Origin of the sequence: Sporosarcina sp. P13 (assembly GCF_002743055.1) — a bacterium.
In the GTDB taxonomy this organism is placed as follows: domain Bacteria; phylum Bacillota; class Bacilli; order Bacillales_A; family Planococcaceae; genus Sporosarcina.
On the sequence record NZ_PDYM01000029.1, the window covers coordinates 1 to 42,039 of the forward strand.

General features: G+C 40.3%; 37 protein-coding genes, 2 pseudogenes and 1 riboswitch. Of the genes and pseudogenes, 3 read left to right on the top strand and 36 right to left on the bottom strand.

What is annotated here, in order from left to right; translation table 11 throughout:
• Nucleotides 1-573: 573 nt before the first annotated feature.
• From CSV79_RS12210 to CSV79_RS12220, 3 genes are all read right to left on the bottom strand, one after another.
• Nucleotides 574-1,392, bottom strand: coding sequence for an enoyl-CoA hydratase/isomerase family protein (locus tag CSV79_RS12210; protein WP_099689340.1), 819 nt, complete (start codon nt 1,390-1,392; stop codon nt 574-576).
• Between the two features lie 57 nt (nt 1,393-1,449).
• Nucleotides 1,450-3,081, bottom strand: a complete 1,632-nt coding sequence (locus CSV79_RS12215; protein ID WP_099689341.1) for a BCCT family transporter — start codon at nt 3,079-3,081, stop codon at nt 1,450-1,452.
• Between the two features lie 95 nt (nt 3,082-3,176).
• Nucleotides 3,177-5,291 (bottom strand): acetate--CoA ligase family protein, encoded by a 2,115-nt coding sequence (locus tag CSV79_RS12220; protein WP_099689342.1) that lies wholly within the window; start codon nt 5,289-5,291, stop codon nt 3,177-3,179.
• Nucleotides 5,292-6,073: 782 nt separating this feature from the next.
• Here CSV79_RS12220 and CSV79_RS16635 point away from each other — a divergent pair.
• Nucleotides 6,074-6,178 (top strand): annotated as a pseudogene (locus tag CSV79_RS16635) (sulfatase-like hydrolase/transferase); the annotation flags it as partial.
• 292 nt (nt 6,179-6,470) lie between these two features.
• Nucleotides 6,471-6,898, top strand: a pseudogene (locus CSV79_RS12225) (sodium:calcium antiporter).
• A 1,365-nt stretch (nt 6,899-8,263) separates the two neighbouring features.
• On the opposite strand, the gene CSV79_RS12235 reads toward CSV79_RS12225, so the two are convergent.
• From CSV79_RS12235 to CSV79_RS12265, 8 genes are all read right to left on the bottom strand, one after another.
• Nucleotides 8,264-9,025, bottom strand: a complete 762-nt coding sequence (locus tag CSV79_RS12235) for an ATP-binding protein (RefSeq protein ID WP_099689345.1) — start codon at nt 9,023-9,025, stop codon at nt 8,264-8,266.
• Between the two features lie 67 nt (nt 9,026-9,092).
• Nucleotides 9,093-9,452: a helix-turn-helix domain-containing protein gene (locus tag CSV79_RS12240; RefSeq protein WP_099689346.1), complete on the bottom strand. Its 360-nt coding sequence runs from the start codon at nt 9,450-9,452 to the stop codon at nt 9,093-9,095.
• Nucleotides 9,453-9,472: 20 nt separating this feature from the next.
• On the bottom strand, nt 9,473-10,168 hold the full coding sequence (locus CSV79_RS12245; protein ID WP_143560575.1) for a GAF domain-containing protein: 696 nt from the start codon (nt 10,166-10,168) through the stop codon (nt 9,473-9,475).
• Nucleotides 10,169-10,308: 140 nt separating this feature from the next.
• On the bottom strand, nt 10,309-10,755 hold the full coding sequence (locus CSV79_RS12250; RefSeq protein ID WP_099689348.1) for an SRPBCC family protein: 447 nt from the start codon (nt 10,753-10,755) through the stop codon (nt 10,309-10,311).
• 201 nt (nt 10,756-10,956) lie between these two features.
• Nucleotides 10,957-12,330 carry a 23S rRNA (uracil(1939)-C(5))-methyltransferase RlmD gene (gene rlmD / locus CSV79_RS12255; RefSeq protein ID WP_099689376.1) on the bottom strand — a complete coding sequence of 458 codons (1,374 nt, stop codon included), beginning with the start codon at nt 12,328-12,330 and terminating at the stop codon, nt 10,957-10,959.
• 72 nt (nt 12,331-12,402) lie between these two features.
• Nucleotides 12,403-12,537, bottom strand: coding sequence for a cytochrome bd oxidase small subunit CydS family protein (cydS, locus tag CSV79_RS17320; RefSeq protein WP_255407444.1), 135 nt, complete (start codon nt 12,535-12,537; stop codon nt 12,403-12,405).
• A 12-nt stretch (nt 12,538-12,549) separates the two neighbouring features.
• Nucleotides 12,550-13,575: a cytochrome d ubiquinol oxidase subunit II gene (locus CSV79_RS12260; protein WP_099689349.1), complete on the bottom strand. Its 1,026-nt coding sequence runs from the start codon at nt 13,573-13,575 to the stop codon at nt 12,550-12,552.
• A complete protein-coding gene (locus tag CSV79_RS12265) occupies nt 13,572-14,909 on the bottom strand; it encodes a cytochrome ubiquinol oxidase subunit I (RefSeq protein ID WP_099689350.1) in 1,338 nt (445 codons plus the stop codon). The genes CSV79_RS12260 and CSV79_RS12265 overlap by 4 nt, the downstream gene beginning before the upstream one ends.
• 307 nt (nt 14,910-15,216) lie before the next feature.
• Between CSV79_RS12265 and CSV79_RS12270 the strand changes: the two genes are divergently transcribed.
• Nucleotides 15,217-15,648: an NUDIX hydrolase gene (locus CSV79_RS12270; protein WP_099689351.1), complete on the top strand. Its 432-nt coding sequence runs from the start codon at nt 15,217-15,219 to the stop codon at nt 15,646-15,648.
• Nucleotides 15,649-15,760: 112 nt separating this feature from the next.
• Here the strand turns inward: CSV79_RS12270 and CSV79_RS12275 are convergent, their stop codons facing one another.
• The 25 genes from CSV79_RS12275 to CSV79_RS12395 form a co-directional block, all read right to left on the bottom strand.
• A complete protein-coding gene (locus tag CSV79_RS12275) occupies nt 15,761-16,684 on the bottom strand; it encodes a diacylglycerol kinase (RefSeq protein ID WP_099689352.1) in 924 nt (307 codons plus the stop codon).
• Nucleotides 16,685-16,762: 78 nt separating this feature from the next.
• Nucleotides 16,763-17,332: a thioredoxin family protein gene (locus CSV79_RS12280; protein ID WP_099689353.1), complete on the bottom strand. Its 570-nt coding sequence runs from the start codon at nt 17,330-17,332 to the stop codon at nt 16,763-16,765.
• Between the two features lie 93 nt (nt 17,333-17,425).
• A complete protein-coding gene (gene gatB, locus CSV79_RS12285) occupies nt 17,426-18,856 on the bottom strand; it encodes an Asp-tRNA(Asn)/Glu-tRNA(Gln) amidotransferase subunit GatB (RefSeq protein WP_099689354.1) in 1,431 nt (476 codons plus the stop codon).
• Nucleotides 18,857-18,858: 2 nt separating this feature from the next.
• Complete coding sequence (gene gatA, locus CSV79_RS12290; protein WP_099689355.1) at nt 18,859-20,322, bottom strand: Asp-tRNA(Asn)/Glu-tRNA(Gln) amidotransferase subunit GatA; 1,464 nt, start codon at nt 20,320-20,322, stop codon at nt 18,859-18,861.
• Between the two features lie 54 nt (nt 20,323-20,376).
• Nucleotides 20,377-20,664, bottom strand: coding sequence for an Asp-tRNA(Asn)/Glu-tRNA(Gln) amidotransferase subunit GatC (gene gatC, locus CSV79_RS12295; RefSeq protein WP_099689356.1), 288 nt, complete (start codon nt 20,662-20,664; stop codon nt 20,377-20,379).
• A gap of 89 nt (nt 20,665-20,753) precedes the next feature.
• Entirely contained in the window at nt 20,754-21,878 is a 1,125-nt protein-coding gene (locus CSV79_RS12300; protein WP_099689377.1) for a CamS family sex pheromone protein, read from the bottom strand.
• Nucleotides 21,871-23,898 carry an NAD-dependent DNA ligase LigA gene (gene ligA, locus CSV79_RS12305; protein ID WP_099689357.1) on the bottom strand — a complete coding sequence of 676 codons (2,028 nt, stop codon included), beginning with the start codon at nt 23,896-23,898 and terminating at the stop codon, nt 21,871-21,873. The genes CSV79_RS12300 and ligA overlap by 8 nt, the downstream gene beginning before the upstream one ends.
• A gap of 29 nt (nt 23,899-23,927) precedes the next feature.
• The gene (gene pcrA / locus CSV79_RS12310) at nt 23,928-26,162 is read right to left on the bottom strand and encodes a DNA helicase PcrA (protein WP_099689358.1); all 2,235 of its coding nucleotides are present in this window, start codon (nt 26,160-26,162) and stop codon (nt 23,928-23,930) included.
• A 44-nt stretch (nt 26,163-26,206) separates the two neighbouring features.
• On the bottom strand, nt 26,207-26,905 hold the full coding sequence (gene pcrB, locus CSV79_RS12315; RefSeq protein ID WP_099689359.1) for a heptaprenylglyceryl phosphate synthase: 699 nt from the start codon (nt 26,903-26,905) through the stop codon (nt 26,207-26,209).
• Nucleotides 26,906-27,001: 96 nt separating this feature from the next.
• Nucleotides 27,002-27,319, bottom strand: coding sequence for a YerC/YecD family TrpR-related protein (locus tag CSV79_RS12320; RefSeq protein WP_099689360.1), 318 nt, complete (start codon nt 27,317-27,319; stop codon nt 27,002-27,004).
• Between the two features lie 24 nt (nt 27,320-27,343).
• The gene (locus CSV79_RS12325; protein ID WP_099689361.1) at nt 27,344-28,369 is read right to left on the bottom strand and encodes a DUF3048 domain-containing protein; all 1,026 of its coding nucleotides are present in this window, start codon (nt 28,367-28,369) and stop codon (nt 27,344-27,346) included.
• Nucleotides 28,370-28,385: 16 nt separating this feature from the next.
• Entirely contained in the window at nt 28,386-28,595 is a 210-nt protein-coding gene (locus CSV79_RS12330) for an adenine deaminase C-terminal domain-containing protein (RefSeq protein WP_099689362.1), read from the bottom strand.
• On the bottom strand, nt 28,595-29,011 hold the full coding sequence (locus CSV79_RS12335) for a hypothetical protein (RefSeq protein ID WP_099689363.1): 417 nt from the start codon (nt 29,009-29,011) through the stop codon (nt 28,595-28,597). Before CSV79_RS12335 ends, CSV79_RS12330 begins: the two co-directional genes overlap by 1 nt.
• Before the next feature lie 563 nt (nt 29,012-29,574).
• Complete coding sequence (gene purD, locus CSV79_RS12340; RefSeq protein WP_099689364.1) at nt 29,575-30,834, bottom strand: phosphoribosylamine--glycine ligase; 1,260 nt, start codon at nt 30,832-30,834, stop codon at nt 29,575-29,577.
• A gap of 21 nt (nt 30,835-30,855) precedes the next feature.
• Nucleotides 30,856-32,391: a bifunctional phosphoribosylaminoimidazolecarboxamide formyltransferase/IMP cyclohydrolase gene (purH, locus tag CSV79_RS12345; RefSeq protein ID WP_099689365.1), complete on the bottom strand. Its 1,536-nt coding sequence runs from the start codon at nt 32,389-32,391 to the stop codon at nt 30,856-30,858.
• A 48-nt stretch (nt 32,392-32,439) separates the two neighbouring features.
• Nucleotides 32,440-33,012 carry a phosphoribosylglycinamide formyltransferase gene (gene purN / locus CSV79_RS12350; protein ID WP_099689366.1) on the bottom strand — a complete coding sequence of 191 codons (573 nt, stop codon included), beginning with the start codon at nt 33,010-33,012 and terminating at the stop codon, nt 32,440-32,442.
• Nucleotides 33,012-34,067 carry a phosphoribosylformylglycinamidine cyclo-ligase gene (gene purM / locus CSV79_RS12355; RefSeq protein ID WP_099689367.1) on the bottom strand — a complete coding sequence of 352 codons (1,056 nt, stop codon included), beginning with the start codon at nt 34,065-34,067 and terminating at the stop codon, nt 33,012-33,014. The genes purN and purM overlap by 1 nt, the downstream gene beginning before the upstream one ends.
• Before the next feature lie 11 nt (nt 34,068-34,078).
• Nucleotides 34,079-35,503: an amidophosphoribosyltransferase gene (purF, locus tag CSV79_RS12360; RefSeq protein WP_099689368.1), complete on the bottom strand. Its 1,425-nt coding sequence runs from the start codon at nt 35,501-35,503 to the stop codon at nt 34,079-34,081.
• The gene (purL, locus tag CSV79_RS12365; RefSeq protein WP_099689369.1) at nt 35,479-37,710 is read right to left on the bottom strand and encodes a phosphoribosylformylglycinamidine synthase subunit PurL; all 2,232 of its coding nucleotides are present in this window, start codon (nt 37,708-37,710) and stop codon (nt 35,479-35,481) included. Before purL ends, purF begins: the two co-directional genes overlap by 25 nt.
• Entirely contained in the window at nt 37,700-38,383 is a 684-nt protein-coding gene (purQ, locus tag CSV79_RS12370) for a phosphoribosylformylglycinamidine synthase subunit PurQ (protein ID WP_099689370.1), read from the bottom strand. The genes purL and purQ overlap by 11 nt, the downstream gene beginning before the upstream one ends.
• The gene (gene purS, locus CSV79_RS12375) at nt 38,380-38,634 is read right to left on the bottom strand and encodes a phosphoribosylformylglycinamidine synthase subunit PurS (protein ID WP_099689371.1); all 255 of its coding nucleotides are present in this window, start codon (nt 38,632-38,634) and stop codon (nt 38,380-38,382) included. Before purS ends, purQ begins: the two co-directional genes overlap by 4 nt.
• Before the next feature lie 55 nt (nt 38,635-38,689).
• Nucleotides 38,690-39,811, bottom strand: a complete 1,122-nt coding sequence (gene purK, locus CSV79_RS12380; RefSeq protein WP_099689372.1) for a 5-(carboxyamino)imidazole ribonucleotide synthase — start codon at nt 39,809-39,811, stop codon at nt 38,690-38,692.
• Nucleotides 39,808-40,296, bottom strand: coding sequence for a 5-(carboxyamino)imidazole ribonucleotide mutase (gene purE, locus CSV79_RS12385; RefSeq protein ID WP_099689373.1), 489 nt, complete (start codon nt 40,294-40,296; stop codon nt 39,808-39,810). The genes purK and purE overlap by 4 nt, the downstream gene beginning before the upstream one ends.
• A gap of 144 nt (nt 40,297-40,440) precedes the next feature.
• A riboswitch (purine riboswitch) is annotated at nt 40,441-40,541 on the bottom strand.
• Nucleotides 40,542-40,669: 128 nt separating this feature from the next.
• Entirely contained in the window at nt 40,670-40,855 is a 186-nt protein-coding gene (locus CSV79_RS12390; RefSeq protein WP_099689374.1) for an NETI motif-containing protein, read from the bottom strand.
• Entirely contained in the window at nt 40,852-41,379 is a 528-nt protein-coding gene (locus CSV79_RS12395) for a DUF2179 domain-containing protein (protein ID WP_099689375.1), read from the bottom strand. The genes CSV79_RS12390 and CSV79_RS12395 overlap by 4 nt, the downstream gene beginning before the upstream one ends.
• Nucleotides 41,380-42,039: the final 660 nt, after the last annotated feature.

The window sequence follows — 42,039 nt, forward strand, 5'->3', positions numbered from 1 at the left end:
TCCTGTATCCAGCGAAAGCTGTCAAGTGCGGTCTTTCACTTGACTGGTTTCGCTGGATACAGGACGCTCCATGAATGGATGCCGTTCTGAAACGGACTTAACTTTTTTGTGTCCAGGATATTGACGTAGATCCAGTTCTTTTATAATGTTGAACCTGCATGTTGGTTATGTTGCTAAAAATACATTTAAAGTATGTAGGTAAAAGATCAAATGCTATCGATCAAGTACAGTAATAATTGTTCAATAGGCAATCTATAGTTATTTATTACAGAACACCCCCATGAATGAAGTTTACTATGTGTAACCTCATTCACGGGGGTGTTCTGCATTTGCTGATTGACTACATACTAGAAGTCTCCTTACCATTCGAGCAGATTACATAGTGGTGGCCCGCCTCCTTGAATCGGTCGATCCTGGCGTACTTTCCCTATTCCCAGTTTCAACGTATACAGTGAAGTCAAAATAGTCATTAAAATCCACTAGAATTTAATTTATAACTACAATAAACCCACTATAAAAGTTTCTTATAGTGGGTTTATATTCTATTTAATTAATGTAGCTACATAATAGCAATCAAACTTTCTCTGTCGCCTTTAAGAAAGCGCCAACCCCTTGCTCGCGAATCATCCTTCCAACTTCAGCAAACTCTTCTTCTTGGCTCAAGAAAAACATGGAGATTGCTGTTTCAAGATTATAATCAAGAGATTGTTTTAAATTCATCATTTCATATGTTTTATTAACAGCCATTTTTGTGATTTTCAATGCAGAAGGCGGTATATTCACCATCTTCCTCGCCATCTTTAGTGTTTCTTCCATTAACTCATCTTCTGGAACAACTCGATTGAAGATACCTAGACGATATCCTTCTTCTGCATCAACAGAATCCCCTGTATAAAGTAGTTCCTTCGCTTTCCTCATGCCAACAATCCATGGCATCATTAAAGTTGCAGGAGCTGCACCAAAACGAATCTCCGGTTCACCGATTAATGTAGTATCCGAAGCAATGGCAAGATCCGCAGAGAATACCCAGTCAGCTGCTACTCCATAAGTATGTCCACTGACAGCGGCAATAACAGGTTTTTTCAAATCCCATAATTTCAAACCTACACGTAGAAATGTTTCTAGCTGTGCGCGATATACTTCCGAAGGCTCATCGCCAATAGGAGAAGGTAAATCCATAGACTCTTTTAAATCTGCACCCGCGGAAAAGTTCCCACCCGCACCTGTCAAGATAACTACTTTTACATCGGAATCTCTTTCTGATTCATCTAACGCATTCCAAATATCCTCAGTCATTTGTTCTGTTACCGCATTTAATTTATTTGGACGATTTAAAGTGATTGTTGCAATGTTATTCTCAACCGAATAGATAATCGTTTTATAATCTCTCATATTTCTCTCCCTTTCAAAGTTCAATTCAAAACTTTAAAAAACAAGTTAGTAGCTCAATTACTTCTTCACAGCAAAATCCCCTTCAAATTCAGTGATAATTCCTACTTTTTCTTTTTGTAAGCTTACCTCAATCGTTTCTGAATTCTCGTATTGCTCAGCGACTTCAGTCTGTGAATCTTGTGTTAAGTGTGCTTCTGTTTTCAGCATTCTCATTAACGACACTACAAGGAGCAAAATTACTAATATAAATGGAAGTGCTGTCAAGATTGATGCTGTTTGAATTGTTTGAAGATCACCACCAAGTATCATCAACGTTGCAGGTAAAATAAATAAAGTTAATGCCCAAAACAATCGATTCCATTTAGCGGGTTCTTCATTCATTGTAAGTTTTGGAGTTGTTGCTGAAGCCATCATATAGGCGGCAGAGTCAAATGTCGTCGCTAAAAAGATTAGCGCGATAAAACTAAAAATCAGTACAGCAAGTGATCCGAAAGGAAGTGTATTAATTACTTCAATAATTGCTGCCGGCGCACCTATCTGCTCAACTAAACCTGTGACTGATAAAACATTTGTGAGTTGTAAATGCATAGAATAATTTCCTAGGACCGTGAAATACGCAGTACATCCCAACGATCCCCATGCAAGACCACCCAAAATTACTTGTTTAATAGTCCTGCCTTTTGAAATCTTAGCAATAAATAGACCCATAAACGGTGTATATACTATCCACCATGCCCAATAGAATACTGTCCATCCTTCTACAAAACCTGTATTTCCTACAGGATCTGTATACGTATTCCAGCGCACGAAATTATTAAACAACATTCCAATACTGTTTGTACCCATTTTCAAGATGAATTCAGTCGGTCCCACTAGTAGTATATAGCTCAAGAGAATAACAGAAAAAACAATAGCTATATCACTTAATACTTTTAATCCTCGTTTTAATCCTGAGTAGGCGCTCCAAGTGAATAACGCTGTGCATAAGATCAGTATAAATACATTCATGGACATAGAAGCCTCTATACCCGTTAACTTACTTACACCTGCAGCCACTAATGGCGTACCTAATCCTAAGGATGTACCAGCTGCACCCAAGATTCCAAACATAAAAGCAATATCAATCGCTTTACCTAAAAATCCATCTGCTCGTTTTCCAATAACTATTCTACAAATCTCACTTAATCGCAAAATAGGAACTTTTAAAATGTAATAAGAATAAGCAATTGGGATGGCTGGTAGAACAAAGAATGCCCAAGCCGATGGTCCCCAGTGAAAAATCCCATAAGCGGCTGCTATCTCAGCTGCATTAGTAGATCCTGCTTCAATTCCGTAGGGAGGATCTGTAAAATAGTATGCCCACTCAATCGTAGCCCAGTATACTAGTCCAGATGCAACACCCGCACAGAATATCATAGCACCCCAACTGAAGTTTGAAAACTCAGGTTTTTCTTCTTTTGTTCCAAACTTAATCTTTCCGTGTTTGCTAAAGTATAAGTAGATTAGAAAGGCAAATCCGCCTGCCCCAGCCCAAAGAAATACCATTCCAAAGTTTTTTGTCACAAATCCATTGGCCATGCTAACTAATTTACTTCCACTTTCGGGGTACATCACCAACGGCAAGCAAATCGCAACAATTAATACAAATGTAGACATAAAGATAAACCAATCTATTTTCTTTTTCTCCACTTGAAAACCTCCTTGGGTTTTGCCTACTTCTACTTACTAAGACCTCTACTCCTTATTTCGCTATAGCAACCTAACATTAGTTCATAGTAGAACCATCATTTGATTAACTCGGATTCCTTTTTTGATGTTGAACTTTTTACTGATGCTAGAACATCTAGAGCTACTACTCCTTGTTTTCTAACAGCTAATGGATTAATTTCAAATTCAACAACCTCTTCATATTTCTCGATTGCCGTTTTACCCATTTGTATAATCGCTTGTGCTAGCGCTTCTTTATCTAATGGCGGATTACCACGATATCCTTGAACATTTTTCCAAAGCATTGGTATGCTACTTATCATTTGCATTGCTTTTTCATTTGAAATTGGCGGCACTGCCAAAACCACTTCATTGTATAATTCTGTGTAAATGCCTCCTAAACCAAATATTACAATTGGTCCATAATGATCGTCTGTTTTATAAGCCAATATTGTCTCAAATCCATCTGTCACCATTTCCTGTATTAGAAAGAATGGAGATTTGAGATGTGCCATTCCACCCCATGCTTCTTTTAACTCGTTAGCATTCTTCAGGTTAAGCGCCACGCCACCAACATCTGTTTTATGTGCTAATCCTTGTGCTTTTAACACAACAGGATAGCCAATTGAATCAGCGTACTCAATTGCTTCAGATAAAGTGATTACGACTTTTTCACTTGGTGACGGGAAACGGTTTTCTTCAAGCATCTCGCGTCCTTCATCATCATGAAGTAAAGTTGGTTCTAGCTGAGAAGACGTATCGGCTACTGAATATATTGGTGTTTTATCCTTTCGATTTAAGAACTCTGTGTATTGGAATAATGCACGGCAAGCAATTAACGCATTACGGCTACCTTGTATGACTGGTATTTGAGCCTCTTCCAAAATCATCAAGACACGTGGGTCGAATTCTGTTTGAATATGACTAAAGTATAGAAATGGTTTATCTGATTCTTTTCGTAACCCAACAAGATCTTTTGCTGGTGTGCCTGTAAAATCAAATTCATGATCCCCTTGACCATTAGGTGCATCAATCGCAACTGTAACAATGCCAATAGTAGGATCTTTTATTATAGAAGAAAGACAAAGGTTTGATACCTCCGTGAATTCTCTACCACTTTTCCCCCAAACGTCTAAAGGGTTAGAGATTTCCCCTAACTCAGGAAGTTCATCACCTAACGTTTTCTTAGTTGAGTCATGAAACTCAGGGAAGTCAATACCGTAATCCTCTGCCAAATCTAACAATAACCCAGCTTGTCCCCCAGATACTGTAAGTGCAGACACGGTATTTTGTTTAGGTAGATATGGCTGAGATAATAATTGAGCAACTGCAACAGCCTCATCAATATCATCCACAAAAATCACTCCGTGTTCTTCCAAAACAAGTTTCTCTATTTTGTAATCTCCAGCTAAAGCTCCAGAATGCGCATTTGCAACGGCAGCCGACTTAGTCGTCCTACCTACTTTCATTGCAATGACAGGTTTTTTATTATCACTACATAGATCAAGTGCTCTTAAAAACTTTTCATGATCTCGTATCGCTTCAATATATAAAATAATAACCGAAGTTTCAGGATCCTTAGCTAATAATGTAATATAATCAGCCATTTTGACATCCGCTTCGTTACCCGTAGAATACACTTTATTAATACATAATCTGGATGCAACAAAAGCATCGTTAACTGAACCACTTTGTGAGATAATAGAAACCGTTCCCTTTTTCAAAGGGCGTAGCGGCCGATGCAATGTGCCGATGTATGGTGTGAAACGATTCTGCATATCAAAATATCCCATGCAGTTCGGTCCGACAACTCTCATTCCCGAGATTGAAGCGCTTTCAATTATTGCGTTTTGTATTTCCTCTCCTTCTCGCCCACTTTCACCGTAGCCGCCGCCAGGAATCACGAGAAGTTTTGCGTTGATTGCACTAGCCGCACTCGCGACTTCAATCATTAAACGAGGATTTACTAGTCCGATCACAACATCAATTTGTTCCTTTATTTCCAGTAGCGATGGATAGCATCGAATACCGCAGATATCTTCATATCTCGGATTTACAAGATAAATTGTTCCTTTATAACCCATTTCTTTTAAATTATCTAACATTACTCGTGTTGCAAAACGATTATTCGCTCCAACAATTGCAACTGTTTTAGCCGGACTTACTAACATTTGAAGATATTGATCTTTCATTTCTACACCTCAGTTCCTGTTTTTTTATTTCAGCTTGAACCACTTTCCAGTTAATTCAATATTTAAAGTATACACCATAAATTTGACCAGTCAATATAATTTAGTGATCAGAACTACTACCTCTAACTTCTAGGTAGAGGACATCTTAGATTTTATGAACTATTGTACTTACAAAATATAGTAGCCAGACTCCTTCCCCCCTTCTCAAAACTGTTGGAGTTTTCCAAATATTTATACTCATTGTAATACATGTCTTTTGACCAGTCAATCTTTTTTTAATTACGAGAAATAGTAATGTTAAGATAAAATGCTTACCCTTATTGTTGAAGTTTATTATTGAAAGAATGCATCCATTGAAAGATACTAAATCAGACTATTAAAGTGTTCTTGTATGCGCACAAACAACACTTCCTTAGGTATATCAAATAACAGTTTAAATTCCGTACCTAGGATCGATCCTTTGCTTGAGAACGAAAAATTTTATTGACTTCGAACCTAACAAGCAAATCTTGGATGGCTGCAACGCCTAGAACAAAACACTTGCTGAAACATCCGACATGAGGGCTTATACTGTATCATTTTAAGTACCTTGGTTTACTTCCTCTGATTCAGACATGTTATAAAAAACATAAACAAAATCTCACAATAAGATATATATAATGAAAGGATCTAGGTATTGAAAAAAAGAATAAACCTAACATTCTTTTCTTAATGGTTGATCAAGAAAGATACCCCTCAGTCTATGAAACTAAGGAATTGGAAAAGTGGCGTATAAAGAAGTGAATAACGTCTTTCAAGCACTTGAAAGCTCCACTTTCTATGATAATACAATAGTCCTTTTTACATCAGACCATGGCGAACTTCTTGGTGCACACGGAGGCCTCTATTAAAAGTGTTATAACATGTATGAAGAATCTATCCATGTGCCATTAATTCATCCCCAGGTTATGATTCAGTAAATACAAGTTTCTGAAGTGGACTAGTTGTTAGTCTGCGGATATAAAGACAAAAGACATTCAGGGAGCCCAAATAAAATCGATATGCATGGCGCTCAAGTTCATAGTGAAGTGTATCAATTCCCCGCGCTATTATTTATATATTCCCTAATAACGAGGTATATTTAAAGCGACAGAATGTATAAGTTAAAATACGAAATGGGGAAAAATATAAACGGCTTATATTTTATTATTTGTAGGATTTGCGTTGTTGATAAAGGGAGCTATTTTTTTGTTGACGGGTCTTCCAATATCGCAAGACTGCTTCGGGTCCCGCCTATTTTAATCGGGGTAACAATTGTAGCTTTTGGGACAAGTTCACCGGAAGCGACTGTCAGTATAATTGCTACACTGGAAGGAAGTGCTGGTGTTGCTGTGGGAAATGTAGTTGGCAGTAATATTTTCAATATTTTATTTGTACTAGGTGTCTCTTCTGCAATTTCTCCATTAGCGGTGAACGGTAAAGTATTAATTGATGTTGTGTTTATGATTGTACTGACTATTGTATTATTGATTTTTTCAAGGACTGGATACAAAGTTGGAAAGCGCGAAGGATTAGTACTTGCCATGCCCTACATTATTTATTTTGTTCATATTATTATACGGAATTAATGAAATTTGCTTGTTCTGGGACACTGTATGAACCCTGTACCATTTAACTAATCTTTGAAGCGTTTCATTCGGAGCACGGAAACTGGTCGTATCAGATTCTGCACCTTCATGTACTCGACATCGTAAATGTATCCCACCTTAAAGTGGGTATGTTATTTATTCATATCTTTAATAAAAACCTGTTAAACCACCGCTTATCTACCATTAGTACCAAAAAACATACCGATTTAGTATCCCATTTTTTAACTCCTCCCACCTCTACATCAATAATTCAATAAATAAAAGTGCGGCAAATCCTTTCCTCTATTTAAACCACCCATGTTGAGGGTTCTCAAACACAACTTGCGCCAATTCCGACTCGCAGGTCTACTAATATCTGTTCTCCACTTCCATTTTGCGCGAGCCGCTAGTTCCTTTAAGTATTCTGTTCGTCGAGGCGTATCGACAATCATAAGTAAACGTACCCCCTGGGAATACCCTTTTAACATTGCATTGATAACATACGTTGCTAAAATTTCCATATCCAACATTTGCGATATTTATTGCGATCAGCTCTTGAATTTTTGAAAATGTAATTAGCACAGAAACTTTATCTATAATTCGCAAAAAGTACATATCTTCCCGTCATAAGTAATACATTTGATAAAAGAGTATAAGGGAGATGAGGACTTGAAAAGAGCGTTGCTATTTACTGCTGCAATTGCTATTGGAATAGTATTAGGAATTATCGTCACCATTATTATGGAGTTATAAGTATACAACTTTAGATTTGATTAAGAACATATTACGTCGCATGCGTATTTGCATATTATAGAAATTAATTTCACAAGCTGGGTTCCTATTTCAAGTGGAATCGAGCTTTTTTTCGTCTACCACACAATTCCTTTAATGCTTTTAGTTTGCACCAGGCGCATGGTCATGCCCCAATTATAATACCTCCAATCATCTAAGTTGAAGGGCTCAGTGAAAATGTTATTGCTTTTACTAGAAAATGGTTGTGATGTCACTGTATTGTTGTCTCTAATTCATTCACGAAGGTCTTACTTAAGTTACTTCCATTTAATGTTCCATCCTCAATAACAGGTACTGCTTTACCCGCTAGAGCATTCCGCTTTGTCAATTTTTAATTGGAGATATTCAGCTGCCATTAAGAAAAATACTAATAATCCTGCTACCATAAAAGTATTTCCAAACCCATGTCTTGCAACTGGTTGGATTACAAGACAATCTATGAGTGTATGGCTAATCTTTACTCAACGGGGGTTCCCCCGCGCTATATGTTGAAACCTTGGGTAGCTCGCTCTCCACAGACGTCCATCACTCATACCACCAAATCACTTTATTCAACTGCCGTGACATACGGACTTATGATTTTACTAGTGGAAGATAAATATCAACCGATGTGCCTATTTCCAACTCACTTTTCACTTCAATAGTTCCATTATGTTCTTTAATAATTTTGTCACTAATCATTAGACCGAAACCTGTACTATTCTTCTTCACGCAGTAAAACGGTTCAAAAAGATGCTCAATTTTATCATCTGGGATACCGACACCTTGATCTTTTATCCTGACATGAATATGGGATTCATTTGTTTTACAAGTGATATATATTTTTTTATTGCAAACTGATGCTTCAATAGCATTTTTTATTATATTTTCAAAAGCCTGTTGTAGTCGAACTTCATCGCAGTAAATAGAAAAAGTATGTTCTTCTACACTTAAAATTATCTTCAAATCATTAGGTAGGGGCAAGTCATTCATCCTCGTCAAAGTTCGTTCCAGGATAAGACCAATATCATTTATACAAAAGTTCATTGATTGTGTGTCAGCTAGCCCAACAAGTCTATTTATTATCTCCTCGACCTTATTTATCTCAGAATAAATCATTGAAAAATATTCAGGTTTATGAACGCCCATATTTAATAATTGAACGAAGCCTTTAATGGAGGTAAGTGGATTTCTAACCTCATGTGCTACTCCAGCAGCTAATTTTTCCACTAACATAATTTTGTCATTCGTCAGTACTGATTTGCTTGACTCACTTACCTGGTCATTACCAATGACATAGTTAGATGTACTTCCTACGTTTGCCTTTCTAAATTGAGTAGTAAATCCACGCTCCATAAAAATACCCCCATTCTGAACATTGTTCACTTTAAGCGACCCTTTAGAGAAAAAAAGACAATGAATATTACCCGATATCCATATGTCTCAACTTTACTTTATTATTTTCTTGATGCTTTTCAGTCATTAATTCAACAACCTGATGAACAACTTCTAATTCCTTTTCACTTAAACTTATTCCATCCCATTGTAGATGTTGCTTTTGAAGAGATTCAACAGAATCAGGAGTATTCGTTAATCTCAGTATATAATCTGTTGAAACATTATACAGTTGGGCTAATGCTACTAGCTTATCGATGGGGGGATTTCTATGTCCCGCTTCATAACTTGCATAAGATGATTTTGCCAGCCCAATTTTAGATGCAACCTCCAGCATTGTAAGTCTTCTTTCCAAGCGAAGCATTTTCAGGCGTTCTCCAACAGTCATGCGCCGATCCCCTTTTCTTATTAAATTGTCAGTCTACCATTACCAACTTCCGTATACTCATGAATACGATCAGATATCGTTTGAATTTCAAAACTAAACATAGAAACTTTTTCTTGAATCATTTCCACTTCATCTCGTGTTAAATAATTGTTTGGCCTTTTAGAAAGAAAACCAAAAGTTCCAGCCAATCGACCAGTGTCTGTAAAGAATGGTATGGAGGTACAAGATTTGAAACCGTATTCAATAACACTATCTCTAAATTTTGTCCAAAGTGTACTCGTTCCAATATCTGTTTGCACAACTTCTTGTGTATAAATAGCTCTTCCACATGAACAACAATTTTCATCAAACATTCCCTGTTCATTAATAACATTATAGAAGTCAGAGTATTCCACTGGAATGCTCGGGCCGGCACCATGAAAAACATTATTATGTTCACTATCATAAAACAAAATAGCGATATAAACATTATCTAATACTTGTTCTAATTCTAAACACATACGACCAAGCGCCATTTTGACTTCCAAGAAATCCAATTCACTCTTCGTCATTACACCAGTAGCCAATGCATGCATTAAATGAACCTTTATGTCTGTTTCTTTTTTACCCAAGAGAGGATTAATTATTTTTAGTTGTTCTTTAATGTTTTTCTTTAGATTGTACTCACGTAAACTTTCAACAATACTTTGATGATTTGACCCGTTCTTCAATTTCACCAACTTCCTTCCAAATCCATAAATAGTTTTCCGATTTTTTCAATATTATATAATATGTTTGGTTAAACTTCAAATTTTGATGGGTCAAAAATCCCCCGAACCATTTGGTCGAGGGAACTTCTTGTTCAGATAAAATTCTACTATACTTCACAAGCTTTTTTTATATCTTGAAGGTCAGCTTCAATTGCTTTGATCATTGATTTCTTCATAAAAACACCAAAGACTTTACTCATAATTTTAGCCATAAAAGTTAAACCTTGTCCCTCAAATGACATCTCAAGGAGTACACCATCATTCTCTTCGGTAATCTCTAAACGGGACACATAAATCGCACCATGATTCTCTGCTCTAGTCTGATAGTAATGATATTTCTGACTGTCAGTTATCCACATTACTTCAACGGCTTCTTTTCCAAACATTTTTCTAGTTTCTTTCCATTTCAAGCCAACAAGATCAGCTCCCGCTGGAGTAATGATTTCTATGTTGGTTATTCCACTAATAAAGCTTGCTGAGTTTTCAATATCAGCTATCACTGCCCAAACTTTTTCTTTGGTGTTATTGATTTTAATTTGTGTCGATACTTTCATGTATGTACCCCCGTCTTTTATGAGATAAGTAATTTCATCTTCATACTATCAAAGTTTAGTCTTTACCAAAGTACACAAATCTAATTGAACTTTTCGTTTAATTTACATTAAATTAGAAACTTTAATAATTATCTGCAGATGTTAATTATTACAATACCAGGGTGTTTCGGCAAATGTTTATTTTGATAGAAAATGTGATTTTTAGTTAGACACCACCCTTGACATCCACACCACGCACTCGACGTGACTACTATGCGGGAACATATCTACCGGTTGCACTTCCCTCGCCCGGTAACCGCCATCCTCCAAAATCCGTAAATCACGCGCCAGAGTCCCTGGATTACAGGATACATAAACGACTTTCTCCGGCTTATACTTCAAAATCGTATCCAACAACTTCTCATCGCAGCCTTTACGTGGTGGATCGACAACTAATACATCAAATCGTTTACCTTCCGCATACCACTTTGGAATGACATCTTCTGCAGGACCTGCTTCAAAATGTGTATTCGTTATACCGTTGATCTGCGCATTACGTTTCGCATCTTCAATTGCTTGCGGAACAATTTCCACACCATATACTTCTTTCGCTTGCTTGGCTAAAAACAATGAAATCGTTCCAATGCCACAATAAGCATCAATGACTGTTTCCTTCCCAGTAAGTCCCGCATAGTCTAGGGCTTGCTGATACAATACTTCTGTCTGCACGGGATTCACTTGATAGAATGAACGGGCAGAAATTTCGAATTCCGTATCGCCAATTCGATCCATAATCACATCTGAACCGTAGAGATTAATCGTTTCATTGCCCATAATGACGTTGGTATTTGCTATATTAACATTTTGCATAATCGACGTAACATTCGGTACTTCTTGCAAAATCAACTCCACAACCGCTTGCTTCTGTGGAAACTTCTTCTGACGCGTTACTAACACGACCATTACTTGATCCGTCTGGCGTGCCTTTCTGACGATCAAATGACGAAGCATTCCTTTATGCGTCTTTTCATTATATGTTTCAATTCCTAACTGCTGAAGTTTATGCTTGAGCATCGTCATCAACTCATCTGCTTCTTTCGTTTGAATCAAACAAACATCCGTATCGACGATTTGATGTGTGCGTGTTTTATAAAAGCCTGTGATGACCTGATCATTTACTGTATCAAATGGAATTTGTGATTTATTGCGGTAACGCCATGGATCATCCATTCCTTTTACTTCATGCACAGGAACGTCTGGTAACTTCGCAATACGATCCATAACATCGCGTACCGATTTACGCTTTTGCGTGAGTTGCGCTTCGTATGATAGGTGCTGCATCTGACATCCACCACATGTCGGGAACACATGACATGGTGGTGTAACGCGTGCTGCAGAAGGTTCTACGATGTCCACTAATTTAGCAAAACCATAGTTCTTTAATGTCTTTAGCACATGTACATCCACCGTCTCGCCAGGTAACGTACCCGGAATGAAAAGTGGGTAGCCGTCAACTTTCGCTACACCCGCCCCATCATGTGTTAAATCTTCTATACGCACTTGTAATTTTTCGTTTTTATTTACTGCAAAACTCATATATATTCCTCCATCTTTCATCTTTCAGATACTCCTAGTGTACCATGCAACGCAAAGAAAAAAACAGACGCATCAAACGTCTGTTTTTTCACTTTCCTTCACTTCATTTTTCGTCACGACATCATCTTTTAATACAACAAAGAATGAAAGGGCAATCCCCGCGATAATGACGAGAAATGGTGCATAGAAAATCAAAAACTCATTCATAGTAAATCCTCCTCACGCATGGTGATCCTCTTTCCCCTTGACATAATCTTTATTGAACAAGAACATTCGTAGTAGCAAGTATATGGAGGGGATGAGCAATAACAAACCAAATACAAAGGCTACGACTAATGCAATCGCCATCGCTGGATTTGTAAAGCTGTCATAAATCGTTAAGTACGGATACAACAAATAAGGATAATGTGATGCACCGTAGCCGAAGAAAGCAAAAATAAATTGGCCAGCCAGTAATCCGAAAGCCAGTCCATATTGGCGACGTTTCCAGATTAGGAATACCGTACCTATGAACAGTAGGAACGACAGTAAGAACAGTGGCCAGAAACGCTGGATATTCTCATAGTGAAGAGGGTTATGCCTGCGTAATTCAACTATGATGCCCCCTGCTGTGATGATAGTTGGCAATGCCCAAATGAGCGCATATTTCCTTAATAATTGAGTCGCTTCCACATCTCCTGCTTTATTGGCATACCATGTTAAAAATGCAGATGAAATATAGAGCGTAGACGCTATACTTAACACAACGATTGCCCAAGTAAGCGGACTGGTGAATAGCTTCCAATAATCGAGAATGGGTTGACCATCCACTAAATCCACAAACCCACCTTCAGAAATTGTCAGTACAATGGATAGGGAGGCAGGTAATAATAGACCTGCTACACCATAAACAAATGAATACCCTTTATGCCCGCGCGCACCATATGTTTCAAATGCATAATACGATCCCCGGACTGCCAGCAATATAATCCCGAAACTTACGGGCACAAGCAATGTTGTTCCATAATAGAATGCAGTTTTCGGGAAGAAGCCAATCATTCCAACGAAGAAAAACACCAGAAATACGTTGGTTACTTCCCACACAGGTGATAAGTAGCGCTGGATGACATTCGTTAAAATTCGTTGTTTACCTGTCAACACACTGTACGCATTGAAAAAACCCGCGCCAAAGTCAATTGCCCCAATCATAATATAACCGAATAAAAATACCCATAATACGGTGATTCCAAGAATTTCAATGGTCATTGAATATCACCGCCCTTTTCTTGCGCTCGGTCAGCAATCTCTCGCTCAACCGGATTTCGGATAAACATTCGCCGTAGCACGACCACACTTCCCACACCAAGAACTAAGTAGAGTAGCGCGAAAAGTACCAACATCGTATCTACATGCCCACTGGTCGTCGCACCTTCAGACGTTCGCATAATATTACGCAAAATCCACGGTTGTCTACCTACTTCAGCTAGCCACCATCCCGCCTCTAGCGAGATAAATACAAGGGGTCCTGAAATAACAATGAGCCAACGGAACCAACGCGACTCAACAAACTTCCAATTTCGACCCATACCAAACCAAAAGATTGCTGACAATCCGAGTAGCATCATACCAATTGTCACCATGATATCGAATAAATAGTGGATATAAAGTGGAGGGGTATCTTCTTCAGGGAATTGATCCAAACCAATGACTTCAGCTGTTGGCGAGCCATGCGCCAAAATAGATAATGCATATGGGATTTTTATGGCATATTTCACTTCACCATCATCAAGTATTCCATATAAGATCAATGGTGCATTTTCCTCCGTCTCAAAATGCCATTCAGCGGCAGCTAGTTTTTCGGGCTGATATTGCGCTAAATATTTACCTGACAAATCACCAATCAATACAGCACTAACACTGAAGATGAAACCGACTTTGAGCGTAAGGAACAATGCCTTTTTATGATAAATATGATTTGATCCACGCAATAAGCGAAACGCAGCAATCGCAGCCAATAAGAAAGCGGTCGTCATATAAGCAGTCCCTAGCACATGGGAAACCTTTGTCGGCATTGCTGGATTAAACATAGCCATCAACGGATTAACGTTTATCAGTTCATTATTCACCAAATTGAAGCCTTGAGGTGCATTCATGAACGCATTAACAATGGTAATGAAGACTGCTGAAAATGAAGCTCCGATTGCAACAGGTATGAGTAGTAGAAAATGCTTCTTTTGGTTTTCGAAACGATCCCATGTATATAAATAAATCCCTAAAAATATAGCTTCAAAAAAGAACGCAAACGTTTCCATAAATAACGGCAATGCGATAACATTTCCTGCGAGTTCCATAAAATTTGGCCACAACAATGATAATTGCAGTCCAATCGCTGTACCAGTTACTACACCGACAGCTACTGTAATAACGAATCCTCTAGCCCAACGTCGAGCAAGTAATATATAGTGTTCATCATTTTTCTTAATACCAACCCACTGTGCGAGCATGATCATAAGTGGAACACCAACACCGATTGTGGCATATATAATATGAAATGATAACGTCAACTCTGTTAATACTCTTGAATAAAAAACTGAATCCAACTATACCACCTCCTAATTTCACGAAAACAATCTTCCTACAATAGAGAGCAACATAATTCCAGCAACAACAAATACTAACCACATAAGCTTTCTTTCCTGCTTTTTATACATAGTACATCCCTTCCTTAAATAGACCTTCTTTACTCTTTCCCTTTTATTAAGCTTCTATAACCTATTTGTTGAAATTTAGACGAAGTTTTTCATTTACAGCTCAGCAAGTTGTTGTATAATATTTAGTTAAAACGTTTCACTTGTCAATAGTTGAAATTTACAGTATAATGGGTTAACTATAGAGAGGTGAAATACATTGAAAAGGGTTAAAAGAAAAGTATTAGCGTATATTACAAAAGGTGAAGGTAGACATCGGAAATTGCTTGTCTATGAGCAAAAAGATCAGCCCGAAGCAGGTCTTCAAGTTCCCGGTGGTACCATTGAACGAAATGAACTTCTATTGGATGCGTTATATCGAGAAATTGAAGAGGAATCCGGTATCCTTCGAGATGAACTTATATTAGAAGGGAAAGTAAAGTCATCCAAATTCTTCCCTGAAGATAAAAACGTCATTTACGAACGTACAATTTTCCATTTTTCCTATGTGGGAGAAGAGAAAAGCGAATGGGAGTATAGCGTGGAAGGTGAAGGGAAAGACGCAGGTCAATTATTCAGCTACCGTTGGATGCCATTACACGCAGTTCCAAAATTAGCTGCTAAACAAGGAGAAGCAATTGAATACATCTGAAATCGACCTGATGCTATGTAAGTTGCATAGTTCACTACAATTTTATGACATGCAATAAAGACTATTCCACTGAACGTTAGACGTTGATTGGAATAGTCTTTTGTTTTGTCTTCTATTGAAGTTTTTGTACTTGGTCTTGCGGACGTAATTTCTGTAATGGAACAAACATCTCGATATGACGGTACAAGTTTTGGAAAGTCGCAGGTAATACACCACCATATTCCCCATCCAAATTTAGCAATACTTCATCTTTTGAAGTAACGACAATTTTTTCTGCTTTAGCAGAAACGATAAGCGGATCATCTAAATGTTCTCCTCTTGACGCTAGTGTCACCACACGAATGAATTCAGCAATATTACACTTTTTCAAAATAAGCAAAGTGAAATACCCATCATTGATACTCGAATCGGGTGCTAACTTTTCAAATCCGCCAACCGAATTGGTCAGTCCAATGAGAAACATCATCGCTTCTTCATCGAACACTTTTCCATCATACTCAATTCGTAAATGACTGGAATGAATGGATGGTAGCATTTCAATACCTTTTAAATAATAAGCGAGTTGACCGATGATGGTTTTCAAACGACTTGGTACTTCATAAGTCAACTCTGTCATTCGGCCGCCACCTGCAATATTAATAAAGTATCGGTCATTCATCATCCCTACATCAACAGGAGTCGTTTCTCCTTTACAAATGATATCAACCGCTTCGTGAATATCCCTTGAAATACGTAGCGCTCTAGCGAAATCATTAGTTGTCCCAATAGGTATTAGCCCGACTTTAGGACGTTTTTCAAAATGCCCAACACCTTCTACTACTTCGTTGAGCGTACCATCCCCGCCCGCCGCAATCACAACGTCAAAGCCTCTTTCAACCGCTTCTTTCGCAGCGACTGTGGCATCTCCTTCACAAGTTGTTGCATGAGCAGAAGTTTCATAGCCGGCCTTTTCCAGCTTTTCGAGGACTTCTGCCAAATGCTTACGGAAAATTTCTCTTCCGGCCGTTGGATTATAAATGATACGTGCACGTTTCATACACTTTTCCCTCGTTCCTTTCACGTCTGAATAAACTATTCAAACCATAACCTTTATAGTATGGGAACTTCTTAAAAATCAATTCGTTTTCTGTAAAACAGGTAGCCATGTAGATCGGATATCTTCATACACAGCTAACCAGTTCGCTGGCTTCGCTGTATATTCTGACATAAGCTTCGAATAAAATGCTTTTTGCTTTTCTTCAAAATCTGGAGCTTCTTTGTCCGGTAACCCTGCACGTCCTGCCATCACATACTCTTGCAAGATCGGTGCGCGAGGCCCCCATTTCGCTACTACTTCCCCAGTTGCATCAAGCAATAAATACATTGGAATTGAGCGCCCGCCATTAGTTAAATAACGATCGATCAAGTCCGTATCCTGATCCCGTAGAACTGTACGAACTTCAATCTCTGCCGCCTCAGCTATTCGTCGCAAAATTGGATTGTTGAGCATCGCATCGCCGCACCAATCTTCCGTAATAACTAAAACATGGGGTTGCTTTTCTTTCAGTATGTCAATAAATTCATCATCCTGTGGCACTTCAAAGCCATCATATACCAAAAAGCTATTGTCTTTTTGTGATTGCATATTATCCATATATGCTTGAAGCGAAACGGCTTTTTCGAAATATTGCTGTTCTGTTTTCATAACAATCCCCTCCCATTATGGAATTCAATCGAAAAAACGCCCAGGATTGGACTGCCCTGTCTCCCCTGAAGCGTTTCTCGATTGAACTATTTATTATCGCTTTTGAATTTCTTCCATTAGTAATTTATTAACTAATGGCGGATTCGCTTGTCCTTTTGTCGCTTTCATAACTTGGCCAACTAGGAAACCAACCGCGCGATCTTTACCGTTTTTAAAGTCTTCAATAGACTGTTCATTGCCATTCAAGATTTCCGTAATGATCGTACGTAATGTACCTTCATCGGAAATTTGAACAAGTCCTTTTTCTTTGACGATATCTGCGGGATTTCCACCTTTTTTCACAAGATCCACGAATACTTTCTTCGCAATCTTAGATGAAATCGTACCATCTGTAATCAACTTTACTAACTGCGCTAAGCTTTCAGGTGTTAGTGGTGTATCATGCAATTCTTTTGACTCTGCGTTCAAATAAGCAGATACGTCACCCATCAACCAGTTTGAAGCCAATTTCGGTTCAGCACCAGCTTTTACAGTCGCATCAAAGAAATCAGACATTTCCTTAGTCAAGGTTAATACATGTGCATCATACTCTGGAAGATCCATTTCCGATACATAACGTGTTTTACGTGCATCCGGTAATTCTGGAATTTCCGCACGCACACGGTCCATCCACTCTTGTTCGATATGGACTTCAGGTAAGTCTGGATCATTGATGAAACGGTAGTCATTCGCACTACCTTTAATACGCATCAATACCGTTTCGCCAGTTGCTTCGTCATAACGACGTGTTTCTTGTTGAATCGTACCGCCAGAAAGCAATATTTTTTCTTGGCGTGCAACTTCGTTCTCAATACCACGGCGGATAAAGTTGAATGAGTTAAGGTTTTTCAATTCTGTTTTCGTACCGAACTTCTCTTGGCCGAATGGACGCAATGAAATGTTTGCATCACAACGTAGTGAACCTTCCTCCATACGAACATCGGATACACCCGTGTATTGGATAATTGCTTTTAGCTTTTCTAAGAACGCATATGCTTCTTCTGGAGAACGCACATCTGCTTCTGTAACAATCTCGATTAATGGTGTACCTTGGCGGTTTAAGTCAACCAAAGAATAGCCATTATCCGAGTGCGTTAACTTACCAGCATCTTCTTCTAAATGAACACGCTCAATGCGGATTTTCTTTTTCTTGCCGTTTACTTCAATCTCGATCCAACCGTTTGATCCTACAGGACGCTTATCCTGAGAGATTTGGTACGCTTTTGGATTATCGGGGTAGAAGTAATGTTTGCGGTCGAAGTTCATGATCGGTGCGATGTCACAGTTTAGTGCCATAGACGCTTTCATTCCGAACTCTACTGCTTTTTTATTTAACGTAGGTAAGACACCCGGGTATGCGATGTCTGTTACGTGGATATTTTTATTTGGCTCTGCACCAAAATGAGCAGGTGCAGGAGACATGATTTTTGTATCAGTTTTAAGTTCTACGTGGATCTCAAGTCCGACAATAGTTTCGAAGTTCATGATTAGTTCCCTCCCTGAATCGATGGAGTGCGTTTGTGGAAATCAGTTGCTTGCTCATAAGCGTGTGCTACTTTATATAATGTTTCCTCATCAAAGTGCTTACCCATGATTTGTAGCCCGACTGGTAGTTCATTGACGAAACCACACGGTACAGAAAGTGCTGGACGTCCTGTTAAGTTCGCTGGTACAGCTAGTACATCATTTGCATAATGAACAAGTTGGTCGCCACCTGTTTCACCTAGTTTGAACGCAGTCGTCGCGGTAGTTGGTCCGATGACTACATCATATTTTTCAAAGACTTCGTTGAAATCCTGAGCGATCAATGTACGTACTTTTTGTGCGCGTACATATAGATCTTCGTGATGATCTGCACTCATTGCGTACGTACCAAAGAGAATACGCTTCTTCACTTCTTCTCCAAAACCTTCTTGACGCGTGCGGAAATACGCTTGCTCCAAGTTTTCCGCGTTCTCCGTATGGAAACCATAACGCAAACCGTCAAAGCGGGAAAGATTGGATTGTGCTTCTGATGAAGAAATTACGTAATATGTGGTAGGTGCGTATTGAATATGTGGTAATTCCACCTCTTCACATACTGCTCCAAGTGACTCAAGGACGCCTAGCGCTTCTTTTACTGCTGCCGCTACTTCCTCGTCCACACCTTCACCTAAATAAGATGTTGGTACAGCCACTTTAAGACCTTTAACATCACCCGTTAATGCTTGTGTATAATCAGGTACTTGCTTTGCAGATGACGAACTATCATTGTCATCTTCTCCAGCAATTACACTCAATAATAGTGCATTATCTTCCACTGTACGTGAAAATGTACCGATTTGGTCTAGCGACGAAGCGAATGCTGTCAGACCAAAGCGTGATACACGACCGTATGTAGGCTTCATGCCAACGATTCCACAAAAAGCAGCTGGTTGACGAACTGATCCACCCGTATCCGAACCAAGTGAAAGTGGTACTTCTCCTGCTGCGACTGCTGCTGCAGAACCGCCTGAAGAGCCACCAGGTACATAGTCTGTATTCCATGGATTCAATGTGTTGCCGAAATACGAAGTTTCCGTAGTAGACCCCATCGCAAACTCGTCCATATTCAATTTACCTACATTTACTGCGCCGGCAGCTTCTAATTTATTCATAACTGTCGCATTATATACTGGCACAAAATCCTCTAGCATTTTACTAGCACATGTCGTTGTCATATCTAGCGTTACGATATTATCTTTAATACCGATTGGCACACCGAATAGACGACCGCGCGTATCAGCTGTCGTTTGATCTAGCTGTTCTGCACGTGCTTTCGCTTCATCTGTTGCCACATGAATGAATGCATGGATTTTCTTGTCTGTTTGTTCAATTGTTTGTAACGTTTCTTCCATTACTTCCTTTACCGTTACTTCACCTTTTTGTAAAAGGGCTTGAAGTTCTGCGGCTGTTTTACTAGTTAACGTCATCACTTTTCCTCCTACTATCATTGTGCTATGAATGTTTTTTAGGGCAACGGAATCTTATAAAATATCCGGTACTTTAATCGAGCCATCTTCTTGGTCTTCTGCACTAGCTAGCATGATTTCACGATCCAAGATATCTTTTGGCTGATCTTCACGCAATACGTTAATCATAGCAATAGGATGCGTCATAGGTTCTACATTCGTTACATCGACTTCTTTTAAATTACTGACACTTTCAATCAAATCTGCAATTTTTGCAGAGAAAATTTCTTTGTCTTCTTCGGAAACACCAATACGGACGAAATCCGCAAAATATTTGACGTCATCTTTTGAAAATGTTGTCATACATCGTTCCTCCTCATTTTGCAATCGTACAATTAATCATACCACCTAATTAGATTGTTGGAAAGTTCGTAATGTCAAGAACTGTCATGTTAATAGCCATAGACGTGAACAAACGGCTCTTTCCTATCTCCATCATCGACTATCAGCACTTCTGGTCCGTTAACAGATGTGACACTTACTTCTATTGGGATGTCTTTAAAATGCGTTTTTACTAGCGAAGTTAAATACTGTGAGAAGCTAATCAATTCACTTTTACCAAAGAATTGGATTGGTATTTCAATTCTCAGTGAATTTAGTTTCTGGTCCTTATAAAATGCAGTGCCAACTACGTTTACAAAACTCGGGAAGTAGTCATCAATATCTTGTTTAAAGTTTTTGAATGTTGTATTTAGATCACGGTAGTTTCCCGTAGAAGACGCTGCTGGAAGCAAGACATAAGTCTCATCTACCTCTTTCCAACCAATGAACTCACTTTTTCCTTTCGCTGCAAAAGCAGTAGCAAAGTACGTTCCAGGGACGATATCATTTCGACTATTTTGCTTAAACAGACCGACAGCAATCGGAATATCTGCAAGCTCCGGTTTACTACGTAGGCGTGTCAAAATAATATCCGCCATCTGCTTACCTTTTTCCTCGATCGTCTTATCATCAATAGAACGCTCATTGCCTTCACGTGGATAATAAATTGAGTTCATAGCGAGTCCGATCGTCATACCCGCTAATTTTACTTTTTTATCATCCGTCATCTGCAAGTAATTTTGCTCAACAATATGTGCTAAGTAAATCGGTGCTTGCTCTGCTATCTGTGCAGGTGTCATATCATCTGTAATCGAAGGGTTGAGCCCAGCCTCGTAATTCGACTTTCTAGAAATCCATTGTTTCGCTGTATCGCGATCGATATACTGACCTTCTTGGAAAAAGTAATTTTGAGTATCAAAATATAGCGATGAAATGCGTAGCAAACCTTCTTCTGTTTCTTGCATATCGTACTTCGTATTCAAATTACTTACGACAAGCCCTCTACTTGCACTCTTTTTGAAAGGCACAGGTGTCCGATAGTATTCTTTTTTGATTTGTTCATTCGGAATGATAACCATCTCTTGTTCGCTTTCTTCTGTTTCTTGTAGCGCTTTTTCCTGATCATCGGTAGGTGAAGGTACACATCCTGTCAACAACAAAGCTAATAAGATGCTGAAACCAAGCCATTTATTCATTTTTCTCACTTGCATCCACTCCAAGGGCATCAAGCATCGCTTGTTCATCCCAAATTTCAATCTCTAATTCCTGAGCCTTCGTCAGTTTGGAACCTGCATCTTCACCTGCAATGACTAGGTCTGTTTTCTTGCTGACGCTACCGCTAACTGTTCCGCCACGCGCCTCGATTTGTTCCTTCGCATCGCCACGCGTCAATCCAGTAAGTTTACCGGTTAGTACAACCGTTTTACCTGCAAATGGTCCCGTTGTCGGTAACTCTTCTCGTGTGAAGCCTTTGTACACCGTATTTACACCATACGAACGCAACTTATTCATCACGTCTTGTACTTCCTCGGTGCTGAAGTATATTGTAACGGCATCCGCCACAATGTCTCCAATTTCAAAGATGGTGACTAACTGTTCTTTCGTCGCTACCTCTAGTGCATCAAGCGTACGGAATTCTTCAGCCAAAATGCTAGCTACTCTTTCTCCAACATGACGGATTCCTAAACCAAATAATAATTTCTCCAATGAATTTTCTTTAGATTGTTCAATGGCTGTCAAAATATTTGTCGCAGACTTTTCCCCGATCCGCTCAAGACTACATAGTGATTCTATCGTTAGCGTATAAAGATCCGAAACATCTTGTACAAGATTGGCTGTATATAATTGTTCCACTAGCTTTTCGCCAACACCTTCAATATTCATCGCTTTTCTTGAGACGAAATGAATAAGTGCTTCCTTCATTTGCGCTGGACATTTCGGATTCACGCAGCGCAGTGCTACTTCTCCTTCAATTCGTAACAACTCTGAACTACACACTGGACAAGTAGACGGCATATGGAACGGTTGTTCATCGCCTGTCCGCTCATCTGTAATTGCCATGACGATTTCCGGAATGATATCACCCGCTTTTCGCAACACGACTGTGTCGCCTATCCGGACATCCTTCTCTTTGATCAAATCTTCATTATGCAACGATGCGCGTCCAACCGTTGTGCCTGCAACAAGCACCGGCTCAAGAATTGCCGTTGGAGTAACGACGCCTGTACGTCCTACGCTTAATTCAATATCAAGTAATTTTGTCCGCACTTCTTCTGCAGGAAACTTATAAGCAATCGCCCAACGAGGACTTTTTGCCGTATAGCCTAGCTGTTCTTGTGCTTCAAAATTATCCACTTTGATGACGATACCATCGATTTCATAATCGAGTGATTGGCGATTTTCTGTCCAATATGCTACGTATTTCAATACTTCTTCAATCGTTGTGCAACGTTTGCGTTCTTTATTTGTCGTCAATCCTATGTCAGCCATCTTGTCGAGTGCTTCGGAGTGACTATCCAAATCATACTCTTCCGCATCGCCACCTACTGCGTAAATGAATGTCGCTAAGTTACGACTAGCAGCAATTTGTGAATCTAGCTGACGTAGCGAACCTGCTGCGGCATTTCTTGGATTAGCGAATGGTACTTCTCCCGCTTCATCTCGAGCCGCATTCAGCTTAGCGAATGATTGCTTCGGCATATAGGCTTCGCCACGCACTTCAATCGTCAATGGCTCTTTTAATTTCAAAGGTATCGAACGAATGGTTTTTAAATTCGCAGTAATATCTTCACCTACGGCACCATCTCCACGAGTGGCCCCTTGCACTAGACGCCCTTCTTCATATTGCAATGAAACCGCAAGACCATCGATTTTCAATTCACAGACATACACTGTGTCATTTGCTACATCTTTCACACGTCGATCAAAATCTCTTAGGTCTTCTTCATTGAATGCATTCGCTAAGCTGAGCATCGGATGCCGATGAACGACTTTGCTAAATACTTCGAGCGCTTTGCCACCCACTCGCTGTGTCGGTGAATCGGGGACAATTAAATCCGGATGCTCCGCTTCAATCGCGAGCAACTCCTGCATTTTTTCATCATATTCCGAATCCGGAACAATCGGTGCATCCAGATCGTAATAGGCATGTCCGTATTGATGTAGGATTTTATTCAACTCTGCCACTCGTTTTTCTAGTTCTAGGACGTCATCCATCCGTTTTCCACACTCCTTAGGGAAATGCTTTATTGTTTTTCTATTGGCGCAAATTTAGCTAGTAGACGCTTGATTCCCACTGGATTGGGGAATGCGATATCCAGCTCTAAGTCATCTGAAGAGCCTTTGACACTGACTACTGTACCGACACCCCATTTTTTATGGGCTGCTTTATCTCCGGGACTCCATTGTAATTTCTCTCCGCCACTCTCATTATAAGCAGGACGTTTCACTGCTGGGCGTACTCTCGGTTTGACAGGTGCACGATCAAATGGCACACTCATTGCATTGTCTTTTGCTAGCTTATCCGTTAATTCCTCTGATATTTCATTAAGAAAACGGGAAGGTTGATTAAAATTCGACTTACCAAATAACATCCGATACCCTGCACACGTCAAGTAGAGTCGCTGTTCTGCACGTGTAATCGCCACGTATGCAAGTCTTCGCTCCTCTTCCATTTCTTCAGGATCAGCAAGCGCACGAATATGCGGGAAGATATTTTCTTCCATACCGATAACGAAGACGACTGGGAACTCCAATCCTTTCGCAGCATGCATCGTCATTAGGACGATTTTTTCGGTGGAAGAGTTCTCTTCTTTATCCAATGTATCAATATCAGCAACTAATGCAAGATCGGTAAGAAACGCAACTAGTGAATTTTCACTTTCTTCTTCTTTTGCACGTTTTTCAAAAGCCTCCGTAACGGATAGAAACTCTTCGATATTTTCCAGACGACTCTCCGCTTCAATAGACTTCTCTTTTTCAAGCATACTGCGGTATCCAGTCTTCTCAATGACTTCTTTTACAAGTTCCGTGACAGTCAAAAATTCCTGCATCTTCGTGAATCCGTCAATCATCTCGCGGAATTTGAACGCTTCATTTGCCGCTCTTGCAGGTAAGCCCATGAAGTCCACTTCTTGCAATGAGTCGAAAATCGAACGATCATTTTCCAATGAAAATGCTGCCATACGCTCGAATGAAGTCGCACCAATGCTTCGTTTTGGTTCGTTAATCACCCTCGCAAACGCCAAATCATCATCGTTATTTGCAATTAGACGCAAGTAGGCGAGCAAGTCTTTAATTTCTTTTCGATCATAGAACTTTGTACCGCCAACAATCGTATAATCAAGATTGGATTTCAATAAGTATTCCTCGATCAAACGGGACTGCGCATTCGTACGATAAAGTATTGCGAATTGATCTAGCGTTAAACCTTGCGATAGTTTTAATTCAATAATTTGCTGCACAACAAATTGCGATTCATCTTTTTCATCTTTTGCTTTATAGATGGAGATCAATTCGCCTTCTGGATTGTCTGTGCGTAACTTTTTATCATATCTACTTTTATTATTGTCGATTACTTCATTCGCTGCTTGTAAAATACGCTTAGTCGAACGGTAGTTTTGCTCCAATAAAATAACATTAGCTTCTTTATAGTCTTTTTCAAAAGACAATATATTGCCGATATCAGCTCCACGCCATCTGTAAATCGACTGATCAGAGTCCCCTACTACACAAAGATTACGGAATTTCGACGCCAGCATCTTGACCAAACGATACTGCGCGTTGTTCGTATCTTGGTATTCATCTACATGGATATACTGAAATTTATTTTGGTAGTACTCTAATACATCCGGCACCCTTTCAAATAAGACAAGTGTCATCATGATTAAATCGTCGAAATCCATTGATTGATTTTGACGTAGTTTTTTCGTATAGCGTTCGTAAATATCCGCCACTGTTCGCTCATACGGGTTTTGCGGATTACAATTTTTACGGAACTCACTTGCATCGATACATTCGTTTTTCGCATTGCTGATTGCACCCAGCATAGCGCGCGGGTCATATTGTTTTGGATCCAAATTCAATTCTTTCAAGACGCGTTTGACGGCGGTTAACTGATCCGCACTATCCAAAATAGTGAAGTTTTTAGCTAAGCCGATACGATCTACATCTCTACGCAATATGCGAACACACATCGAGTGGAATGTAGACACCCACATTCTTTCTCCAGACCCCGCACCGAGTAGACCATCAATTCGATCACGCATCTCACGCGCGGCTTTATTAGTAAAAGTAATTGCTAAAATATTTGAAGGATATACTTGTTTCTCCACAACTAAATATGCGATTCGATGAGTCAATACTCGCGTCTTACCGGATCCTGCTCCAGCCATGATTAGAAGAGGCCCTTCTGTAGTCTTAACCGCTCGCGCTTGTTCTGGGTTCATACCTTTCAATAAATCCTCTGATAGTTTATTCATATCCGTACCGCCTTTTAAGAACATTTGTTCTAACTATATACTAATTACACAGATAAAGGAACTGATTTCACAGCATCTACCGTGGCAAGTGCAGCTTTCAAGTCTTCATATACGATATTTCCAACTACAACAGTATCTGCAATCGCAGCCATTTCTATTGCCTGCTCTTTTGTACGGATTCCACCGCCATAAAACAGACGTGTCTTTTGTAATAATTCTTTAGCTGCCTGAACGATTTTGGGATCGCCATATTTTCCGCTGTATTCCATATAAAAAATAGGTAGTGAAAATAGATGTTCTGCCATACGTGCATACGCTTGTACATCGTCTTCATCAGGAACTTGATCTACACCTGTCAGTTTAGCCGCTTTACAGTCGGGGTTCAGTATGCAGTATCCTTCAGTAATAATTTCATCGAAGTTCATCATATGACCATATTCACGGAGTGCTTCATGATGAAGTCCATTTAACCATTTTGAATTTGACGTATTTAACACTGTTGGAATGAAGTAATAGTCAAAACCAGGTGTGACAGAGTCTACTGTAGATACTTCTAATGCAAGCGGAACGGAATATCTGCGAAAACGTGCAAGTAAATCAAGCACATTTTCTATCGTCACTCCATCAGATCCACCGATAATCACACCGTCTGTTCCTGATTCCGCGATGCGTTCAAGATGATCATCGGATAATTCTTTGGCAGGATCGATTTTAAAAGCATGTCGCCATGTTTTATAGTCCATTAGTATGTGCACCTTCTTTTATTATAGTTTATCATCACAATAGTGTGTAACAACATAAAAACCGGTTGGGATGGTTACCCGGCCGGTTGGGGTTATTTATTTCTTTGGTTGTTGGCTTTCAAGTTCTGGATAGAGTCGGTTCAGCATTAAGTTGTAGCCGCCAGAGCCGTAATCCACACAACGACGGATACGGGAGATGGTAGCTGTGCTAGCGCCTGTCTCTTGTTGAATACTGTCATATGTCTTTTTCAGGCGTAGTTTATGAGCGACGTCTAGTCGTTGTGCTAGTGATTGGACTTCGCTCATTGTGCATACATCGTCAAAGAACTGATAGCACTCTTCCAGATCTTTCAATTCTAGAATGGCTTTAAATAACTGATCTATTTGCTCACCGCGAATTTTATCTATTTGCATATTCTCGCCCTCTCTTTGTCGATCTTACGGAATATAAGTGACGGCAGCAGACGGGCTTGAAAGGGAGGGTACAATATGAATCCAAGTTTGCCCGACTGTTAACTTTACAGGCAGTCCTTGATCTACTGGAATTAAAAATCCATCCCTATTTTCCCATTCGATTTCTCTAGTAATCCCTTCATGAAATAGCATAGCGTTACCGCCGGACTGAAGATCGATTGCTAGCCTTCCCTGTTGATCGACTGTTTGATGATTCATTTCCATCACTATTACATTCGATAACTCCACTCGTCGTTCATTCAACTTATCAACCGTATCAATACCATTGACGGAACGATAATATCGATTATTCTCCCCATCATAACGATACGTACTGATAAACTTCGGGTCCGAACTGTACGATACCGTAACCGATGAAGCTATATCCCCTATTTTATCACTTTCTTCAGGATTTAGGAAAGAAAAGGTCGGCGTCTTCGAGATCTTTTCGGAAGCATTCGTCTTTTCAAACGCTTCTTCTATATGCTCCTTGGAAATATACGAGTTATGCGGTGCTTTGCGATCAGATGAACGTTCAAACAAACTTCCATCGTACTGCATACCATTGACATGATCTACAACCCTATCATCTAATAATTTCTTAGCATCCGGGCTATAACCATGCGCAATATAAAATGCATCCATTCCGTCAGCGAAATTAACAAAATAATCACGGGCACTACGAATTGGGCCGATTTGATCCGGAATTTCACTGTGGAATATAGCTGCAAAGCGCGTGACATTACCTTCTGCTAAAAACTCATAGACCAGATCAGCCTCAGCAATTCCAGACTGTGGCCGTGCTAACGGATGATTATTGATCGTAGCGACGATTGGGCGATTCTGTAAACCTTCCGTTACTTGCTCACCCGTAAATGGTGCAGAAATATTTTGTGAAGGTGTCTCTGTCTTTTCCGGCTGTTCCGACTGTTCTTTAGAACGTGAACAGCCACTTAAACATAAGAGTCCTATACATGCGGTTAAAAGTAGCTTTCGTTTATTCCATTTCAATACAGTTCCTACCTTTCTATGTTAGGAAGTAATCGTTCATTTTTAGGACTTGCACTAAACCAATGAGCGTAATGCGGACATGTGGCAGATGAACGGATTGTAAAAACAGTAGCGTAAACACGGCGGCTCCGTGATGATAACCACGTTCCTTCAATGCTGCCTTCATCGCCAGTTCTTGTTCCATAATGACTTCAATCGGCCGATCAGACAAACCGCCATCGGTCACTAAAGATACCGTTTCATTTCATCGAAAGCTCTCTTCAACACTTGCCAATCCCATTCAATTAATAATACATCGCCCATGTTGGAATAGGAAGATGCAAATCCTATTAAATTATCCGCAAAGCTCTTCATTACTGTATTGACCCGCCACTTACCGTGTCGATCGAGCAATACTAAGAAGCACTCATAGCTAAATCTAATTATTGATTTGCTTAAATCTAACTCCGTTTCATAGACTTTCGTAATGACATCACTGAGCATTTGAATCCCTGTAGTCGAAAGGAATGTAAAGTCACTATCATCCAGCTTAAACTGTGGCTTGAATTTCTGTAACTTCGCCCAATCTACTCCGTTAAATGACTCTGTCGCTTGCCCCCCTCGCAATATCCACTGACCTTTCGACAAAACATCAGTCAGCACTAGATTTCGTTCATCTTCAAAAAGTTCAATGTCGCAAAACGACCAGTCGCGATTACACTATGCAAGTCAGTGATATCATAGTACCGTGCTATATTATAAGAAGCCATTTGATATGCATCGAGTGCAATATGAATATTGATTGTAAGTAAGTAAGTAGCGTTTTCAATTACTATGTCGGGTGGTTTTGCCGTTAATAATCGCTAGCTACGTTTGTATTTCTTGCTCATTCCACATATCAATCTCATCCCTAGATAGTAGTTTTGCGTTTACCAACTATTTCATATGCTTATGCTTTATATTAAGATAGCAATCTGATGTTAAATAGACAAGGTACATCAATATTCTCCACAACTAAGTGAATAGGATTTTACTTTATAAACAAACTATTCACATTACTAACAACTTACTAACAATTTTCCCACTTCTCATTCACATATTTCTCTTTTAGCTGTGAATATCTAGCGTTATACATGAATTATCCACAATATTCATTTATTTGTTGAACCATAATAAATCCCTCTGCTAATCTTACACAGAGGGATTTCGTAGTAAAGTATATTTATTTAAGAGAATGTTCTCCAGCCGATGTCGTTGCGGTGGAAGAAACCGTTCCATTCTTCAGTTGCTAGTCCTTCGTACACTTTTTGCTGTGCTTCTTTTAGATTATCAGCTTTCGCTGCAACGAGAAGTACGCGGCCGCCGTTACCAACAAAGTGGCCATTCTCCATTCTTGTACCCGCATGGAAAACATCTAGCCCATTAGCTATCAGCCCGTCTAATTTGGGTAATTTTTTACCATTGACGATGTCGCCTGGATATCCTTCTGATGCCACTACAACACCTAGCATCGCTTCTTCATGCCACTGCAAGTCAAAAGCTTCTCCAGCCATTAGCGCTTCCATGAACTTACCGAAATCGGAAGCCATGCGTGGTAAAACGACCTGTGTTTCTGGATCTCCGAAACGCGCATTGAATTCAATGACTTTCGGGCCTTGCTCCGTCAAGATTAAGCCAGCATATAAAATACCTGTGAAAGGAATTCCTTCTTTCGTCATTGCTTCGACCGTTGGAACTACGACACGGTCATATGCCTCTTGTACGATTTCATCTGAAATTTGAGGTACAGGAGAATAAGCACCCATACCACCCGTATTTGGACCGCGATCTCCGTCATATGCTCTTTTATGGTCTTGCGCAATAACCATTGGATAAATTTGTCCATCATGAACAAATGACATATAAGAAAATTCTTCGCCGTCTAGGAACTCTTCGACTACAACGCGTGAAGATGATTCGCCAAACTTTTGATTGCCGATCATATCATCTACTGCATCTAACGCTTCCTGAAGTTCCATCGCGACGATTACGCCTTTACCAGCCGCTAAACCGTCTGCTTTGATAACGATTGGTGCACCTTGTTCGCGAATGAATGCCTTCGCTTCGTCTGCATCAGTAAACGTGCCATAAGAAGCTGTCGGAATATCGTACTTATCCATAATTTCTTTGGCAAATGATTTACTTCCTTCAATACGAGCCGCTGCTTTCGTTGGACCGAATACCGTTAGACCTTTATCCAAGAAGAAATCTGCAATTCCTTCTGCTAGGGGTTGCTCAGGACCCACAAATGTCAGCGAGATCTCATTGTCTATCGCAAATTTCGCCAATGCTTCAAAATCCGTTGCATCAATTGGTAAACATGTAGCATCTTGTTTCATTCCATCATTACCTGGTGCAACATATACACCTGTTACAGAAGGCGCTTCGTTGAACTGTTTAGCAATTGCATGTTCACGACCGCCACTTCCAATTACAAGAACTTTCATTGTCCGTTTTCCTCCTGCCTCTTAATGTTTAAAATGACGTACGCCCGTGAATACCATTGTAATGCCATAGTCATTTGCCTTTTTAATGGAGTCTGCATCTTTCAAAGAACCACCTGGTTGGATAATCGCTGTAATACCCGCTTTTGCTGCTGCTTCCACTGTATCATCCATAGGGAAGAACGCATCCGATGCTAGAGCTGCTCCTTTAGCGCGTTCGCCAGCTTGTGTTAAAGCAATATTGGCAGCACCTACACGATTCATTTGACCCGCACCGACACCAATTGTCATATGCTCATCTGTTACGACGATTGCGTTAGACTTCACATGCTTAACAACAGCCCAACCAAGTTTCATCGCATTCCATTCAGCTTCTGTTGGTTCGCGGTCTGTTGCTACTTTAATATCCGCTTCTTCAAACCCGTATGCATCCGGCTGTTGCATGAGCAATCCACCTTCAACAGATACCGTATTCCACTGATCTTTTTTCTTCTGTTCAAATGAAATTGTTAATAGACGGATATTTTTCTTCTTCGTCAATGTCTCAATTGCTTCTTCTGTGAATGAAGGAGCGATTACGATTTCAAGGAAAATATCTGCTAACTGTACTGCAGTTTCCTGATCTACTTCTTTATTTAACGCGATGATTCCGCCAAAGATAGACGTTGAATCAGCTTCATATGCTTTCTTGAATGCTTCTGCAATCGTGTTACCTGTACCAACACCACAAGGGTTCATATGCTTCACTGCAACTGCAGCGGGCTGAGTAAATTCTTTAACAATTTGAATCGCCGCATTTGCATCTTGGATATTGTTGTACGAAAGCTCTTTTCCATGAAGTTGCTCTGCATAAGCAATTGAGAAATCAGAACCCATTGGACGGCTATAAAATGCTGCCTGTTGGTGTGGATTCTCTCCGTAACGCAAAGGTTGTTTCAATTCGTATGTATAAGTCACTTGTTCAGGGAATTGTTCACCCGCAAGATCTGTTAAATAGCTAGAAATTAATGCATCATAAGCTGCTGTATGACGGAATACTTTAGCTGCTAGACGACGGCGTGTTTCAAGTGTTGTTTTACCATCTGCTTTTAGTTCATCCAAAACTGCTTCATAGTCTGACGCGTCAACAATTACAGTAACGTATGCATGATTCTTTGCAGAAGCACGTAGCATCGCTGGACCACCGATATCGATATTTTCAATCGCATCTTCAGTAGATACGTCTGGCTTTGAAATAGTTTCTTTAAATGGATATAAGTTTACACATACGACATCGATTGGTTGAATGCCGTGCTCTTTCATTTGCGCCTGATGTCCTAGATCATCTTGCTTCGCTAGCAATCCACCGTGGATCATCGGGTTCAATGTTTTTACGCGACCTTCCATAATTTCAGGGAAGCCTGTAATTTCATCGACAGCTGTAACCGCTACTCCATTGTCTTTCAAATGCTTCATCGTACCGCCTGTAGATAATAATTCATATCCAAGTTGTTCGAGTTCTTTCGCAAACTCCAACACGCCATTTTTATCTGATACGCTTAGCAATGCACGCTTTTTCAAGAAAATTCCTCCAGTTTATAAAAAAAGCCCGTTTTCACAACAGGCTAATCAATTTTTAAATACGTTTTTTAACGTCTTCACATATAATTCATGCTCTACTGCATGAATCGCAATAGCGGTTTGTTCTGCATCATTGTTGATCACATCGACCGCTTGCTGTGCCAAAATCGGGCCCGTATCCATTCCTTCATCTACAAGGTGGACCGTAACGCCTGTCACTTTGACACCGGCAGTAACTGCTTGCTCAATCGCATCTTTACCTGGAAATGAAGGCAAGAGCGATGGGTGAATATTAATGATTCGTTCAGGGTAAGCATTGAGTAAATCCGGACCAATTAAACGCATATAACCAGCTAGTATTAACCACTCTACTTTTGCTTCTTGTAATGCTTCTAGAACCGCTTGCTCATACGCTTGCTTCGTTGCAAATTCCCGCGGACGGAAAGATGCTACAGGAATTCCAGCTTGCTTTGCTCGTTCGTTGACATAGGCATCGGGTTTATCCGTTACAAGTAATGCGATATCAGCAGGTAGATCCCCTGCTTTACATGCTGCTTCTAACGCCGCGAAGTTACTACCACTTCCTGAAGCAAAAACAGCAATTCTAACATTCTTCTCCATTACGCTAAAGTACCGTCATGTTCACCGTTGAACTTGACGCCTTCCTGTTTCGTAACGCGACCAATTACATACGCCTGTTCACCATGCGCTTTTGCAATTTCAATTGCTTTTGCAGCTTCCGCTTCTGGTAGTGCTACAACGAAACCTACACCCATATTAAAGACACTATATAGATCGCGGTCTGTTAACTCGCCTTTTTCCTTTAGCATACGGAAGACAGGTAAAATCGGCCATGCGCCTAAATCTACTTCTACTCCAAATCCTTCAGAGAACATTCGTGGTAGGTTTTCAAAGAATCCGCCACCTGTAATATGTCCCATGGAGTGAACATCTAATTGCTGATGCATTTCAAGTACAGGCTTCGCATAGATTTTCGTAGGTGTTAGCAATGCTTCCGCTACTGTTCCTAGTTCTTCATAACCTTCAATTGTACCGTTAATATCCGCACCCAACTGTTCGAATACGATATGACGTACAAGTGAATAACCATTCGAATGAATACCACTAGAAGCGATTCCAACAAGTACATCGCCTTCTTGTACGTCCTCACCCGTAACAAGCTTACTCTTCTCACAAGCACCTACCGCAAAACCAGCTAAGTCGTATTCATCTTCTTCATATAGACCTGGCATTTCTGCAGTTTCGCCACCGATCAATGCAGCTCCGGATTGCACACAGCCATCCGCTACGCCTTTAACGATTGCTTCAACTTTTTCAGGAACTGCTTTTCCAAGCGCTACATAATCAAGGAAATATAGCGGTTCTGCTCCTTGAGCCACGATATCATTTACACACATTGCAACACAGTCGATACCAATCGTATCATGACGATCTGCCATGAAAGCTAGTTTCAACTTCGTACCTACACCGTCTGTTCCTGAAATCAGAACCGGTTCTTTATATTCAAGAGCAGAAAGATCAAACATTCCGCCAAAGCCACCAAACGCACCTGCCACTCCTTTACGAGTAGTTCTTGCTACGTGGGACTTCATGCGTTCTACTGATTCATAGCCCGCTTCAATATTGACTCCTGCTTTTTCATACGCCTTCGACATGGAAAGGCCTCCTATCGTACGATTTCTTTTACGTGCGGCATTGCAGTATCTGAATAAATCTCCGTTGGATATTCACCTGTGAAACAAGCTAAGCATTGTCCACAATTTTTCATTTCAGACGATCTACCATTCGATTCGAGCATTCCTTCTATTGATAGGAAGTGAAGCGAATCCGCACCGATTTCTTCACACATTTGATCTAACGTACGGCCCGTTGCAATTAATTCAGAATCAGAACTAATATCAACTCCGTAATAGCAAGGAGCGATTAGCGGTGGTGATGCAATGACCACATGAATCTCTTTGGCACCCGCTTCTCGTAACATCGCAACAATACGTTTAGACGTAGTACCACGGACGATTGAATCATCAACCATGACGACACGCTTGCCATGAACCACTTGATGAACAGGCGAAAGCTTCATCTTCACACCTTTTTCACGCAATGCTTGAGACGGTTGAATAAATGTTCTACCTACGTATCGATTTTTGATCAAACCAAGTTCGTACGGTATTCCGCTTTGTTCGGAGAAACCGATAGCCGCAGAAATACTAGAGTCTGGAACACCCGTAACGACATCCGCGCTAATTTGTACTTCACGAGCTAGCTGTTTTCCACAACGCTTACGAGCAGCATGAATATTAATCCCGTCGATATCTGAATCCGGACGTGAGAAATAAACATATTCCATTGAACACATCGCTGGATCTGCGGCTGGCGCAAATCGTTCAGAAGTTAATCCTTTATCATTGATGATTAATAGCTCACCTGGTTCTACAGAACGAATATGTTCTGCTCCAATAATATCAAATGCACATGTCTCCGAAGCTACAACCCATGCATCCCCAATTTTCCCTAGAGCAAGTGGACGCATGCCGTTCGGATCTTGCGCGACCATTAATCCTTCATCAGTCATTAAGACAAATGCGAACGCACCTTTTAAAATGCTCAATGCTTTTTTCACTTTGTCACGTTGATTCAATGAACCGCTACTACGCTTGATTAAATGGGCTAATACTTCTGTATCTGATGTTGTTTGGAAGATACTTCCTTGGCGCTCCAAATGTTCTTTTAGATCTGTCGCATTAATTAAGTTACCGTTATGGGCTATAGCAAGACTACCTGTAGTTGAACGGAAGACGAGCGGTTGAACGTTTTCAATACCGCGTCCTTGTTCAGTTGTATAGCGGACTTGTCCAATTGCGCCATTACCTTTTAGTGTACTCAAGTTATCACCTGAGAACACTTCATTGACTAACCCTTCACCTTTAACAGCATGGAGACCGCCATCGCTTTTTACGACGATGCCGGCTCCTTCCTGCCCACGATGTTGTAATGCATGCAATGCGTAATAGCTAATTTGCGCCGCATCCTCATGCCCCCAAATACCAAATACGCCGCACTCTTCGTTTAGTCCTCTGAGTTCAGCAAGCATGGAATTGCTCCTTTCCAAGCAGCGTGGAATTGTTCTACCGTCCCTTCTATTAGGACAGTTCCTTCTGCACTTTTAATGACTAGTTGTCCGTCATCTGTCACTGTTCCGATTTTCACTGCGTCATCTACACTTTGCTCAAACGCTGCTACTTGATCTGCTTGGACCGTCACTAGGAAACGAGATTGCGTTTCACTGAATAAAGCCGTAATTGCAGAACCTTCAACTGATACATTTGCACCTAAGCCGTTTGTAGCAAATGCTTTTTCACATAGTGCTACAGCAAATCCGCCTTCTGATAAGTCTGAAGCTGATTGCAGTATTCCTTGCTGAATTGCAGCTAATAATTGTTCTTGTCGCTTCACTTCCACGTCTAGATCAATTGCTGGAACTTGACCAAAAATCTTTCCTTCGGTCATTTGTTGCAGTTCACTACCACCAAATTCCGTTGCTGTTTGACCAATTAGATAAATTGCATCTCCAGCTTGTTTGAAACCAGGTGTTGTTACTTGCTTCAAATCATGAACTAGTCCTACAAGACCAATTGTTGGAGTTGGATAGATTGAAACCCCGTTGACTTCATTTGAAAGTGAAACGTTACCGCCAATGACTGGTGCATTGAGCTTACGGCAAGCTTCTGAAATTCCGTCTGCAGACTTTTCAAGCTGCCAGAACACTTCTGGCTTATCCGGGCTACCAAAGTTCAAGCAATCCGTTAGCGCAATCGGTTCTGCTCCTGAACAAACGAGGTTACGTGCAGCTTCTGCTACCGCAATTTTACCGCCTGTTTCTGGATCCAAGTAAATGAAACGTGAGTTACAATCCGCTGTCATTGCAATTCCTTTGTTTGTTCCTCTAACACGAACGACACCAGCTGACGCACCAGGAGCTAATACTGTACTCGTTCTAGCACCTGTATCAAATTGATTGTAAACCCATTCTTTAGAAGCGATTGTTGGACGTTGTAGCAAATCAAGCAATGTAGCTTTTAAATCTGTTACTTGTGGTTCTTTATTTTCAATCGCTTGGTTTTCCGCAAACGATGCTGGTTCTTTTGATTCTTTTTGATAGCTAGGAGCGTCTTCAGCTAATAGATCAGCAGACACTTCTGCAGCTACCTCTCCTTTAAAGATCAGACGAAGCATTTTATCATCGGTTACATGACCGATTGCCACTGCATTAATACCGTATTTTGTGAATAATGCAATGACTTCTTCTTCGCGGCCTTTTTTAACAACGATTAGCATACGTTCTTGAGACTCTGACAACATCATTTCATATGCTGTCATATTCTCTTCACGCTGTGGTACTAGATCCAAATTTATCTCCACACCATAGCCAGCTTTTGAAGCCATCTCTGCTGATGAAGACGTTAGACCCGCTGCACCCATATCTTGTATACCAATTAACGCATCTGATTTGACTAATTCTAGGCATGCTTCCATCAATAACTTTTCAATGAATGGATCACCAGCTTGCATAACAGGTAGTTCTGCTTCTTCGTCAATAGCTAATTCAGAAGAAGACATTGTCGCCCCGTGAATTCCGTCCCGCCCAGTTGTAGCACCCGCATAGATGATCGTGTTGCCTACTCCTGCAGCCAAACCTTTTTGAATATCTTCGTGATTCAATAAACCAACCGCCATTGCATTAACGAGTGGACGCTTAGAGTAGCACTGGTCGAATTGAACTTCACCCGCTACAGTTGGAACACCCATCGCATTACCATAACTAGCAATCCCCGCAACTGCTTCTTCAAACAAAAACTTATCGCGTGGATCTGTCAAATCACCGAAACGAAGAGAGTTAACTAAAGCAATTGGACGTGCACCCATTGAAAAGACATCACGGATAATGCCGCCTGCACCTGTTGCCGCACCAATGAATGGTTCAATTGCAGATGGAGAGTTATGAGATTCCATTTTGAACACAGCTGCCTGATTATCACCGATATCTACGATCCCAGCACCTTCACCTGGTCCTTGCAATACGCGTGCTCCTTCAGTCGGAAACTTGCGCAAAACAGATTTAGAGCTCTTATATGAACAATGCTCTGACCACATAGCAGAGAATAGACCTGTTTCCGTGTAATTCGGAATACGACCCAACTTTTCTACTGCACGCTCATACTCCCAGTCCGTCATGCCCATTTGAAGATACAATTTGTTTTCTTTGATTTGTTCCGCTGTAGGTTCGTGATTAGTTGACATGCTGTTCACCCCAATTGTTCAAAATTGAATGGAATAAAGGCGTTCCATCTGTACCACCGATTACTTCTTCTACTGCACGTTCTGGAAGTGGCATCATACCTAGCACATTTCCTTTTTTGTTCGTAATCCCTGCAATAGCTAACGTGCTTCCATCTGTATTTCCATTCGTATATGTGAAAATAATTTGATTGTTATTTTTCAATTCTTGCGCTGTCTTTTCATCCGCATAATAATTCCCGAATTCACTAGCGACTGGAAGTGCAATATTCTGACCTTGTGCATAGCCGTTTGTAAAAGCCGTGTTATTATTTTCTACTGTTACTGTTTCTACTGCCGAACGGAACTTCAAGCCATTATTGCGTAAAAATGCACCTGGAAGAATATCAGCTTCCACCAAAATATGGAACCCGTTACCTACTCCAAGAACTAACTTACCAGAGTCAGCAAACTTCTGAAGTGCCTTGAATGCAGGCGAGCTTTTAGCTAATGCACCCGGACGTAAGTAGTTACCATATGAAGTACCAGTAGGTAATAATACTGCATCGAATTGATCAAGTTGATCCGCTTCTGTATGCCAAACGTATTCAACTTCTTGTTTAACTGTATCCTCAATCGCATGGTACATATCAAGATCACAAGTAAGGCCTGGGAATACTAGAACAGCGAACTTCATTTGCTCGCAACCTCCCCAACTTCAAATCGATAGTCTTCAATTACTTTGTTGATTAATAAATCATTACACATTTCATTCACACGCGTTTCGATTGTTTGTTCAGAACCATCCATTTCTAGCTCAATCAATTTACCAACACGTACACTTTTTACTTCCTCATAACCCATTTTCTGAAGTGCTTCTGTTGTTGCGATTCCTTGTGGATCTACAACACTTTCACGTAGTGTTACATAAATAGTTACTTTCGTCATTGTCGGTTCCTCCCAAAGTGGAAATAATAGTTTTTTAAGTCATGTACAGATGATATTAGTCTTCCCAAATACCCGATTGTTCAATCTCCTGCAATGTGTCTTCAAGGCTTTCCGTCATAATTGTGACGTGACCCATTTTGCGTTTTTCTTTAGCCTCTGCCTTACCGTATAGATGTATGGACCATTCTGGGTAGTCTGCGATCCGCTGTGTCAGTGGCGCGACATGTTCACCCAGTACGTTCACCATAATAGAAGGTTCCCATAACTTCGGCTGCCGCAAAGGCCATCCGCAAATTGCACGGATATGCTGATGGAATTGTGAAATATTACATGCCTCAATTGAATAATGTCCAGAGTTATGGGGACGCGGTGCTAACTCATTGATGACAATTTCACCATCCGCTAGAACAAACATTTCAACTGCCAATGTTCCTACCAACTTCAGGTGACTAGCAATTTTCTCCGCCGCACTCTCTGCCTGGTCTAATACACCTTGATCAACACGGGCCGGTACAATAGATTCGTGCAATATATGATGCTTGTGTATATTTTCAGCAATCGGCAGACAATATGATTGTCCATCTAGATTGCGTTGAATAATAACTGAAATCTCTTTTTCGAACGGTACAAATGCTTCAGCGATACATGAAGAATGTGCGAACAGGGCTTTAGCATCTTCTAACTGTTCTTTTGAGTCAAGTTTGACTTGTCCTTTACCATCGTAGCCACCAAAAGCCGTCTTCACAATACATGGAAAACCAACTTGATCAATTGCCTGTACTAACTCTTCGAACGTATCAGCTGCTATGTAGGGTGCAACTGGTGCGCCTGACTTTTGAATTTCTGCTTTTTCATTGATACGGTTTTGCGTAATGCGAACTAGCTCTGCTCCTTGGGGAACATATGCCTGTTCTGTCAATCGCTTTAACCCTTCATAATCAATATTTTCAAATTCAAATGTGATGACGTCACTGACTGCACTTAATTCAGTTAATGCTTGTTCATCATTATAAGGAGCGACAATTTCAATATCCGCTATTTGTCCGCATGGCGAATCAGTCGTTGGGTCTAACACGGCTATACGGAATCCAGCTTCCTTCGCTGCAAGCCCCATCATTCGCCCTAACTGTCCACCACCGATAATACCGATTGTCTGTCCGGGTAGGATTGTTTTCAATTTAGCTCACCACTGCTTTCTAAAGCGATTTGCTTCATCTCATCACGTCTTTGCTGTAATCTTCTACGCAATGCCTCATCTTGCACGCTCAGCATTTGTGCAGCTAAAAGACCTGCATTTGTAGCACCCGCTTGACCAATGGATACAGTCGCTACAGGAACTCCACCTGGCATTTGAACGATCGACAACAAAGAGTCCATTCCATTCAATGCTTTAGATTGTACAGGAACACCAATAACAGGAACTAGAGTTTTTGCTGCAACCATTCCTGGGAGGTGGGCAGCTCCGCCTGCTCCCGCAATAATCGCGTGCAATCCTTTGGCCTCAGCCTGTTCAGCATATTCAAACATGAAATCAGGTGTACGGTGAGCTGAAACTACTTTCTTTTCATAAGGGACTTCTAGTTCATCCAATATGTCACAAGCATGCTTCATCGTTTCCCAATCGCTCTTACTGCCCATAATGACACCTATCTTCGGTTCCAAATCAAATCCGCTCCTTATGCCAACCTTTAATAGTATAAAAAATTAAAAAGATCCTTGAAAACTCCACTTTTCACATGCACAAAAAGCAGAACTTTCAAGGACCCTTTACCAAATAAGTAAATAGCTACTTATTGTAAGTATCCATGAAAAATTGCTTTCCCACATAGTGTAGACATTTACGGTGTCTTGGTAGAAACGCTGCAGCCAATCCTACAGCATATACGGGGAACTCATTTACCTTTATTATAGTATCAATTAATATAGCATTCGTCAACTAAAAACCGAACATTGACTTATAACTCTTTTCAAATCATTCGCCTTTAAGTTGTCAAATTATCGAAAACACGTCAGATTACTATTGACAATAAAGCTATTAGCTATTTTTGATACCTTGAAACTGCGTTTGTTGTTTGATCGGAATGTATTTTCCGTCTACTTGTTCAAATAAAGGTTTTTCTCTTCTCCCAACAACCGTATACCCCAAGCTCTGTATACGCTCAAGGCATTGTTCCAACGTTTCATCATCCTGACGATCAAACCACATCTTATTTTTACTCATTTGAACAATTTCCCTCTTTTCACGCTCTTCACCCAGAAGCCGCCGTGTATTGATTTCGGCTCATAAGAAATAATAAAAGCTTTCGGGTCAAGTTCTGTTATTGTTTTATACAGCATTAATTCATATTTACGTGGTGTCAGGATTTGCATAGTAGAACGGCTACCACTTAAACCATTAGCAGACCAGTCCGTTACCCCATAACCTAGACGTCGTAGCTCAGCAGGCATTTCTTTATTAATATCCGCTGTAATTACATTCACTGTGATATAGCCTAACGCTAGTCTCTCTTCAATTTTCGAGCCAACTACTACACCTGACCCAAAACCTAATGCATAAGCTATCAAGTTTTGAATTTGATCCAAGTTATCCAATACCAAACCTAATCCAATAACGTAGATTACTATTTCGAACATACTAACTACAGCCGCTATATATCTGTAACCCTTCAACGTTAATATCATACGTACGGTAGAAAAGGATACATAGACGATGTTGATCACGAATATAAGTAATATCATTCCCATGAAAACCGCTCCTTTCTACAATAGATTTCATCGTATCGCGCCCAACATAAAAACTCAAGGAAAGTCTTTTGTTTATAGGTTATTTTTAACACTTCACTAGTAGATAAATTTCCCTCACGGTTGAAAAGCACATACTTTGAAGCTTCATAGTCATTTGATCAAAAACTTCAGCTTCTCACTTATATTTTATACAATTAAGTACACAAAAAAAGGGGGCGGTGACATTACTAGAAAATAGTCCATTTCCCTGCGCTCCTGTATCTTAAAAAAGATACGTTAATAAATATGAATCCAAAAAACCTCTTCGTGCCCAGCAACCTTCTACTTTCATAGGAGAAACCCCCAACTACCATCGGTGCACGAGCTTCACTTCCGTGTTCGGGCTACGAAGAATGATGAGAAACATTAAACTTTATCGGTCAAAACATAAAATATCGATCTATACTCTTTGTAACTATAAACACAAAAAAGCCACTCCCCATGGGGAATGGCTTTGCGTGCCTAGCAACGTCCTACTCTCACAGGGGGAAACCCCCAACTACCATCGGCGCACGAGTTTAACTTCCGTGTTCGGGCTACGAAGAACGATGAGCGACGGATTGCCGCGTCAGCTTCACCGCTTGCGAGTCTCACGTATTTCATACGCTTCGAGTCACAGCG

Coding starts and splice junctions, on each gene's coding strand:
- CSV79_RS12210 (WP_099689340.1), bottom strand. CDS start 1,392: ATGAGAGATTATAAAACGATTATCTATTCGGTTGAGAATAACATTGCA.
- CSV79_RS12220 (WP_099689342.1), bottom strand. CDS start 5,291: ATGAAAGATCAATATCTTCAAATGTTAGTAAGTCCGGCTAAAACAGTT.
- CSV79_RS12235 (WP_099689345.1), bottom strand. CDS start 9,025: ATGGAGCGTGGATTTACTACTCAATTTAGAAAGGCAAACGTAGGAAGT.
- CSV79_RS12240 (WP_099689346.1), bottom strand. CDS start 9,452: ATGACTGTTGGAGAACGCCTGAAAATGCTTCGCTTGGAAAGAAGACTT.
- CSV79_RS12250 (WP_099689348.1), bottom strand. CDS start 10,755: ATGAAAGTATCGACACAAATTAAAATCAATAACACCAAAGAAAAAGTT.
- rlmD (WP_099689376.1), bottom strand. CDS start 12,330: ATGAGTTTTGCAGTAAATAAAAACGAAAAATTACAAGTGCGTATAGAA.
- cydS (WP_255407444.1), bottom strand. CDS start 12,537: ATGAATGAGTTTTTGATTTTCTATGCACCATTTCTCGTCATTATCGCG.
- CSV79_RS12260 (WP_099689349.1), bottom strand. CDS start 13,575: ATGACCATTGAAATTCTTGGAATCACCGTATTATGGGTATTTTTATTC.
- CSV79_RS12275 (WP_099689352.1), bottom strand. CDS start 16,684: ATGAAACGTGCACGTATCATTTATAATCCAACGGCCGGAAGAGAAATT.
- CSV79_RS12280 (WP_099689353.1), bottom strand. CDS start 17,332: ATGAAAACAGAACAGCAATATTTCGAAAAAGCCGTTTCGCTTCAAGCA.
- gatB (WP_099689354.1), bottom strand. CDS start 18,856: ATGAACTTCGAAACTATTGTCGGACTTGAGATCCACGTAGAACTTAAA.
- gatA (WP_099689355.1), bottom strand. CDS start 20,322: ATGACGTTAACTAGTAAAACAGCCGCAGAACTTCAAGCCCTTTTACAA.
- gatC (WP_099689356.1), bottom strand. CDS start 20,664: ATGACAACATTTTCAAAAGATGACGTCAAATATTTTGCGGATTTCGTC.
- CSV79_RS12300 (WP_099689377.1), bottom strand. CDS start 21,878: ATGAATAAATGGCTTGGTTTCAGCATCTTATTAGCTTTGTTGTTGACA.
- ligA (WP_099689357.1), bottom strand. CDS start 23,898: ATGGATGACGTCCTAGAACTAGAAAAACGAGTGGCAGAGTTGAATAAA.
- pcrA (WP_099689358.1), bottom strand. CDS start 26,162: ATGAATAAACTATCAGAGGATTTATTGAAAGGTATGAACCCAGAACAA.
- pcrB (WP_099689359.1), bottom strand. CDS start 26,905: ATGGACTATAAAACATGGCGACATGCTTTTAAAATCGATCCTGCCAAA.
- CSV79_RS12320 (WP_099689360.1), bottom strand. CDS start 27,319: ATGCAAATAGATAAAATTCGCGGTGAGCAAATAGATCAGTTATTTAAA.
- purD (WP_099689364.1), bottom strand. CDS start 30,834: ATGAAAGTTCTTGTAATTGGAAGTGGCGGTCGTGAACATGCAATTGCT.
- purN (WP_099689366.1), bottom strand. CDS start 33,012: ATGGAGAAGAATGTTAGAATTGCTGTTTTTGCTTCAGGAAGTGGTAGT.
- purM (WP_099689367.1), bottom strand. CDS start 34,067: ATGTCGAAGGCGTATGAAAAAGCAGGAGTCAATATTGAAGCGGGCTAT.
- purF (WP_099689368.1), bottom strand. CDS start 35,503: ATGCTTGCTGAACTCAGAGGACTAAACGAAGAGTGCGGCGTATTTGGT.
- purL (WP_099689369.1), bottom strand. CDS start 37,710: ATGTCAACTAATCACGAACCTACAGCGGAACAAATCAAAGAAAACAAA.
- purQ (WP_099689370.1), bottom strand. CDS start 38,383: ATGAAGTTCGCTGTTCTAGTATTCCCAGGCCTTACTTGTGATCTTGAT.
- purS (WP_099689371.1), bottom strand. CDS start 38,634: ATGACGAAAGTAACTATTTATGTAACACTACGTGAAAGTGTTGTAGAT.
- CSV79_RS12390 (WP_099689374.1), bottom strand. CDS start 40,855: ATGAGTAAAAATAAGATGTGGTTTGATCGTCAGGATGATGAAACGTTG.
- CSV79_RS12395 (WP_099689375.1), bottom strand. CDS start 41,379: ATGGGAATGATATTACTTATATTCGTGATCAACATCGTCTATGTATCC.